Genomic DNA, 47,872 nt, shown 5'->3' with positions numbered 1-47,872 from the left:
TTTGCTTTTCAAGATCAAGATCAAAAGATCGCAGCCTTCGGCAGCTCCTACAGGGGTCATCGCATCTAGCGCATGAACAGGCCGCCATTGATGTCCAGGCACGCACCGGTTACGGAGGTGGCGTGCTCGGCGATCAGCAGCAGGACGCTGTCGGCGACGTACGACGGATCGCCCAGGGTGCCCGCCGGAATCATCTTCAGAATCTGCTCCAGACGCTCCGGCGCCACGGTTTCGCGCACCACCGGCAAGTCCAGCGGACCCGGCGAGATGCTGTTGACCGTCACGCCGCGAGGCGCCAGCTCACGGGCGAAGACCTTGGTCAGGGTCGCCACGCCGCCCTTCGCCGCCGCGTAGTGCGCGCCGGTGGCGGTGCCGCCGTTCTGCCCGGCCAGGGAGGCGATGTTGACGATACGCCCGAAGCCACGCTCGGCGAAATGCGCGCCGAACACCTGACAGGCCACGAAGGTGCCCCGCAGGTTGATCGCCATCGACTCGTCGAACTCTTCGGGCGTGATGTCCATCAGCGCCGCGACCTTCGACACCCCGGCGTTGTTCACCAGAATGTCGGTGCCGCCCCAGCGCTCGGCGAGCACATCGCGAGCACGCTGGAAGTCGGCTTTGCTGCGCACATCCAATTCAATGGCCAGTGCAGTGGCGCCGCTGCCATCCAGCTCGGCGGCCAGCTGCTGAACGCCATCAAGGCGCACATCCGCCAGGCCGACGCGATAACCGGCTGCATGCAGACGGCGGGCGATGCACTCGCCCAATCCGCGCGAAGCACCCGTTACCAGGGCTACTCGACTCATGATGTTGCCCTCAAAGCAGGAAGCCGAGCGCGCTCAGGCTGTCGGTGGAGTTGATCAGGCGCACCACTTTGCGCTCCAGGCTCGGCACGCCGTCGGTGAAGCGAATGCGGTGGTTCAGGTCAGCCACGAACGGCGTGTGCACGCCGCGCTTGTAGGCGTACAGCAACTGCGCCGAGTTGACTTCGACGATGTCGCCGGCCGCTTCCACCAGGCGGAAACGCGAGACGGTGCGGATGGTTTTCGCCGCGTCCACCGCCGACGGCGAGTAGCCGGCGGTCAGGCGTTCGATACGCAGGTCACGCATGCGCGCGTCGTCGTAGGCGTAGTTGAGGGTGGCCTCGAAGTCTTCGGTGTCCGGGTCGATCGGCACGATGTACTTGCCGCTCTCGCTCCACAGGGTCGCCCATTCGGCGTAATTCTTGTGGTCCAGCAGCTCGGCTTCGCGCCAGATGAATTCGATGGCTTGGGCCAGCGGGCCGGAAAAACCGTTCAGGGTGTCGTGATTGCTCATTGGCTCATCATCCTTTTCCACATGTCGTAGGCACCGCGCATGCCGCCTTCGTCGGTGGCGTGGCTGACTTTGTCGCCGTTTTCAGCGGTGATTTCGCGGTTCAGGCCGCGGTTGACCAGAATCGGCGCGTCAACGCCGGCATAGGAGCCGCGCTGCACGCGGTCCCAGGCCTCGGCATCGTCGGGGCTGCCGAAGCCGAACGGGCCCTGGAAGTGTTCGTGAATGCGCATGCGCTCGCGGTTGGCGATTTCCGGGCCACCGTCCATGCCCAGGGCCACGTGACGGATCTCGGTTTCGGTGACCGACACCGGACGCAGCACGCGGAAGAACGACATCGACATGGCGATGTTGGGGAACAGGTTCAGGTTGAAACCGGCGCCGTGCAGCGAGCGCACGATGCGGCGTACCTGCTCCGGCGGCATGGTTTTCGACAGTTCTTCGGTGACGTGAGCGAAGCGTTCCTGCAACTGCTCGGTGCCGTCGTCGTGATCCAGATCGACGTGCTCCGGCACCATCACCATCACGCTGTGGCCGTTGCCCAGCGAGTGGGTCACGGCCTGCTCGTCGGTCATGAACGAGAGCATTTCCGAGGTCTCTTCATCCACCGACGACATGAACGACTTGTGCACGATCGGGAAGTGGTAACCGTCGGTGGTGTTTTCCAGCTGGATCTTCCAGTTGCCCTTGAAGCTGAACTTGTGTTCGCCCTGGGTCTTGATCGGGTAGCCGGCGCCCTGTTTCATGAACAGGTCCATCCAGTGTTTGGCGCCGCCGAGGAAGTCTTCCAGCGGTTCGATGTCGTCGTTGTAGCTGGCGAAGATCATGCCCGCGTAGCTTTCGACGCGCAGGCTGGTCAGCGGCAGTTCGGACTTTTCGAGGATGCCTTCATAACCGTCCGGATACGGCAGCGCGCGCAGCTTGCCGTCCAGGCCGTAGGACCAGCTGTGGTACGGGCAGGTGAAACCGGTGGCGTTGCCCTTGTGCTTTTCGCACACGGTGGCGCCACGGTGGCGGCAACGGTTTTCCAGGACGTTGATGTTGTTCTTCTTGTCGCGCACGACGATCACCGGACGACGGCCGACCATGGCGGTCTTGAAGTCTCCGCTGTTGCGCACTTCGCTTTCGTGGGCCACCCACACCCAGGTGCGGTAGAAAATCTTTTCCAGCTCGGCTTCGAACAGCGCCGGATCGTTGTACAGCGAGACGTCGACGCGGTCGTGCTGGACCAGCTCTTCGGGGCTTTTCGACGTCGCGATCAGCCGGTATTCATGAGTGCTCATGCGGTTCTCCTCATGGCTTCTTTTTATGATTGGGTTATGGAGCCGGGGGCTAACCGACCATGCTCTGTTGCAGTTGCGCACCGAAGGCGCAGACCACTTCGTCCTGACCTTTGCGACCGACGATCTGCAGGCCGACTTTCAGCCCGCCGCAATCGAGTTCCACCGGCACCGTCAACGCCGGATGCCCGCTCAAGTTGAACGGGCGCACCAGCGGCGTCATGCCGGCCACCGCCTTGCTGCCGGCGCGGGCTTCGCTGAGGGTCGGCGGCAGCGTGGGCAGGGTCGGCAACAGCAGCACGGCGAAGTCTTGCAGCGCGTCATCCACCTGTTGGGTGAAGCGGCTGCGCACGGCTTCGGCCTCGGCCAGTTCTTCACGGGTCGTACGGGCAGCCGCCAGCAGGCGGGTTTCCACGTCGGCGCCGATCAGGCCCTTGCCGGTCAGGTGACCGAACGCGGCCCAGTTTTCGAAATTGATGACGGTCAGGCCGGCAACGAACGCCGCTTCGAATTCGCTCAGTTGCAGGTGGCTGCGACGCCAGCCGGCGCGATCGGCGGCCGCGCCCAGGCTGGCTTGCAGATGCGCATCGCAGGCTACGTCGAGGAAGCCGACTTTTGCGCCGTCACCTGGCAACTCCTGCACGTTGAAGCCCGGGCAGATGACCTGCATGGCGGCGATCAGATCGTCCATGGTCCTGGCGAACGGGCCGACGCAATCCAGGCTCGATTCCAGCGGATGGGCGCCTACACGGCTGACCCGGCCGTAGGTCGGCTTGAGCCCGGCGACGCCGCAGCAGGCTGCCGGCACGCGCACCGAACCACCGGTGTCGGTGCCGATGGCGATGTCCGCAAGGCCCGCAGCCACGGCCGACGCCGAACCGCTGGAGGAACCGCCCGGCACCCGGTCAGGGGCCTGCGGGTTGATCGGGGTGCCGGTCCAGTCGTTGATGCCGGTGACGCCGAACGCCAGCTCGTGCAGGTTGGTCTTGCCAACGATCTGCCAGCCGGCTTCGAGAATCGCGTCCACGACGTCGGCGTTTTTCGTCGCCGCCGGCGCATCGGCGAAGGCACGGCTGCCGGAACGGGTCGGGTAGCCGACGATGTCGATGGAGTCCTTGATGGCAACGCGCTTGCCGCTGCCGCCGAGGAGGAATTCGCTGATGAAGGTGCTCATGCGTTCAGCCCCTGATTGAACAGACGTTGGGTGCGGAAATGCGCGATCAGCCAGGTGCCGTCGACGCAGCGGAAATCGATGTTCAGGCGGGTGCCGAACAACTCGCTGCGGCCATCGGCGTAGGTGGAAATCTGCTGCATGATCCACTGCCCCTGCGCGCTCTGGCCGTCGACCAGGATCGACTCGCTGGTGAGGTAGTGCAGGTTCAGCCGGAAGTGATCCGACGGCGGCAGGTAGCCGCCGACGAACGCGGCCACGGCCTCGCGCCCACGATGTTGACCGAAGGTCTGCGCGGTCTGGGTGCCGATGCCTTCCCAGATCGCGTCGATGCAGAACAGCTCGGCCAGCTCGCTGACCAGGGCCTGCGCCCTTGGCACATCGCACAGGTCCATGTAGCGCGCCATCAGGCGGCGCACTGCGCTTTCCCCTTCGAGCGTCGCCAGACGCTGCAGCAAGGCCTCGTTCATGGCTTACACCTTGGCCGCATCAGGGATGGTCAGCGGACGGCCGATGCGTGCTTCAACCTTGGCGTAGCGCCACAGGCTGTATTCGTTCACAGGCGTAGTGCGGAACAGGTTGCAGGCATCAATCACCGACTGATGGCAGTCGACGTCGGCCATGATGTACACGGTCCACGGCGAGGTGGTGGACGGGCCGACCATCAGGCGGTCGTCGTCCATCGCACCGAGCACGGTGATGCCAGGCATCGCGCCGAGATCGGCCATCATTTTGCTGAAGCCTTTCCAGACGGCCAGGCCTTCGCCGGTAGGCAAGTCGAAGAAGTTCTGGGTGATGCCGATGCAGAAGACGACGCGCAACGGTTCCTGGGTAGCTTGGGTCATGACGTGAATCCTTGAATAAGTGGCTCTAAACAGTTGAGGCTGGAATCAGATGTAGCCCGGGAATGGCGGCACGCCGAGGAACACCGAACCTGCGCCGTCGTACAGGCCTTCGCTGAGGAAGGCGTGCTGGGTCACCACCATCGAATCGCGCAGGTAGCGTTGCAGCGGATGGCGCAGGTAAATGGCGGTGGTGCCGGCCAGGTTGTAGGCGCTCTGCACCACGGCGGCGCCGGCCTGGGACACGTGAATCGCCGACAGGCGCAGCTGGCTGGTCTGCTCGGGCGTGACCGGGTTGCCGGCCAGGATCGATTGCCACACCTGTTCGGTGGTGCCGTAGAAGAAGCTGCGGGCGGCGGCGAGCTTGGCTTCGGCCTTGGCGATTTCGATGCGCACGTAGGCGCGGTCCGACAGCTTCGGCGCGCCGGTGATGCCACCGCCGTTGGCCATGCGGCTGATTTCGTCGAGGGCCGCCCGGGCGAGACCCAGGTTGACCACGGCCAGCACTTGCGCGGCGTAGGCGATCGACGGGTAGCGGAACAGCGGTTCGTCGATGGTCGCGGCGCCGCCGCGGATGAAGGTCCAGCGCTCGTCGATGTGCTTGTTGGTCACGCGCAGGTCGTGGCTACCGGTGCCCTTGAGGCCGACCACGTCCCAGTTTTCGATGATTTCCACCTGATCCGGACGGAACACCGCGGTGCGAGGCTTGCCGCCCGCCGCGCCGATGCCGACGCCGAGCAGGTCGGCGCCCTTGCAGCCGCTGGCGAATTTCCAGGTGCCGTTGACCTGCCAGCCACCGTCGACCGCTTCGGCCGGTTGCAGCGGGAACAGGCCGCCGGCGAACACCAGGTCAGGGCTGTCGGCGTACAGTTCGGCCAGGGTTTCTGGCGGCAAGGCGGCGAGATAGACGCCGGCGCTGCCGAAACTGGCGACCCAGCCGGCGGAACCGTCGGCTTCGGAAATGCGTTCGATCATCTCCAGAAAACGCGCCGGCGCCAGGGCGTCGCCGCCGTAGCATTTCGGCGTGGCGGCACGGTAGATGCCCACCTGCTTGAAGCGCTCGATCATGTCCCGTGGCACATGGGAGCGGCTGTCGAATTCGTCGCGACGCTGACGCACTTCTTCCAGGACCTGGGCGAAGGCGAGGCTATCGACGCCATTGTCGTCAACGCCGATCGATGCGTCTTGTTGCGCGACCGCTGAACGCAGCATGGGCTTTCTCCGTTTTGCTTATTGTTAGGTGGGGCGACACCGCATCTCTGCTTCCGTGGGAGCGAGGCTTGCCCGCGAACCAGGCGCTTCGGTCTGTCTGGTAGACCACGTCATCGTTCTTCGCGGGCAAGCCTCGCTCCTACAGGGAACGGGGTGCCCTGCATTGGAGCCCAGTGTAAAAACGCCGCCCGAACGCAACTATTGGTGCGTGCAGCCCCCCGCCTAAAGAAAACCCCTAGATCGCCCCCGGTTACCTCTGAGCGCATCCCCCGGCGCGAGCCGGTATAAAAAGCCATACTTCCGGTTCAACCGGTCCCCAACCCCTGCCTTCAAGGGCTGTGCGATGTACGTGCCTGAACAGAACGACTTTTTCACCCTGATCGAAGCCATGCCGCTGTGCATCATTCTTCACGATGCCCACAGCAAGGAGATTCTCTGGGCCAACGCCGCGGCCCTGTCGGCGCTGGGCTTTACCCTCGAGGAACTGACCCCGCTCAAGGCCCCGGACATGACCCGCGATGCGCCCAAGTACCGGCGCTCGGTGGGTTTGCGCTGGCTGGAAGGCGCGGCGCGCACGGGGCAGCGCGCCATCGAGTGGTGCTACCGCTCCAAACAGGGGGTGGAGATTCTGTCCGAGGCGGTGGCGACCCTGGTGCACCTGCAAGGTCGCGATGTGCTGATGGTGCAGTTCCGCGACATTTCCAAGGAAGACAAGGTCAAGCGCGACCTCAAGCGCTTCGAAAGCCGGCTCAAGGCGTTCATGCAGGATCTGGCCGAGGGTGTGGCGGTGTTGGGGCCGGAGGGTGAGATCCGGTTTATCAGCGACTCCGGCGCGAACCTGCTCAACGGCGCGGAACGCCAGCTGATCGGCAAGAATTTCCTCGCCTGGTGCGATGAAGGCTCACGTCAGCGTTTGCTGCAGCAGCTGTCGGCGGAGACGCCCGAGCACCTGCCGTTCAGCGTGCATTACAAAGTGCAGCGGCGCGACGGCGAGTGGCGCTGGCATGATGCGACCTGTCGTTTCATTGAAATCGAGGACGATCTGAACGGGCATCTGTTGCTGTTCCGCGACGTCACCGAACAGGTGCAGGCCGAAGAGGCGCGGCGGGTCAGCGAGCAGAAGCTCGAGTACCTGGCGCGCTATAACGCCATGGGCGAGATGGCCGTGGCGATTGCCCATGAACTGAGTCAGCCCCTGGCGGCGACGCGCAATTTCATTGAAGGCGCGGTGATTCGTTTGGGCAATGCGAGCGGCGTCGACGCGGGTGTCACCTGGGGCCTGCAGAGCGCCGTGCGGCAGATCGAGCACGCCTCGGTGATCATCAAGAGCGTGCGCGAATACGTGGTCAAGCTGGAGCAGAGCGAAGAGCTGATTGACCTCAATGAACTGCTGCGCGAAACCCGTTACTTCATCAGCCTGCGCGCCGACCCGAGCCTGGTGAAGGTGGATGTCATCACCGCCCCCGGGCCGCTGCTGGTGAGTTGCGAGAAAGTGCTGATCGGTCAGGTCATCCTCAACCTGGCCTTCAACGCCATCGAAGAAATGGCCGACCTGCCCATCGAACGCCGCGTGCTGCGCATCCACGCCAGCACCGACAACGGCATGGCCCTGGTGCGCATCGAAGACCGCGGCCGCGGGATACAGGCCGAGGCCCAGGAAAAACTGTTCGACGGCTTCTTCTCGTCCAAAGTCAGCGGCAACGGCATCGGCCTGGCCCTGTGCAAAAACATCATCGGCCGCCATCGGGGTGATATCTGGGCACAGAACCTTGAGCCTTGCGGCGCGGTGTTCAGCTTCACCCTGCCCCTGACGCCTGCGCCTTAAAGCAAAAGATCGCAGCCTTCGGCAGCTCCTACAGAAGAAATGCTGTCCATTGTGGGAGCGGGCTTGCCCGCGAAGGCGGAGTGTCAGGCGACATTGATGTAGAAGGTACAGCCCCTGAAGAAATGCTGTGCGCAATACAGAGCTACCGAAGCGGCAACATCAATGTGATGGGCGTGATTCCCGGACAAGGTATGAACCCTGCGTACTTGATGTAGAAATTCGAGAGGCATTCATTGAGCGGATGAACAATAAGTGCGCTGGACCCGATGGATTGAGATGCTGAAATGACCCGCTCGATGGCGTCTTGCAGCAAGTCGATTGCAAAACCTTGCCCCTGAGCTTCCAGCGTTATTCCCATGCGGCCCAGCAGAGTGACCGGATGAACGCTGGGTGAGTTGCGTTGATGATTTTTCGGAACGACTTTGGCGCGTGCAACGGAGCCGCTCGACAAGGTGTAGTAAGCCGCGACGGTCTGTGTTCCTTTGCGGCGACAAACGTAGACAACCGCGTGTTTGGCGGCCTGCGCCTTGCGTGCCTGCTTCAGAAGGTATTCATTGATGGAGGGTTCGCCCGAGTCGAACCCTTCGAAGAGGTGCCGGTCGTTGAGTCTTTCCGGAGCACTCAACTCCACCGTTTTGGACGTTCGAGAAGTTGGTGAAGACATTCGTTACCTCGGAGCGGATTCGCCTCAATGGCCTGTTCAAATGCGTCAAATGCATCGTCGTCAAGCAGGAACAAACGTTTTTCCAGAATGACTTCTTCTGCTTTCCGACAAGCCGCTTCCAGAATGAAACTGGTTCGATCACGACCGGACATGGCAGCGGCCAGATCGATCAGGCTGCGTTTCTTTTCGTCCGTCCTCATGTTGATTGGAACGGGTTTGGACTTTTCAAGGCGTTCGGTTGTAGCGGACATGATTCTTTTCCCATCTGAGGGCGCAGATTTTTAGCATGGATCCGCTAAGGAGCTAACGCATCAACCATGCGATTACTTTTCATTTTATGACTCCCCAAGAATGCTGGAGCGTCTCGGGCCTGATTTTCAAAACACGTTTCAAACGCTGGAAATCGTGAATTCTCCCGAAGGCAGTGCCATCGACTCTACGACGCTTGTGTAGCTAGTGTCTACACGCCGTATATCTTCCAGATATACGGCACTGCATCTTCCGCTTCCGAATTCCCCTCAATCCCCCGCCTTACCACCCCCCACCACAAGTTTCATGACACTGGCACAGATACACAATCTCTTGGCAGGCAGCGCAATTCCCCCGATTGCCGGGCGAGGCACTATTCAATGGTCAAAATCTGCCCACTCACCCGCGATCCGCGTTACCAACAATTCAGGAAGTTCCCCTTATGCGAACAAACAGGATCTCCGTACAGTCAGCGCTAGGCCTGAGCCTGCTTGTACTCGGTTTGAACAGTGCCCGTGCGGATTTGCCCGCAGACACCGGTATCGGCCAGACCACCCTGGCTTTCCCGGCCGAGCCGCACCGCGCGTTTGTCGTGGATGTGGAGTTCGAAAGCTTCGTCGCCGGTCGTGTCACCGTGGTCGACCCTGACCAGAAACGCGTGCTGGGCATGGTGCCTACCGGTTTCGCCGCGCCTTCGGCCCTGAGCCATGACAAGAAGACCATTTACGCCGCCGACATCTGGTACTCCCGTGGTACCCGTGGCACCCGCACCGACGTGCTGACCGCCTGGGACACCTCGACCCTGTCGCCGGCCTGGGAAGTGCTGATTCCGAACAAGCGCGCCGAGTCGCTGACCCAGCGCTACGGCCTGAAGACCAGCGGCGATGACCGTTTCGTCTACATCTACAACTTCACCCCGTCGACTTCGGTGACCGTTGTCGATACCCAGACCAAGGCCGTCGCCACCGAAATCGCGATCCCAGGCTGCGTACTGAACTATCCGATCGGCAAGCGCAAGTTCGCCTCGCTGTGCGGCGACGGCAGCCTGCAAGTGGTGACCCTCAACGATCAGGGCCAGGAAACCGCGCGCAGCCGTACGCCGTTCTTTGATCCGAACGCGGAAAAACTGGTGGAGCGCGCGGTCAACGTTGGCGACACCTACTACTTCACCACCACCACCGGCACCATCCGCGCCGTGGATTTCAGTGGCGATGCACCGAAGATCCTGCCGAGCTGGTCGCTGACCACCGACGAGGAAAAGAAAGCGGGCTGGGCGCCGGGCGGCTGGCAGCTGATGGCGGTCGCGCCGAAGCTCAATCGCCTGTACGTGCTGATGCATGACGCGCACGAAGCGATGAAGTGGGAAGACCCGAGCACCCTGATCTGGGCCTATGACCTCAAGACCGGCAAGAAAGTCGGCACCCTGGAAGCCCCGGCTCCGATCTGGAGCATGCAGGCGACCGGCGACGACAAACCGTTGCTGCTGGGTGCTGACGTCGAGGGTGGCTTGCAGATCTTCGACCTCAAGACCAACCAGCACACCGGTGCCATGGCCAAGGTCGCGAAAACCGCGACTCAGGTCATGAGCTACTAAGAGGTTCGGCCATGCAATCAGATCCGATCTTCATCATTGCCAGCGCCATCGCCATTGCGGTGCTGCTGGCCAGTGCCGCGACCCACAAGGTGCGGGCACCGGCGCGCTTCGCACGGCAGTTGGGCGACTACCAGCTGCTGCCCGAAGCGCTGGTGCGCCCTGTTGCACGCCTGGTGCCGTTCCTGGAACTGGCCATCGCTTTCGCCCTGCTGGTGCCGGTCAGCCGGCACTGGGCAGCCCTGAGCGCGGCCAGCCTGCTGGCGCTGTACGCCGCCGCCATCGGCATCAACCTGTGGCGCGGTCGTCGCGACATCGACTGCGGCTGTGCCGGTCCCGACCAGGCGCAACCGCTGCGTCCGGTTCTGCTGCTGCGCAACAGCGTGCTGGTGGCCCTGGCGCTGCTGGCCAGCGTGGCACCGGTGCTTCGCGACATGACTGTGTTCGATGGCTTCGTGACGCTGGCCTCTGCCGCCGTCGCCCTGCTCATCTACGCCGCGGCCGACGGCCTGCTGGCGAACTCCCCTCTTCTGCTCAAATTGATTGGTAGGTAATCAAAATGGAAGGCTTGATAGTTTCCAACGTTCTGCTCTGGGTATTGCTGGTGGCCGTGGCGTTCGTCGTCATGGGCCTGGTCCGTCAGATCGGCGTACTGCACGGTCGCCTGGCTCCGGCCGGCGCGCTGATGGTCGACAAGGGCGTGGCGGTCAACGAACCGGCTCCACAAATCACTGCTTCGGACCGCAAGGGTCGTCCGGTGAACTTCGGCTACGCCGGTGAGAAATCGCAACTGCTGTTCTTCCTCTCGCCGACCTGCCCGATCTGCAAGTCGCTGCTGCCGGCGATCAAATCCATCGCCAAGGAACAGGCAAACAGCCTGGACGTGGTATTCGTCAGCGACGGCGACATGGACGCCCAGCAAGCGCTGATCCGCGAACACAAACTCGAAGACGCCACCTACGTGGTCGGTCCGGAAGTGGGCATGACTTACCAGATCGGCAAGCTGCCTTACGCCGCCCTGATCGACAAGGCCGGCACCCTGCGCGCCAAAGGCCTGGTGAACTCCCGCGAACACCTGGACAGCCTGTTCGAGGTGGAACACCTCAAGCACGCGACGCTGCAGCAGTACCTCAACGCTCAGCCTCACGACCACGCTCACGACCACAGCCACGGCCATAGCCACTGATAAGGCAGGGAGACCTTCATGAAACTGCTGGATCTGTTGTTCGAGCGCTCCTCGCGCCGTGTTGCCGACACTACTTCGCGCCGCAAACTGCTGTCGCGCATGGGCTCGCTGATGGTGGCCGGTGCCGCCCTGCCCCTGCTGCTGCCGCTGGACCGTACCAGCAAGGCCCTGGCCGCCACCGATCCGAAAGCCGGTGACCCAGGTGATCCGAACAGCTGCGACTACTGGCGCTACTGCTCCATCGACGGCTTTCTGTGCAGCTGCTGCGGTGGTTCGGTGACCTCCTGCCCACCGGGCACCGAGGCCTCGCAAGTGACCTGGATCGGCACCTGCCGCAACCCGGCCGACGGCAAGGACTACATCATTTCGTACAACGACTGCTGCGGTAAGCAGAGCTGCGCCCAGTGCGCCTGTACCCGTAACGACAGTGAAGAACCGGCCTACCGCCCGTTCAACAACAACGACGTGAACTGGTGCCTGGCCGCCAAATCGCACATCTACCACTGCACCGTCTCGATCATTCGGGGTGTGGCGGTTTAAGCGATTCACCGCCGGTTGTTCTGCAACCGGCGGTTTATTTTTCCGGGAACGTCGGCAATGCCACAAAACTCCACCACAACATCCATCCCTGTAGCAGCTGCCGAAGGCTGCGTCCGACTGCGCAGCAGTCGTAAACCCTGCACGCACGGTCCTGCTGAAAGACCGCGTGTTCTGGTTTTACGACTGCTGCGCAGCCGGACGCAGGCTGCGCCAGCTGCTACACAAAACAAGATCGATTGCAGAGGTGTTCGTCATGCGTAGGTTGTTGATTCTGGGTCTGGTCTGCCTCATGACGACCCCGTTCGCTCACGCCCGGGCCATTCCCAACCCGAAGCAGGGTCATGCACCGGGCAACGAATCCCCGCAGACCCCGATCAGCCAGGCCGGCTACAGCACAGGCGTGAACTACCAGCTGCAATGCGCCGGTTGCCATCTGGGCGACGGCACGGGTTCGGCCGCCAACGACACGCCGCGCATGAAAGGCTTTGTCGGCAACTTTCTGAAAGTCCCCGGTGGCCGCGAATTTCTGGTGCGTGTGCCAGGCATGTCGCAGTCGGCGCTGAACAATGCGCAACTGGCGGACCTGCTCAACTGGCTGATGCGCGAAGACGGCATGGCGGGCGAGAGCATGCCCGAGCACTACCAGCCCTACACCGCCGATGAAGTCGCCGCGTTGCGCGCCGAGACCATGCTCAACCTGCCGGGCACCCGGGGCGAGCTGATCAAGGCCATGCGTGCCCAAGGCATCGCCATCGACGACGGCATGAATTACTGATCGCCACCGATCGTCGCCTGCCTGAGCGCGCAATAGGCGTCCACCAGCTGAGCCTGGCTGAACGCAAGATTCCGGCCGCTCGGGTTGGGTAATATCCACACCGCCGCATTGCCGAAGGTCCTGGGCTGTAGCCCCCACGCCACCTCCCGCTGCCCCGATAACGCCGAATACGCCGCCTTGCCCAGGAACGCCACGCAACGCGGCGCATAACGGGCGATCTTCCTTTCAAAGCGTGCCGCCGATTCCAGAAACTCCTGTTTCGACAGTTGATCGGCCCGGGCCGTCGGTCGCTCGACCACGGCGGTCAGGCCGCATTGATACTGCAGGATCGACCGGTCGTTTTCCGCACGCACCTCCTCAGGCGTAAACCCGGCCAGATGCAAGGTGCGCCAGAAGCGATTGCCGCGCCCGGCAAAGTGATGGCCCTGGGCGGCGGCGAGCAGGCCGGGATTGATCCCGCAGAACACCACCGCCAGCCCCTCGCTCAGAATGTCCTCGAGCCCCGGGTTCATGCCCTCACCCGCCACAGATCAGGTTGACCGCATTGCGCGCCAGCTCGCTCAGTTCTTCACGGGGTTTACCGGCCCGGGCGCGAATCGAAATGCTGTGCAGCAACGATGACGCGAGCACCGCCAGCGCGCCGACATCCACATCGTCCTTCAATTCGCCGGACTCGACGGCCTTGCGCAAGCGCACTTCCAGATCGGCATCGAGGCGGCTGAGACGGTCGGCCAGTACTTCGCGGATTTGCGGGTCCTCCACCGCTTCGGTGGTCGCCGTGCCGATGGCGAAGCAGCCACGGGCCTGGCCTTCCCCGGAGTAATAGATCGACAGCTGCCCTTCATAGAAGCGGGTCAGTGCCTCGCGCAACGGCAGTTCGTCGTCCGCCAGCGCCTGGTGCATGTCGGCGTGGGCGACTGCCCAGTACTGCTCCAGCGCCTTGAGGTACAGCGCGTGTTTGTCGCCGAACGCGGCATACAGGCTCGGCCGGTTCATGCCGGCGGCGTGGGCGATGCTGTCCAGGGAGGCGCCGGAATAGCCGGTGTTCCAGAACACACCAAGCGCTTGCTGCAGCGCTGTTTCGGGGTCGTAGGCGCGGGGCCGGCCACGGCCTTTGCCTTCGGAAGCTTTATTTTGTGCCATGTCGTACAAAATCCTTGTGGAAGGGTGAATGCAGGGATATTCTTACACCATCGCACAAAATTAAGGAACCAGAAGTTCCTTCAATTGAACGTTTGTTGAAGCACAGCTCAAAACGGCTATAGCGGCGACGAAACGAGTGCGGCGGAGCAACCCTCCCCACCGCGCACGGGTTTGCTTTCTCACAGCAATTATTCGTTTTGAGGTGTATCGATCATGACCCAACAGTTCGACATCCCCGCTTCGCAGAACTTCGAGCAGCCGCAGCGGATCAAGAAACCACTCAAGGAAAAACTGCGCCCTTGGCTGATGTTCGGCGTACCGGCTCTGGCTGCCGTCATCGGCTACGGCAAATACGTGGCCGGCGAGCCCTTCGTCACCACCGACAACGCCTACGCCCGGGTGGCCAAGGCTTCGATCAATGCGCGAATTTCCGGACAGGTGGTGGAAATCGCCGTCGAGGACAACCAGCAGGTGCACAAGGGTCAGGTGCTGTTTCGCATCGATCCCAAGCCCCTGCAGATCGCCATTGATCGCGCCCAGGCCCAGCTCAATGTGGCGCGGCTGCGCATCGACGGGCTCAAGGCCAGCTATCGCCAGCAGCAGGCGGATCTGCAATCGGCCAAGGAATCCGCCGACTTCGACCAGAAGGAATTCGCCCGCAAAAAGGCCCTGGTCGCGACCGAGTTCGTGTCCAAGTCCATCTATGAGCGTTCCGAAACCGACCTGAAGATTTCCCGCCAGCGCATCACCTCGATCGAACAACAGATCGCCAGCACCGTGGTCGCCTTGAATGGCAACCCGAACATCGACGCCGACAACCACCCGACGGTACGCGAAGCCAAGGCGCAACTCGACGAGGCGCAGCTGTATATGTCCTACGCCACCGTTTATGCACCGGCCGACGGCATCGTCGCCAAGGTCGATGACTTGCAGGTGGGCAATTACCTGAACAACGGCGCGGCAGCCTTTGCGCTGATTTCCGATCACGAGATCTGGGTCGAGGCCAACTTCCGCGAAACCCAGGTCACCCACATGCGCCCGGGCCAGGAAGCGACCATCAGCATCGACACCTACCCCGATCGCGTGTTCAAGGCCCACGTCACCAGCATGAGCCCCGGCGCCGGTTCGGACTTCTCCCTGTTGCCGCCGGAAAACGCCACCGGCAACTGGGTGAAGGTGGTTCAGCGGGTTCCGGTTCGCCTGGAACTGGATGAAATCGACCCTGCCCTGCCGCTGTTCTCGGGCACCAGCGCCACCGTGAAAGTCGATACCGGCCATCGCTCGCCGTGGTGGAGCCCGCTCAAGTCGTTGCTGACCGCAGGTAACTAGTGATGAACGCCAACACTCAAGCGATTCCAAGCACGGGTGTCGCAGGCTCGCTCAGGTTTGCCGCTTTGTTGGCGACCTGGATGCAGTCGGCGAACCTGCCGCTGCCCAATGCGGTGCTCAGGCTGATTCAAGGCAGCCTGTCGATGACCGACGACCAGGCGGGCTGGATTTTCACCGCCTACCTGGCCGCCAGCGCCATCACCCTGCCGATTGCCCAGTGGCTCGCCGGCCGCTTCGGTTTGAAGCGGGTTTATCAGACGGCACTGGCGTTCTTCATGCTGGGTCTGCTGCTGGCGACGGTTTCGACGACGCCGCTGGAGTTCATCGGCGCCCGTATCGTCCAGGGTCTGGCCGCAGGGGTGTTGGGCCCGCTTTCGATGGGGATTGCCCTGGAAACGCTGGCACCGGAAAAACGCATGAAATTCGGCGCCACCCTGACGGCCGTGGTGCTGCTGGGCATCGCCACGGGGCCGGCCATCGGCGGCTGGATCGCCGAGCATTTCGACTGGCGGCCGATCTTCTATATCAGCTTGCCGTTGTCGGCCTACATCTTCATGGTGATTGCGCTGTTGCTGGCCGAGAAGAAAGCCGACAAGGCCCCGGCCTACGACTTCTTCGGCTTCGCCAGCTTCACCCTGGCGCTGATCAGCCTGCAAATGCTGCTCGACCGTGGCGAACGCATGGACTGGTTCGACTCGCCGGAAATCTGGATCGAGGCCATTGCCTGTGCGCTGGGTTCGTACTGGTTCTTCGTGCACGTGCTGACCAAGAAGGTGCATTTCTTCAACAAGAGCCTGTTGCGTGATCGCAATTACGTGTTGTCGACGCTGATTTTCTTCGCCATCGGTTTCGTGCTGCTGTCGACCATGGCCCTGACCTCGCCGATGCTCGATGAAATCCTCGGCTACCCGCCTGACACCACCGGCGCCCTGACCCTGCCGCGTGGCGCGGGCATGGTGGGTGCGTTCCTGTTGACGGTGCGTCTGCCGGAGCGTTTCGACCGCCGGCTGTTCGTGGCCATCGGTGTGGCGCTGGTGACTTACGCCAACTGGCTGATGCTCGGCTACTCGCCGCTGATGGACTGGCCACCGGTGGCGATTGCCGGCGCCCTGCAGGGTTTCGGCATCGGCATGTCGATGGCGGCGCTGGCCAAAGTGGCGTTCAGCACATTGCCGGCTGCGATGCGCCCAGAAGCTACCGGTCTCTACAACCTGCTGCGGGCGTACGCCAGCACCCTGGGCGTGGCCATCGTGCAGATTTACTTCTTCAACAACACCCAGGCGATGCATCAGGCACTGGGCGCCAACATCACGCCCTATCACGGCGTGGGCCATGGCGTGTCGCTGGCCTTGCCGTCGCTGGAAGGACTGAACCACTTGATCACCCATCAGGCCGCGTTCATCGCCGTAATCGACCAGTTCAAGATTTTGATGGTGGCGATGCTCGTCGTGAGCCCGCTGGTTGTCTTTCTTCGCAAACCCGTTCCGACCAACTAGCTTCGTGGAGAGTGCCAAATGAAATCCCGTCATTCGTTCAAAACGCCATTCCCCGCCAAGCTCAGTGCCTTGTCGGTGTTTGTGTTCCTCGCCGCCTGCACCGTCGGCCCCGACTTCAAGGCCCCGGCCGACAGCACCTCGCAGCACTATGACCAACAGGCCGAACAAAGCCTTGGCCACAACGGCGAGCAGCACATTCAGTTTGGCAAGAACATCACCGGACAATGGTGGTCGGCCCTGCGCTCGCCCAAGCTCGATCAGGTGATGCGCCGGGCCATCGACGGCAACCTGGAACTGGTCGCCGCCGACGCGACCATTCGCCAGGCTGCCGCTTCCGTGGCCGCCGCCGAAGGCGCGCTGTATCCGCAGGTCGACTTCGGCGCCACCGCCGGTCGCCAGCGGGTGCACAACGCCAAGGACCCTTCGATTTCCAACTTCTATGCCATCGGGCCTCGGGTCGGTTTCGATCTGGATGTCTTCGGTGGCATCAAGCGCGAAGTCGAAGCACAGCAGGCGTTCACTGATCTGCAAAAACGTCGCTACGACGCCGCGTATCTGACCCTGACCGCCGACGTCGCCAGTCAGGCGTTGCTGGTGGCTTCTGCCAACGAGCAAATCAAGGCCGTGGAAAAGCTGCTGGCCAACGACGCGAAAAACCTTGAACTGGTGCGCGCGGCGCATCTCAATGGTGCTACCACGCAGATCGATGTCTCGCTGGCCGAAACCCGGCTGGCTCAGGACCGCACATTGTTGCCGCCCCTGGCCCAGCAGCGCGATGCCGCCACCCATGCGCTGTCGATCCTGACCGGCAAAGGTCCGGCGGACTGGATCGCGCCGCAGTTCGATCTGGCCGAGTTCACCCTGCCGGGCAACGTGCCGGTCAGCCTGCCGTCGGAGATGGCGCGCAACCGGCCGGATATCCAGCAGGCCGAGGCCCAACTGCATATCGCCAGCGCCGCCGTGGGCGTGGCGACCGCCAACCTTTATCCGAAGGTGACGCTGTCGGCCTCTCTCCTCCAGGCCGCGTCCGGCAACGGTGGCGCGGCGCTCTGGGGTTTCGCGGCCGGGATCACCGCGCCAATCTTCAACGGCGGCGCGCTCAAGGCTGAACGCCAGGCCGCGGTCGAGGGCTACAACGCGACCCTGGCCGGCTATCAACAGACGGTGATCAGCTCGTTCGGCCAGGTCGCCGACACGCTGCAAGCCATCAACCATGACGCCGAGCAATTCCGCGCCCAGGACGACGCACTGCGCTCCGCCCAGACCAGCTTTCACCTGAACCAGCAGGCCTACGCCCAGGGCGAGAACAGCATCCTTCAGGTGCTGGAAGCGGAACGGGCCTACGAGCAGGCATTGCTGGGGCATATCCGCGCCAAGACCGCGCAGTACCTCGACACCGTGCAGTTGTATGTGGCGCTGGGCGGCAATGCTGTTGGCGTGTTCGACCAGAAGCTTGCCAGTCGCGAGACGCGCAGCCCGTCGTACCAGTAACTCATCCCTGAAAGACCGCTTTCGCATTGGCGATGGCGGTCGGCAAAGCCGGAGTACATATGTCCTACGAACCGTTTTTTGATGAACTGCCCATCACCCGATACGCCCTGAACAACGGCTCGGGCACCCTGCCCGCCGTGGGTTTCGGCACCTTGTTCGAAGATCCCGGCGTCACCACCGAGGCCGTGACCCACGCCCTGCAAAGCGGCTTTCGCCTGCTCGATTGTGCCGAACGTTTTGGCAATGAAGCTCAAGTGGGCGAAGCTCTAAAGGCCTTCCTGGGAACCGGCAAGACACGGCGCGAAGAGCTGTTCATCACCGGCAAGCTGTGGAACAACAATCATCATCCGCAGCGGGTCTTGCCGGCCTTCGAGGCCAGCCTTGAACGACTTCAGGTCGACTACCTCGATTGCTATCTGGTCCACACGCCGTTCGCCTTCCGGGCCGGTGACGAGCAGTACCCCATGGATGCCTTCGGCCATGTGCTCTACGACTCGGGCGTGACCCTGATCGACACCTGGCGGGCCATGGAGCGCCTGGTGGACAAGGGCCGCTGCAAGTCCATCGGGCTGTCCAACATCACCCTGCCGGCCTTGCAGGAAGTGCTCGCCGTGGCGCGGATCAAGCCCGCCGTGGTGCAGGTGGAAGCCCACCCTTATCTGCCGCAATGGGAGCTGCTGGAGTTCTGCCAGCAGCACGGCATCGTGTTTCAGGCCTATGCACCTCTGGGCCATGGGCTGGAGCCGAAAATCGCGAAAAACCTGGTGCTGAACCAGATGGCCCGGCGTCTGCAAAAGACTCCGGCGCAGGTGGCGTTGGCCTGGGCGGTGCAGCGTGGCACGGCGTTCCTGACGACCTCCACGTCCCTGAGCCATATCCAGCAGAACATCGACATCTCGACCCTGCCCCACCGGGCAATGCATGAGATCCGCCAGGACATCACTACGCAGATACGCTTCAACTCGGTGGCGGAAAACGGCGTTCACCTGTTCCTTTCACCCACATACTGATGCCTGACGGCGGAGCGGCTCTTCAAACAGCCGCTCTTTTTTTGCCCTCGCGAATCATTGTTCGCGCCAGACCCTATAATCTGCGGCGTCCTTCTAGAGGTGAAAGCGATGGATGTGTTCCAGACCATGCGATTTTTCGTGGCGGTGGCCCAGAGCGGCAGCTTCACGGCAGCGGCCAATATGCTGGACACCACCACGACCAACGTCTCCAAGGCCGTATCGAGCCTGGAGACCCGATTGCGCACGCGCCTGATCAACCGCACCACCCGACGCCTGGCCCTGACCGAGGCCGGCACGCGGTATCTGCTGCGTTGCGAGAGGATTCTGGAAGAGTTGCGTGAAGCGGAGGAAGAAGCGGGAACCGCGCAGATCACCCCCGTGGGGCGCCTGAAGATTCATTCGATGTCGGCCATCGGCAATCATTACGTGATCGATGCCATCGCCAAATACCGCGAGACTCATCCCTCGGTGCAGTTTGACCTGACACTGACCAACCGGCTGCCCGATCTGCTGGAGGAGGGTTTCGACATGTCCATCGTGCTGGCCCGGGACCTGCCCGATTCGGGGTTTGTCGCCCAGCGGCTGGGCACTACCTACAGCATTCTGTGCGCTTCGCCCAAGTACCTGGAAAAACGCGGAATGCCCGACACGCCGGCTGCGTTGCGCGAACACGACTGTCTGAGAATGGTGAACACGCCGATGCCGGTGGAGCATTGGGTGTTCGACGGGCCACAAGGCGCGCAGACCATCAGCGTTCCGGTGTCGCCCTTTCAGATCAACACCGCCGACGCCATGACCATTGCCCTCATCCATGGCATGGGGATCGGTATTCAGCCGGTGGCGTCTGCCGTTGCGGGATTGAAATCCGGCGCCCTGGTGCGGGTATTGCCGCACTATCAATTCGAAGAGTTGAGCCTGTTCGCCATCTATCCTTCGCGAAAATTCGTCGATGCAAAAATAAAAACCTGGGTGGAGTTCCTGAAGGACTACGTGCCCGGGTTGTTGGCTGCTGATGAAAAAATTGCCTGCGCGTCGAAAAAGTTGAAGCGGTCCGACTGAAACCGCACGCCCGGATGGAGTGTCGACCCTCCATCGTCCGCACGCGGATCAACCGTTGGAACAGCCGTTGCCCATGACCTGGTATTGCATCACGTGGCGTTGACCGTTGGAGTCTTCATAGGTCATTTGCGCCGGGACCGGGCCGCAGATGTTGTTGGGGATGTCGGTGATGGTGATGACCTTTTTGATGTCCAGATGTGAGTCGTAGGTGTAGGGCTCGACCGGGGATTTGTTTTCTTCGGCGAAGGCTTGGGTGCCGAAGCTGCCTAAGGCAAGGATGATTGCGATTTTCGAGATGTTCATGCTGTTCACCGTCTCGTTGGTTGGGTTGTTGGAGACGATGCTAGGGCTTTGGGACGGGGCTAAACAGAGAGGTGTTGGACATACACTGTTGTCGAAATGCGGGGGAATAGAATGACGGCTCATTCCCTCGGTTGACTCCCTGAATGTAGGAGCTGCCGAAGGCTGCGATCTTTTGACGTTGCCTTTGAAGATCAAAAAAGCTTTTCAGCGACTGCGATCTTTTAAAAACAAGATCAAAAGATCGCAGCCTGCGGCAGCTCCTACATGAATGGGGTCAGGCCGCTGTTGCCTTCAGTGGCTCACGACGCTGAGCTACCTGAGCCATCACATCCGGTGCAGGCGTCCACGCTGGCGATGCAGGCATCTCCCGCCGCAAGCTGTGAATCAACGTATACGACATCACCAGCAACAGCATCGCAATCGGCAACCCCGCCGCAATGCTCGCCATCTGAATCGCCTTCAGCCCACCGGCCAGCAACAACCCCGCCGCAATCGCCCCTTCCAGAATGCACCACAACAACCTGATCCAGTTCGGCGGATTGGTGCTGCCCAGCGCGCACAAGGTGCACAACACCTGGGTCCCCGCATCCGCCGTGGTCACGAAGTGCACCCCGAGCAACACACACACCAGGATCGACAACGCCGCACCAATGGTCTGGCCATCCAGCTTCTGCAACAGCGTGAACATCGCCGCCGTAGTCTCTTTCTTGGTAGCCAGCAACACGGTGCCGCCTTCGAACTTCGGCTGTTGCTGGTCCACAGTCTGGGTTGCGACGGATGCCTGATACGCCTGGCGATCCTGCTGCTCGTTCTTCAACGCCGCACCACCGAACACCGACATCCACAGAATGGTCACCATCGTCGGCACCACCAGCGCACCGATCACCAATTCACGGATAGTCCGGCCCTTGGAGATACGCGCAATGAACAGCCCGACGAACGGACCCCAGGTCATCCACCAAGGCCAGTAGAACGCCGTCCACCAATTCTGCCATTCGGTGTCCTTCTGAGCATCCATCCAGAAACTCAAACCGACGATGTTCTGTACATAGTCCCCGGTGGATTCAAACATCAAGTTAAGAATGTAACGGGTCGGCCCAAGAGCAAGTACCGCAAACATCAAAATAAACGACAGATACATATTAAGCGTCGATATACGCTTCATGCCTTTGGACAAACCGGCAACCAGCGAAATACAGGCCACAACACTGACAAACAGAATAATGGACAACTGCAACGCAACACTGACCGGCACACCAAAAACATTATGCAAACCGGTATTGATTTGAACGACACCCAAACCCAGCGACTGGGAAACACCAAAGGCGGTAATGATCACACCCATGATGTCGACCACATGCCCGATCCAGCCGTAAATGCGATCGCCAATCAGCGGGTACAGCAGCGAACGCAGCGCCAGCGGCAGGCCTTTGCGATAGGCGAAGTAAGCAAGGCTCAGGCCGATCATGGAGAAGATCGCCCAAGGGTGCAGGCCCCAGTGGAACAGGGTGATGCGCATCGCCATGGTCGCCGATTCGTCGGTCAAACCCTTGGAGAACGGGTTGTCGGCGTAGTGCAGCATGGGTTCGGCCACCGACCAGAAGATCAGGCCGATGCCCATGCCGGCGCTGAACAGCATGGCGATCCAGGAGGCGAAACTGAATTCAGGTCGGTCATGTTCACCGCCCAGTTTGAGGTTGCCGAAACGGCTGACGGAGATGTACAGCAGCAGACCCAGTACACCACTGATCAGTGCCAGGTAATACCACTTGAAGTTATGCAGAATAAACGCGGAAGCGGCTTCGAAGGCCTTGGCTGCCTGTTCGTCTTTAAATGCACAAAATAATACGAAAATGACAACTCCCACGATGGAAGCCACTGTCACAGTCGGATTGAGGCCTTTCAACATGCCGGATTGAGCACGCATTGTTTTTCCCCTTTTGTTTTTGTTTAAGGGCGTAATTGCTGTATTGCAGGACTTTGACTGCAGGTTAATTCCGGTCTAACTCGGTTTTGGCAGCATGGCCAAGATGATTGAATCCCGAACCTCCTTCAAACCATATTTCGTCACCGACTCATGAGAAAAACGCATCAATGAATCCGTTCGTTCAACGCTGATCCGTGCACTCCACAGCAGGCTCACACACCGCCACCAGGTTAGAGCTGGCAATCCCGTTGGGCGTCACCGGATGCTGCAACGGCGCGTCTTTTTGCAGGTACCTGCCGGTGACTTTCGCCTGGCCGACACAGAGCGCCAGCAGCAGCGCACAGCCTGCGTAGAAGTAGTAAATGCTCGATGCACCGAAGTACTGCATCAGTGCACCCGCGATGAGTGGCCCGACGCAGGCGCCGACGCCGAAGGTGATCAGCAGCATGCCCGAGAGCGAAACGCGCAAGGTGGGTTCCATGTTGTCGTTGGCCAGCGCCACGCCCAACGGATACAGACAGAACTGCAAAAAGCCCACACCCGCGCCAAACCACAACAACGTGGTGAACGAAGGATGCTGATAAAACGCCAGCGGCAGGCTGATCACGATCAACAACACCGCCACGGCGCGGATCAGGCTGGCCCGTGGCAAGCGATCCGAGAGCCAGCCCAGGGGCAGCTGTGCCAACAGTCCGGCCGCGATGGACAACGCCATGAACTGCCCGACCTCGGCGGTGGCCAGTCCCTGCTTGCTCGCGTAAATCGCCACCAGTCCGTAGAAGGCACCGTTGAGCATGCCCGACACCAGGACGGTCGCCAGCGATTGTGGGATCCTGCGCAGAAACAGGCGCAGATCGATGGACGCCGCCGGCACCGCTGTCGGATGCACGCTGCGGGTCAGCGCCACCGGCACCGAACTCAGGGCGAACACCATGGCCACGCCGAGCAGCGCGCGAACACCCAGCCCTTCATCCAGGCTCAGCGCCAGGTTGCCGAGCATCATGCCCACGTAACAGGCGACCATGTACAACGCCAGCACACCGCCGCGCTGTTCGGTTTTGGCCTGATCATTGAGCCAGCTTTCCAGCACCATCAACTGGCACATCATCGCCAGCCCCACCAGTGCCCGCAGCAACAGCCAGATCGGCAACGCGGTACTGAATTCATGGGCCAACACCGCCGCTGCAATGATCCCGCCACAGGCCGCATAAGTGCGGATATGCCCCACCTGCGCGATCAGGCTGCGCCCGACCCAACCGCCCACCACCATGCCCAGGGCATTGGCGGCCATCAACGCGCCGCCCGCGGTTTCCGATGCGCCCAGAACATTCAGGCGCAAGGCCAGAAAGGTCATCAGCAGCATCGATCCCAGCTGCATCATCAGGCTGGCCAGATACAGCGCGCCGAACGTCTTCGTCAGTCCAAACACGATGCCGATTCCGAAAAGAAGAAAATGTGAGACCTGGGTGTTAACCCTGATCAATCAAGCCAAAACCCGATCCATGTAGCAGCCGGACGCAGGCTTCGCCAGCTGCTACAGGTTCTGCGGCGGTTTGACTGACTGCATTAACACACCCAGGCAGTTGTCTCAGGCCAACCCGTGAAGCTCTTTCCAGTTCCCCGGATGCACGACATAACCGAACAACGCATGCCCGCCATACACCAGCTCCGTCCCTTCAGGAATCCACAACAACTGACCCGGAGTGACCTCAAACAACTCCTCCCCCACCCGCAACTCGAAGCAGCCCTCAATGACAAAAATCACCTCGTCATAGAGCACCGTCCAGGCCACTTGCGCCCCTTCCCAGCGCGCGAAACCCACGCCGATGTTCGGCGAGATCTCATTGCTCAGGGCCCGGGCCACGAAGGCGGCGCCGGGTGGGCCGCCGCGGAAAGTGAAATCCAGATCCTTGTGATCGACGCGCAGGACCCGACCTTTACCGGCCTTACTCATAACTCGCTCCGGCTGTTCCACGCCGCCAGATGAATGCGCGAGCGCACGCCCAGGCCGAGGAACGGCTCCGGCGGATTGAGCGACGGCATGCCGGTCACCGTGCGGATGTCGTTCAACTGCGCCGAATCGGCACCCACGGCCAGGTCCGCCAGCATCGTCCCGGAGATCGTGCCCCAGGCCGCGCCCACACCGTTGTCGCAGGCAGAAGCGTGAACGCCCGGCTCCAGCTCGCCGAAGAAGTTGGTGAAGTTGCGCGAGATCGCGTAAACCCCGCCCCAGGTGTGGCTGAACGGCACGTCCGCCAGTTGCGGGAAGCGCGACTTGAAGGCCTTGCGATGGGACTCGCGAATCCGCAGGCGCATGCTGTCGCTGGTGCTGCGCCCGTACTTGGGTACGTGCTTGTAGGTGTTGCGGATGATCAGGCGGCGGTCCTGGGTCATGCGCACCGTGGTCCCGGCGTGGTCCGCCGGGGTCAGGCCCCAGTCCAGTTGCCCGCCGTAAGTGGCCAGTTCCGCATCGGTCAGCGGACGGGTCCAGCTGGCGAAGGTCATCACCGGCAGCAGACGGTTACGCAGGTAGCCGAACTCCTGGGTGAAGATGCTGGTGCCCAGCAGCAGTTGCGGCGTGCGGATCACCCCGTTGGTGCCATGCAGAATCCAGCCGCCACGACCGTCACGCTCCAGACGCTGGATCGGCGACTCCTGCAGCAACTCGACGTTCTCTGGCAACGAGCGGGCAAGACCGGTGACCAGCGCCGCCGGTTGCATCAGGTAGCAGCCCGGGGTGTAGATCGCGCCGCTGTAATGCTCGGTGCCCAGCACGCCCGCCAGCTCGGTGGTGCCGACCCGGCGAAACGGTTCGCCCAGGTCGGTCATCAGCCGTTCGAAGTGATCCAGGTAAGCCATGCCGCGAGGGCCGACCGCGCCCTGATACTTACCGGCGTGGGACCACTGGCAATCGATGCGGTGCGCCTTCACCAGGCCCTCCAGCTGGGCGATGGCCGAGCGGTTGAGCGACAGCAGGCGCTGCTTGTGCGCAGGGTCCGGATGCTCCAGGGCAAACTTGTGCGGCAGGTCGATGACGAATCCCGAGTTGCGGCCCGAAGCGCCCTGGGCGACGCGCTGTGCGTCGACCAACAGAATCCGCGCCTGCGGGTGATGCTGGGCCAGACGACGGGCAGCGGCCAGGCCGGCAAAGCCTGCGCCGATCACCGCATAGTCGGCACGCTGATCGCCGGACAGACGTGTGCACGCCGGTTGTTCGGGCAAGGCTGCGTACCAGCCGCAGCTCGAATCGTCGAAAGGCAAATTGATCGAATTTTTCATGTGTACGGCCTCAGGCGACAGCCTGCTGAGTGTTCTGACAGGACTGCAGCAATGCGCTGCGCTGGGTTTGCGCTTGACGCCCCAGAAGGACAAAGCCGTTGAGCCTGCCTTCGGTGTCAAAGAAGCTTGCACTCATGCCGTCCTGGGTCGGGGTGCAGCGCCATTCACCTGCGCCCGCCACGGCCGGGGCCAACAGGCACAGCGGCGCGGCCGGGGTTTTCACTGTCACCGGCATCAGCGGGTAATCCACCGCCGTCGGCTGACCGAGCAGGGTTTTGCTCAGCGCCTGGATGCCCTGGTTGATCGGCGCCAGATACGGCAGCAACTGCCCGTCGATCTCGATGCAATCGCCCAAGGCGTAGATGCCCGGTGCCGAAGTCTGCAGCTGGGCGTTCACTTGAATGCCCCGCCCGACCGCCAGACCCGCGCTCTGCGCCAGGCTCAGATCAGGTCGCAGCCCGACCGCCGACAGCACCAGATCAGCCGTCAGCGTCTCACCGCCAGCAAGCTTCAGCACGTAACCCTGCCCGCTCGTTTCAATGGCGTTCACGGTGTTCTGCAGGTGCCACTTCACGCCCAGATCACTCAATGCCCCTTGCAGCACCTCCCCCGCTTCGGCGGGCAACAGACGCTCCATCGGCCAGCGACCAAGGCCAATGACCTCCACCTCGAAACCGTTGTGGGCCAGGTCGTTGGCGAACTCGCAACCGATCAGGCCGTCACCGAGAATCGCCACCCGCCGCACGCCGGTCAGGCGCTCGCGGAAACCGTGGTAGTCCTGCAGATTGTTGACGCTGACCATCGCCCCCGCCTCGCCTTCAATCGGCAGACGGATCGGTTGCGCACCGCTGGCAATCACCAGCTGGCCGTATTCCATGTCACCAAAACTGGTGCGCAACACACGGGCCGAGCTGTCGATGGACTGCACGGTGCAGTGCGGATAAACGCGGATGTTCAGGCGCTTTTCGATGGCCAGCGGCGACTCGCCGGACAGCGCTTCGGCGGTCTTGCCCTGGGACAGACCGATCGACAGCGCTGGCTTGGAATACAGGTGACCGGATTCCTGGGTCAGCACGCGGATCTCGACCTGCGGGTCCACCTTGCGCAACGCCTGGGCCAGGCCATAACCGGCATAACCGCTGCCGATGATGACGATCGGCTGGCGCGGCGCGGCGGCGATGACCGGCGCGCAGACCGGTGCAATCACAGGCGTCGAGACCGCTGCCGGCGGCGTGCCGACGGCAGTCACCGCTTCCTTGTACTCACTGATATCGAGCATCTCGAAATCAGCCTTGCCCACGTGACACTCCGGGCAGATCCAGTCCTCGGGCACATCTTCCCAACGGGTCCCGGCGAGAATTCCGTCCTCGGGCCAGCCCAGCGCCTCGTCGTAAATCAGACCGCAAACGATGCAAAGCCAAGTCTTGAACATGTTGTTCACTCCCCGGCGACCCGAATCGCCACGTTTTTGGTGCGCACATAGCTGTACAGCGCTTCCTGACCTTTCTCGCGACCGAAGCCCGACAACCCGACGCCGCCGAACGGCGTTTCGATGCCGCCGGCATACCATTCGTTGACGAACACCTGGCCGGATTTCAGGCGCCGGGTGCAGCGCATGGCGCGGCTGATGTCCTGGGTGAACACCCCGGCCACCAGACCGAAATCGGTGCCGTTGGCGATGGCGATGGCCTCTTCTTCGGTGTCGAACGGCATGATTGCCAACACCGGTCCGAACACCTCTTCCTGGGCAATGCACATGTCTGGCGTGACGTCGCGGAACACGGTCGGACGCATGAAGTGCCCGGCGCGATCGGCGAAGGCCTCGCCCCCGGTGACCGCGACCGCGCCGTCGTCGATGGCGCGGCGGCACAGGGCTTCGATGCCCGTCAGTTGCCCGGCGCTGACCACGGGCGTGAGGTCGGCGTTGTCCTGGCCCAGGCCAACGCTGAGGCCCTCGGCCATGGTGACCACGGCCGCAACCACTTCCTCATAGATGTCGCGCTGCACCAGCAGTCGCGACATCGCCGAACAGACCTGACCGGCATTGAAGAAGATGCCCCACTGCACACTGGACAGCAGTTGCTCGAGATTGGCATCGGCGAAAGCAATCGCCGCCGACTTGCCACCCAGCTCCATCACGCTCGGAATCGCATGCTGCGCCGCATCGCGCAGGATCGACTGGCCGGTGGGCACCGAGCCGGTGAAGACGATCTGGTCGACGCTGCGATGGCCGACCAGGTGCGAACCGACTTCGCGACCACGGCCGCAAATCAGATTGACCGCGCCATGAGGCAGGCCGGCCTTGGCGATGGCGCGGATCAGCACGCACATGCCCAGCGGCGACAGCTCCGGCGACTTGATCACCACCGCGTTGCCGGCCGCCAGGGCCGGGGCCAGGGAACGGGCACAGATCGACACCGGGAAGTTCCACGGCACGATCTGCGCCGAGACGCCCATCGGGTCGTACAGGGTGAAGTCCATGTAGCCGTTGCCCAGCGGAATCGAGGTGCCCTCGATCTTGTCCGCCATGCCGGCGTAGTACTCGAAGTAGCGCGCCGCTTCGATGAACTCGTCCTTGGCGTCGCTCAGGCGCTTGCCGTTTTCCTGGCACAGCACCCAGGCGCCTTCATCGGCCACCGCACGGATTTCCTCGGCAATGCGCAGCATCCAGGTGACCCGCTGCGCGGGACGGGCGCGGGTCAGCTCGCCGCTGTCGGCGCAGCGACGGGCGGCCTGCAAGGCGCGCTCGGCGTCGGCCACGGTGGCCTGGGCGATGGTCGCCAGCGGCTCGGCGGTGCCCGGGTTGTTGACCGTCAGGCGCTGGATGCTGTCGACCCATTGCCCGTCGATGTAGTTGAGCCAGTGAGAGGCTATCGGATACATGGCATCGCTCCTCAGGCCGACTCGGTGGTAGCCAGCAGCTGACGCGCGGCCCACTGGTGGAAGAAGTGCGTCGGGATGTCCATTTCCGGAGAGAACGCGCCGCCCTTGTAGCCCGGGGAGTAACGGCCTTTCTGCATGCCTTCCACGGAGCTGATGTCTTCGGCGAACACCACTTTCCAGGACTCGAGGATCGCATCGCGGCAGGCGCTGAACTCTTCACTGCTGGCCGCTTCGTCGCCGACGTAGAACAGGCGCAGGTGCTCGATGGTGCGACCCGGCGACACTGGCTCGAGCTGCATGGCGAAGGCGTGGTCGGCCTGGATGCCGAGTAGAACGTTCGGGAAAAACGCCACGTATTCGGCGTTGCGCAGACGGTCCAGCGGCCAGCTCGGGAACTTCGGCAGGTGGGTACCGGCGACGTCCGACAGGTTGTAGGCGTAGCTGCCCTGACCAGAGAAGTGCTCGCCGACGATGATGTTGTAGTGGTCTTCCAGACGCGAGTAGGAGTTCAGGCTCGGGTGGACCCACGGCAGGTGGTAGGCCTCGCAGTAGTTCTCGACGGCCAGCTTCCAGTTGCAGTTGATGTCCAGCACGGTGGCGTCGTGGCCTGGGCGACGGCTCAGCAGGCTCATGCCGTCTTCACCGAGGAACTGGCTCCAGCGTGCGGTCAGCGGCGCGAGCATGTCTTCCAGAGGCTGTGCTTCGCCGGACAGGTTGATGAACACCATGTCCATCCAGATGGCGCTGCGGATCGGTTTCAGGCCGTGTTTCTCGCAGGCGAAACGCTCGTCCTTGTGCTGGTCGATGCCGCCGACGTGAGGGGTGCCGCGCAGGCCGCCGTTCAGGTCGTAAGTCCAGGAGTGGTAAGGGCAGCGGATCACGCCCTGCACTTCGCCCGCCTCTTCCACCAGCTTCATGCCGCGGTGGCTGCACACGTTGTGGAACACCTGCACCAGGCCTTCGCGGTTGCGCATCAGCAGCAGCGGCAGGCCCATGAAGTCCACCGGTTTCACGGAGCCGGCCTTGGTCAGGTCGCTGGCGAAACCGACGCAGGCCCAGGTCTTGCCCAGGACCTGATCGCGCTCGAGTTCAAAGTAGCGTTGTTCGGTGTAGAACTCGTTGCTCAAACCGGTCGCTTCGTGGATCGGGTTGAGCACGGTTTCGAGGTTCTGGACTGGGATTTGTTGAAGGGTGGTCATTATTGTTTTCCCCTGCTGGGCACGGTATTGGAATTTTCGGCAGGCGCTTTTGGCCGGTCCGTTGGCGGCAATTCTGGGAAAACGCGAGGGGTGTCGACAAACGATATTTCGGGAGGGATTAATGACTTTTCATCATAAATAAACGCCCACAAATCGGCGGTGTGCAGGGTATCGCGGGTGCAATGAGACAGGCTTTTTGTAGCAACTGGCGAAGCCTGCGTCCGGCTGCGCAGCAGTCGTAAATCAGTCAGCGCGGTGTGTCAGAACGATCTCGCACTCAGGTTTTACGACTGCTTCGCAGCCGGACGCAGGCTTCGCCAGCTGCTACAGGGGCGCCGCCGGGAGCTGATTGAGCAACCAGCTGCGAAAACGCTTCACGCTCTGCCGCATTGCGCCACGGGACAGAGGTTCGAGCAGGCAGAATTGCGCATCGGTACGCAATGTCGCTTCCAGGGGGCGCACCAACGCACCGCTTTGCAGATAGTCCTCGACCAGATTCGACCAGGCCAGCGCAACGCCCTGCCCGTTCAACGCCGACTGGATCACCATCGAGTAACTGTTGATATTGATCCGGCGCTTGGGCTCGAGGTTTTTCAGGCCCTGGCTTTGCAACCAGTCGGCCCAGCCCAGCCAGTCCCGCTGCGGATCGTCAAGCACCAGCCAGGTACAGGCCGCCAGGTCTTCGGGTTTGCTCAAGGCCGGATGCTTGGCCAGGTAGGCCGGGCTGCACACCGGGTAGACCTCTTCGGAAAACAGCGGCGTGACCTGCATTTCCCGGGGCGGCGTGCTGCAGTAGTACAACGCCAGATCGCAATCCAGGCGTGAGAAATCCTTGACCTGATCATGGGCGATGATCCGCAGGTCGATCTCTTCGTTTTCACGCTGGAACTCGGACACCTTGGGCAGCAGCCACAACGAAGCCATCGCCGTACTGGTGGCCACCGTCACCTGCTCGGCGCCCTGCCAGTGGCGAATCTCGCCGGTGGCCTGGGCAACCTGCAGCAGCGAGGCGCGGACCGTCTCGTAGTACTGACTGGCGGCGGGGCTGAGTTGGATGGTGCGGGTCGTGCGTTCGAACAGCACCTTGCCCAGGTAATCCTCGAGCAGGCGCACTTGCCGGCTGATGGCGCCCTGAGTGACGTTCAGTTCCTGCGCAGCCAGGGTAAAACTCAAATGACGCGCCGCGGCTTCGAACGCGACCAGACTGTTGAGAGGCGGTAGAGGGTGGATTTTCATCAGGCAAGGTCACGTCGTTATTTTGGTTTTATGGCGGGAGTTTAGCTTTTGGCATCCGTGGGAGCGAGCCTGCTCGCGACAGATGACCCGACCCTGCGCATGGTGTACGAGGCCGCGATCCTCGATGAAGAGGGTTATTACAGCGCCAGGGATTTGCGCATCACCTGCCGGCGAACCAGGCTTCGTCCAAAAAGGCCGCGGGCAACCAGATGGAAGCCATGGCGGGCGATGTGGAAGACATCGTCAAGTCACCGGCCATGCGTCATCCCACGACCCAGGAGCGCAAGGCGAATTTGCAGGAGATTTATCAGGAGGTGACGGCTGGCGGGAAGTAACCCGACCGATGACGCACGTGTAGGAGCTGCCGCAGGCTGCGATCTTTTGATCTTGCTCTTCAAAAGCAAAAGATCGCAGCCTCGTTGCACTCGACAGCTCCTACACGGAGGGTCATGCGAGTTTCAGGCCGATGATGCCGACGAGGATCACCGCGATGCAGAGGATGCGCAGCGGTGCGGTGGAGTCGCCGAGCACGGCCATGCCGATGATCGCGGTGCCGACTGCGCCGATGCCGGTCCAGACCGCGTAGGCGGTGCCCACCGGCAAGGTGCGCAACGACAGCGACAGCAGAAACACGCTCGACAGCCCGGTGACGATTGTCAGCACACCGGGGACCAGTCGCGTGAAACCTTCGGAACCCTTCATGAAGAAGGCGAAGGCGATTTCCAGAACGCCGGCGATCGCCAGCAGTGCCCAGGCCATGTGCCTCTTCTCCTATCGAAGTGCTCGCCCGGTGTCGAAGCCGGGCGAGCGAGCATAAAAGCGATCAGGCGGTGACAGCCGCCGCCGGTTTCGAACGGAATGCCACGCCAAGTCGGTTGAAGGCGTTCATCAGGCTGATGGCGTAGGTCAGGTCGGCCAGTTCCTTCTCGCTGAACACCGCCGCAACGGCGGCATAGTCGGCATCGCTGACGCCGGTTTCAGCCACGTTGGTGACACTTTCCGCCCATGCCAGGGCCACGCGCTCACGTTGGGAGAACACGTTGCCCGCGTCATGCCATACCGGCACCAGCACCAGTTTTTCTACCGAAACGCCGAGGCGCAGCAGATCACGCGAGTGCATGTCGATGCAGAATGCGCAGCCGTTGATCAGCGAAATCCGCAGATAAACCAGATCGACCAGCTCGGCGGGCAAATCGGTTTTGAGCAGGTAGCCATAGACATTGCCGAAGGCCTTGTAACCCTCGGGAGCGGCGCTGGCGTAGTCGATACGTTGAGTCATGATGAATCCTCGGGATTGCTGTGTGGAGGACTGCATGCTGAGCCTGCTTGGCCTATGGTTGAAGAGCCATGTTCTGGATTGTGCACTGGGCCATGATGGACCAGTCGCTTGGTCGATTCATGGCCCTTCAAGGGAGGCCGTGAAGGCCAGTAGGCTCCCTTTTTACCCATGCCACACCGCTCACCCGTAACCGCTGGCGAAGGCTGCGTCTACAGGTGAGCGGTGTGGCTCGATGAGTTTTTCCAGAGTGAATTCATGACCAACCCCATCAACAGCCAGTCGCCCCTCGACCCCACATCGGCGGAACCGATCTACCGGCAAATCTACTGGCGTTTTCGCGGGGCGATCAGCGATGGCGTGCTCGCGCCGGGCGAGCGCATTCCGGCGGCGCGGGCGCTGGCCAAGGAGCTGGGGTTGGCCCGGGGTACGGTGGATACCGCGTATTCGCTGCTGGCGGCGGAAGGTTACATTCAGCCGCGCGGTCAGGCGGGGACGGTGGTGGCTGCGGGGTTGAATATCCGGCCGACGTCGGAACACCCAGACCCGACATCTCCGTCACCTGGCGCAACGCCGCGGCACAAGGCGCCGGTTCTGCCCTTCCAGATGGCCCTGCCGGCGCTGGACGAATTTCCGCGAAAAATCTGGGCGCAAATCGGCGCCCGCTGCGTGCGCGCCACCGGCGTTGCGCAAATGGCCAATCCCTCGGCCCAGGGCCTGGAATCCCTGCGCAACGCGATCGCCAGCTACTTGCAAGTGGCGCGCGGCATCAGTTGCCAACCTTCCCAGGTGTTCGTGACCTCGGGCTATCGCAACACCCTGACGCTGATCGTTCACGCCTTGCTGCAACCCGGCGACCGCGTCCTCGTGGAAAACCCCGGCTACGCCCCTACCCGCCAGTTGCTGGAGCTTTTGCGGATCGGGATACAAGCCGTGGACGTGGACCGCGATGGCATGCAAGTCACCCAGGGCATCGCCCGGTCGTCCGGCGCTCGCGCAGCGGTAGTCACCCCGGCGCATCAGAGCCCGTTGTGCATGTCGCTGTCCTTGCCGCGTCGTCTGGAACTGCTGGAATGGGCGGCCCGCGAGCAGGCGTGGATCATCGAGGACGACTACGACGGCGAATACCGCTACGTCAGCCGCCCGCTGCCCGCACTCAAAAGCCTGGATCGCGAGGGGCGCGTGCTTTACGCAGGGACCTTCAGCAAAGTGCTGTTTCCCGGGGTCCGCATCGCTTATCTGGTGGTGCCGCCGGCGCAGGTCGAGCGCTTCGAACAGGTCGCCCGGATGTTCCTCGGCGGCGTTCCGGAACTGACCCAGGCCATCGTCAGCACCTTCGTCACCGAGGGGCATTTCGCCCGGCATATCCAGCGCATGCGCAAGCTCTACGGCGAACGCCGGGCAGCGGCAGTCAAGGGCCTGAGCAATGCCTTGGGTGATGAGGTCAGAATCGACGCGCAGCCCGGCGGCATGCACCTGATCCTGCGCCTGACCCGGGCGCAATCGGACCTCGAACTGGTGGAGCGCCTGTTGCACGCGGGGATCTATGCCGAAGCCTTGAGCGAGTGCTACATCGGTCCGCAAAGCGAATGCGGCCTGATGCTGGGGTTTGCCAACATCGACTCGCAAGCCAGCGCCGAACGACTGGGCGAACGCATCCGCGCCTTGCTCTGAAGCCTGATCATGGTCCATGCAGACAGGCAATTCTTGGCTCTTTGTGACTGGTCCAAGCGGCCACATCATGCAGACCCGACTTGTCACCGATTACCAAGGGTCCCATGAAAATATTGCGCGTGATCTGCAGCCCGCGAGGGACTGCCTCCGAAAGCTATCGGCTTTCACAAACCCTGATCAAGCACCTGATCGACGCTCATCGGGGCAGCGATTTCATCATCACCGAACGGGGTGTCACCGGCCTGTCCCATGTCGATGCCGACTATGCCCATGCCGTGAGCAAACGTCGTGATCCGGCCAGCCTCGCCGCCAGCCAGGGCGCGCTGCTGCAGGCCGAACAACTGATCGGCGAACTGGAAAGCGCCGATTGCGTGGTCATCGCCACGCCCATGCACAACCTGATGGTGCCCTCGGCGCTCAAGGCCTGGCTGGACCATGTGATCCAGGCCGACCGCACCTTTCGCATCACGGCTCAAGGCAAGGTCGGCGCGCTGCGGGATCGGCCGGTGTATGTCGCTGTCGCGTCGGGCAGCACCTTCACCGGGGCCAATGCCCACCAACCGGATTTCCTGCGGCCCTGGCTGAGGACCGTACTGGCAAGCATCGGACTGCTCGATGTGCGGTTTTTCACCGTGGAAGGTACCGGCCAAAAGCCCGAGGCGCTAGAGGTCATCCGCGAGAGCGCCGAGCGGGCAGCGGCGAAGTTCTTTCTGCAAGACTGCATTGCCTGAATGTCCATAGCGAGCGAGCTCGCCCCTACAGGAAAAAATCCGATGACCCACACCCGTGCATTGCGCAGCATCGCCGTGTTCTCCGGCTCCAACCATGGCTTCAATCCCGCCTATGTCGAGGGCGCCCGCGCCCTGGGCCGGGAAATCGCCCGGCGCGGCCTGCGCCTGGTGTATGGCGGGACCGACAAGGGGCTGATGGGGGTCATGGCCGATACGGTGCTGGCCGAAGGTGGCGAAGCGGTCGGCATCATCACCGGGTTACTGTTCGAACTCGGGCATCTGCATCCACAGCTGACCCACCATGAAGTGACGCAGGACATGCGCAGTCGCAAGACCCGCATGAGCGAATACGCCGATGCGTTCATTGCCTTGCCGGGCGGTCTGGGGACGTTCGAGGAGTTGTTCGAGGTGGCGACGCTGACGCAACTGGGCGAGCACCACAAGGGCGTGGCGTGCCTGAACATTGCAGGTTTCTTCGAACCGGTGCGCAGCCTGCTGGACCACGCGGTGAAGGAAGGATTCATGAAAACCGAGCACCGCGACATGCTGATTTTCGACACCGATCCCGCGGCCCTGATCGATGCGCTGGAACAATGGCAGGCGCCGACCGTCACCAAGTGGATCGGGTCGGCGCCTGCTGTTTGAAGTTTCAGGGCCTGGCGACGCTGCTCCGGAAATCGGTCGCCAGTGCCCTTTTTCATGTCAGCAGCAGTGAGCGCCCGTGCCGATCTTTTAGTGTGCGGCCACCAATTGCTGTGGCGCGCTTTCGGTTTCCTGACGCTTGGCGTACTGGGTCAGCACCACCATTGTCGCGAAGCCCAGGGCGATCAGCACCGGATACGCCATCAGCAGTTCCGACAGCGAGTATTTCCAGGCCAGTGGACGTCCGACCCCAAGCATGACGGCATACATCCAGGACACGGCCGAGAGCGAGCCACAGAACAGCGCCATCATCCGCGCGCTGAAACCGAGGTTGAGCAGCGAACCGGCCTTTTGCAGTGCCGGCAGTACCAGACGATGCAGCAGGACACCGTTGTAGGTCAGCATCACCACCATGATGATCTTGGCCTGGAGCTTGGGATTCATGAAGTACTGCATCCCCTTGTCCAGATAGTCGATGCCCATGATCCCCATGCCGGTGATCCAGAGGACGATCAAGGCCCAGACGACATTGCGCTGCAGGCTCTCCATGTGTGCATGATCGTGATCGGTGAGCGCCTTGCGTTTCAACATGTCCCTGACCATTGCGATATCACTGGTCAATACCAGGCCGATCGCTACGCAACAGGCGACCAGGTGGACGTAAACAACGCCCAGTCGCAGAAACTCCATGAATTCTTTATGTTCGATCAGGCTCATAATTGTATTTATCGCCACGGGTAATATCTCCACCTTATTCGATAGTACAGATAGGCCAATCTACAGAGTTCTTATGTGTGGTGACTCTGAATGACCTTGCTCATACAAGAAAATAAACAACAGGCTAGTTATGTGATTCCCATTGTTTGCTCCAGGACCTCAATAACCGCTTAGTTCGTTCCTCTCAATTTTTTGGTAAAAAAATCCCCATCTGCATTCACTGCACATGAGGTTCGGATTCCACTTCTGTTCTTGCTGGATGGGGCGCATGTCATCAAGTGACTTGCTGCGTACTATGAGGGTCTCAGCCAATAAATGTTCATTTTTCGAGCTCACTACCGACAGACGGTCGCTGATTTTTGGGCGATTTGACATGGGACCAAAGGCCTAGGACCTTCGTCGATGCCCATTCCTGCTGGCCTGCTTGTTTCAGAGGATGCTTAGAACAACTTATTGGATCCACTAGTTGCTCGCGGGAAAATTTCACACGCAAATGGGGTCAACTTTCATTCGAGAGAGCTCGAAATAAAACAGTCATACTATTTTTTTGCCTGATTGGATTCTGAAAAGGCCGAAGCTCACAGAAAGTGCATACAATCCTTGTACGACAAACAACTTTATATCGAGGATTTTGCGAGAAAGTTCGAGTGGGGAAAGTTTCGGTCCTGGCAACAATGATCCGATACCGGTTGCCAGGGCCTTGTTAGTTCAACTCAGGCGAGTTTGACCACCACGTTGATGTTGTTGCGCGTGGCTTTCGAATAGGGGCAGTACTTGTGTCCGGTATCGACCAGTTTTTGCGCGGTTTCGCGATCAAGCCCGGGCAGGCTGACATTCAAGCGCGCCTGCAACAGATAGCCGCCTTCGTTGGTGCCCAGGTCGACTTCAGTGTCGACAGCCACGTCCTTGGGCAACGCCACCTTCAGCTCCTTGGCCGCCACGCCCATGGCGCCGATGAAGCAGGCTGACCAGCCGGCGGCGAACAGCTGCTCAGGGTTGGTACCCCCACCGCCCGAGCCTGGGGAGGACAGTTTCACGTCGAGAATCCCGTCCGAACTTTTGGACGCGCCGTCGCGACCACCGGTGGTGTGGGTTTTTGCGGTGTACAGGACTTTGTCGAGCTGGGTCATGATGATCTCCTGATTGAATTGAGGTTCATGCGATTTCAGGTGAATCAGTAAAACGGCCTGCCGATGATATGCACCGGGCACGCGGCAATCCCCCGCCCCGGGCCCGATCTATCAATATAGACGGCACCCGCCGAACAGTCGGCCGGGCCGACGAAGTCAACCTTTCATGGTTCACCATCTGACCTGTAGGAGCTGTCGAGTGAAACGAGTAAGGGCGGAACCATAAGCCGCCGTGACCGAAAAAACGGATATTCACCCGATCTCAAACCACAACGCCATCAGCGCCCAGCCAACTTGAACTTCACACAATCCTGATAAAAACTCTCCCGAACCGCCGCCGGCTTGATTCTGGTCGGGCTGTCGTAGGTCTGTTCGGTAATCCCCATCGCCGTCATCCGCATCCACGGTTTGGAAAACCTGTACGCCTGGATCTTCTGCCGCGCCGCGTACAGCGACACCCCGGACAACTTCAGCTCCTGCGCCCTGGCCGCCGTCCCCGCGCCCCAACTGCACATGTAACGGTCACTGTCCTTCAGCTCCCTGGCCTGGGCCGCCGTCGCGAGCCCCGCAACGCCCACCGAGATCAGCGCGATCCATATACTGCGCATTCGCTTTGTCCCCTAACCGTCTGAAAATGCGGCGATTCTGGCGACAAGCGAACGACCTGGGGGCCAGCATAATGCCTTCCCGAAAAACCATGACCCCTGTCAGTCAATGGCAGTCATTTTCTTGCGACATTTCAATGCTTTGCTATAGCTAACAAGCTCAATGGCTACCGAAGAGGCAATGGAATGTCCGTCGCAAAGAAAATGAGTGTGGGTCAGCTGACCATGCTGACCGCCGTCAACATGCTGGGCTCCGGCATCGTGATGCTGCCCTCGAAACTGGCGGAAGTGGGTGCCATTTCCATCCTTTCCTGGCTGGTGACCGCCACCGGCTCGCTGGCGCTGGCCTATGCCTTCGCGCGCTGCGGGATGCTCAGCCGCAAGACCGGCGGCATGGGCGGTTATGCCGAGTACACCTTCGGCAAGGGCGGCAACTACATCACCAACTACACCTATGGCCTGTCGCTGTTGATTGCCAACGTGGCGATCAGCATTACGGCGGTCGGCTATATCCAGGAGCTGTTCCACATCAAGCTCGACTCGCTGCAAGTGGGCCTGGCGACCATCGCCCTGCTGTGGATCACCACCTTCGCCAACTTCGGCGGCGCGCGGATCACCGGGCGGATCGGTGCCATCACGGTGTGGGGCGTGATTGCGCCGGTGGTGCTGGTGTCCACGGTGGGCTGGTTCTGGTTCGACAGCAGCATCTTCGCCGCCGGCTGGAACCCCCACGACAAAAGCTGGTTCGAGGCCGCGGGCGCCTCGGTGGCCATCACCCTGTGGGCGTTCCTTGGCCTGGAATCGGCCTGCGCCAACACCGACGCGGTGGAAAACCCGGAAAAGAACGTGCCCATTGCGGTACTCGGCGGCACCCTGGGCGCGGCGGTGATTTACATCGTTTCGACCAACGTCATCGCCGGCATCGTCGATAACCCTGAACTCGCCGCCTCCACCGCACCGTTTGGCCTGGTCTTCGCCAGGATGTTCACCCCGCTGGTGGGCGACATCGTGATGGCGGCGATGGTGCTGGCGTGCATCGGTTCGCTGCTCGGCTGGCAGTTCACCATTGCCCAGGTGTTCAAGAGCTCGGCGGACACCGGATACTTCATGCCGATCTTCGCCAAGGCCAACAAGGCCGGCACCCCGATCATCGGCATGCTGATCCTGCTGGGCCTGCAAACGGCGATGGGCCTGCTGACCATCAGCCCGGACCTGAGCAAACAATTCGACATCCTGGTCAATCTCGCGGTGGTCACCAACCTGGTGCCGTACATCCTGTCCATGGCCGCACTGACGACAATCCAGAAGGTCTCCAACGTGCCGGCAAACAAGGCAATGGTCACCAACGCCATCGCCCTGATCGCCGCGGCCTACAGCTACCTGGCGCTGTACAGCTCCGGCGAACAGGCGCTGATGCTCGGCGGCGTGGCGACCATCTTCGGCTACACGCTGTTCGGTTTCGTCAACAATCGCCTGATTCGCCTCGAGGCGTTCAACAACAGCGTGCCGACCCAGACCGTCAGCGCGCAGCACCTCACGGTCGAGCCCGTGCCGGTGAACAGACTGCATAAAATCAAACGGGAGCTTCAGTCATGACGGAACATAAACAGACCCTCGGCATGCTGGCCTTGCTGGTCAGCAGCCCGCCGGACAAACGCACGGTCTTCGGTCGCGCGTTGATTCAGTTGATCAGCGATGTGGAAGAGCGCGGCGTCCACGTGCTGGCCTCCGAATCCCTGAGCGACGCCACCTCGATCCTGCGCACTGACCCGGCCATCCAGTGCCTGCTGCTGAGCTGGGAAATGGACGACAGCGAAGGCCACGAACAGTGCATCAAGTTGCTGACCAGCCTGCGCGAGCGCAACACCCGGGTGCCGGTGTTCCTGATCAGCGACCGCAGCACCGCGTCGAGCATTCCGCTGGTGGTGATGCAGAACGCCGACGACTTCATCTGGCTGCCCGAAGACACCAGCCGCTTCCTCAGCGGGCGCATCCTGTCGGCCATCGAACGCTATCGGCAGGCCGCGCTGCCACCGATGTTCGGCGCGCTGGTGAAGTTCTCCGGCTCCTGCGAATACTCCTGGCACACGCCTGGCCACGCCGGTGGTACGGCGTTTCTGAAGAGCACCGCAGGGCGTGCGTTCTACGAGTTCTTCGGGGAAAACCTGCTGCGCTCCGACCTGTCGATTTCGGTTGGCGAACTGGGTTCGCTGCTCGATCACAGCGGCCCGATCGGCCAGGGCGAGCGCTACGCCGCCAAGGTCTTCGGCGCCCATCGCACCTATTACGTGACCAACGGCTCGTCGACCTCCAACCGGGTGATCCTGATGGCCAGCGTCACGCGCAATCAGGTGGCGCTGTGCGACCGCAACTGTCACAAATCCGCCGAACACGCGATGACCCTGTCCGGGGCGTTGCCGACCTATCTGGTACCGACCCGCAACCGCTACGGCATCATCGGCCCGATCCTGCCGCAGACCCTGAGCGCGGCCAGCGTGAAAAAGGCGATTGCCGAGAACCCGCTGATCAAGGGCGACATCGACCCGACGCCGGTGCACGCGATCATCACCAACTCCACCTACGACGGCCTGACCTACAATGTCACCCGTGTCGAGGAGCTGCTGGGCCAGAGCGTCGATCGCCTGCATTTCGACGAGGCCTGGTACGGTTATGCGCGTTTCAACCCGCTGTACCGTGACCGCCATGCCATGCACGGCAAACCCGAGGATCACGATGAATCCAGGCCGACGGTGTTCGCCACCCAGTCGACCCACAAGCTGCTGGCGGCATTGTCCCAGGCCTCGATGATCCATGTGCGCAACGGCCGCAACCCGATCGAACACGCACGCTTCAACGAGTCGTTCATGATGCATGCCTCGACCTCGCCCAATTACGCGATCATGGCCTCCTGCGACGTCAGTTCGGCGATGATGGAAGCGCCCAGCGGGCAGATCCTCACCACCGAGTCGATTGAGGAAGCGATCTCCTTCCGCCAGGTCATCTCGCGCATGCACGAAGAACTGGCGAGCAAGGACGACTGGTTCTTCACCTGCTGGCAGCCACCGACGGTGCAGGTGGGCGAATCCGCTGTGCCCTTCCATGAAGTCGACCCGGTCCTGCTCAAGACCGAGCCCGATTGCTGGGTCCTGCACCCCAATGAGGTGTGGCACGGTTTCGGCGATATCGAAGACGGCTACTGCATGCTCGATCCGATCAAGGTCTCGGTGCTCAGCCCCGGCATGGGCGACGACGGCAAGCTGCTCGAATCGGGCATCCCGGCCTGCGTGCTCAGCGCGTACCTGGAGCACCAGGGCATCGTGGTCGAGAAAACCACCGACTTCACCCTGCTGTTCCTGTTCTCCATCGGCATCACCAAGGGCAAATGGGGCACGCTGGTCAACTCGTTGCTCGACTTCAAGCGCGACTACGACCACAACCTCGAACTGGAGCTGTGCCTGCCGGAATTGCTGGTGGCCAACCAGAGCCGCTACGCCGGCATGGGCCTCAAGGACCTGGCCGACGAAATCTTCGCCGCGATGAAACAGCACAAGACCACCGCGAGCATGGCCCAGGCTTTCGGCACGCTGCCCAAAGCGGTGTTCAGCCCGGTGCAGGCCTACGAGAAGCTGGTGCGCAACGACATCGAGCGAGTGCCCCTGGAAGAAGCCGCCGGCCGCATCGCCGCCACCGGCATCGTGCCGTATCCGCCGGGTATTCCGTTGCTGATGCCGGGGGAGAATGCAGGCCCGGCGGACGGGCCGTTGCTGGCGTATCTGAAGGCGCTGGAGGCGTTCGACAAATCCTTCCCGGGGTTTACCCATGACACCCATGGGATCGAGGCCGAGGGCGGGGTTTATCGGATGTTGGTTCTCAAATGAGATAAGCGACTCGACACAAAACCAATGTGGGAGCGGCGGTCACGAATGGCTATGGGCAAACCCGATCACAGCGCTCTATGATTGATCCCCATGACCACCTCCGCTCCGATCCGCCAACCCTGCCCGCCCGGTGCCTGTGACTGCGGGCGTGACCCGTTGCTGGAAACACCGGGAGCGGACATGCGCATCCTGTTTCTGACCCGCAACGAAGAAAAGCGCCTGATCGAACGCCTGGAAAACCTGCAAAGCCTCCAGGACCTGGAGCACCTGCAACGGCGGATGTTCGACCAGCTGGGCATTCGCGTCGAGATCGCCCCCGGCTTCAACGAAGTGCGCACCATGCGCGGCATCAACATCCAGGTCGGCGAACTGCCAGGCCTGTGCCGCAAGACCCGCGCCTCGATCCCCGCCGCCATCCGCCGCGCCATGGAAAAATGCCCGGAAATCGCCTTCGCCGTGCTCAACGCCAACGACCTGTTGCGCGATGCCTGACGGCTCACAGCCCGAGTAACTGCGTCGTTACCACTCCCCGACTGGCTTTTTCCCAATTCAAACCTACGCTCTCTCGCGGGGGATCCAATAAATAGCGATGGCCGCGCGAGCTCGTCTCGAAGGCTCAATCCAGCCCGCCTGCACATCGTCTTCCACCTGTCTTTGAGGTAATCCAATGCCGACAAAAACAGCGACCCTGCCCACCCTTACCCTGCTCGCCCTGTGCAGCCAGCAAGCGCACGCCGGCGGCATCATGCTTTACGAAATCGGCACCGATAACGTCGGCCTGGCCAACGCCGGGGCCGCCGCTCGCGCCCAGGGGCCCTCGACCATCGCCAGCAACCCGGCGGGCATGAGTTACCTGCCGGGCACGCAGATCACCGCTGGCTTGCAGGTGCTTTACGGCGACATCAGTTTCAATCGCGACGACGACACCAATGTCTCCGGCACCGGCAGCGGCAATGCGCTGGACCCGATGTATGGCGGCAGCTTTTTCGTCAGCCACGAGCTGGACGATCACTGGAGCGTGGGCTTCGGTCAGTACGGCGATTTCGGCCTGGCGGTCAATTACGACAATGACTGGTCGGGGCGTTACTTCTCGCAGAATTCCAGCCTGCTCGGCCTGTCGATGGTGCCCAGCGTGGCGTACCGGTTCAACGAGCAATGGACGGTGGGCATCGGCGTCAAGGCCATGTACGGCATGCTCCAGGCCCAGACTGCCATCGATCGCTCACCGTTCGGCCTCACCGATCGCGGTGACGGCCAGTTCAAATACAAGGACAAGGATTGGGGGTTCGGCGCCAATGTCGGGGTGATCTACGCGCCGCAGCCCGGCACCCGCATCGGCCTGACCTACACCAGCAAGGTGGACCTTGAGTTCGAGGACGGCCTGGACATCAAGGGCAACGGGCCGCTGCTGAATCGGCTGGATGGCACCACCACCAAACTGGACATGACCGTTCCGCAAACCGTCACCCTGAGCCTGTTCCAGCAACTGGACCGGCAATGGGCCCTGCTCGCCTCGCTCAACTGGCAGGACTGGTCGGAGTTCGGCGATATCGGCGTGGAGGTCGATACCTCGGCCAACGATTCGCGCTCGACCAATGTCGACGCCGGCTTCAAGGACACCTGGCACCTGTCCCTCGGCGCGCAATACCAGGCCACCCAACAACTGCTGTGGAACGTCGGCGTGGCTTACGACAGCAGTGCGGTTTCCGACAGCAAGCGCTCGGTGATCATCCCGATGGCCGAATCCTGGCGCATTGCGACAGGGGCCACCTATGCTCTGAACAAGGACACCGACATCAACGTCAGCTGGGCCATGATCTGGATGGGCGACATGCCGGTGGACCAGAGCAAATCACTGTCGGGCAATCGAATTTCCGGTCAATTCGACGATTCCTGGATTCAAGCGGTAACCGGCAACATGACCTGGCGTTTCTGATGAACCGAGACATACAAAACGTTCAAACCAAGGAGCAACCAGCACTATGAACCTGTCGCGAAAATTGCTTGTCGGCGCTGCATTGACCGGGCTGTTGCTCGGTGGCTGCACCTCGAAAGTCACCGAGCGGGAGCAATACTCCGGCTACCTGTCCAACTACAACAACCTGCAGGAAGTCTCCACGCCAAGCGGCGGTACCGCGATGCGCTGGGTGAGCCCGTCGTGGAATCCGAACGCGTACGACACCGTGGCGTTCAACAAGCTGGAACTGTATCCGGCGCCCAAGCCCAACGAGCGGGTCAACCAGCAGACGCTCAATGACATCCAGACCTACATGACCAACAAGGCCAAGACCACCCTGGGTCAGAAATATCGGGTGGTCAACAGTCCGAGCGCAGCGCCGGCGGGTTCGAAAACCCTGATCATGCGCGCGGCCATCACCGGGGTGAGCGCTTCGAACGAAGGCATGCAATGGTATGAAGTGGTGCCGATCGCCGCAGTGGTGGGTGCAACCCAGGCCGCCACCGGTCACCGCGACCAGGACACCGAGCTGTTCATCGAGGCCGAGTTCATCGACGCAAAAAGCAACCAGACCGTGGCCAAGGTAGTGCGCAAGGTGTTCGGCAAGCAGCTCTCCAACGAAAGCCAGAAAGTCACCGCCCAGGATTTCAAGGCGGCGATCGACAAGTTGGGTAGCGACTTCCAGGCCTTTATCAAATAACCCCCCGCCCTCTGTGCAGGAGCTGTCGAGTGCAACGAGGCTGCGATCTTTTGATTCTGTTTTTGAAGATCAAAAGATCGCAGCCTCGTTGCACTCGGCAGCGCCTACAGTGGTTTTGGTCGTTGCCCGATTTTGCATACACCCATCAAGCCCACTCCCACAATGGATCAGGTTTTCTTCATTGAGATCCTGCGGCGCATCTCGGCGGTGATGCTCTGCCGGGTCTTTTTCATCTCAGCCCATGGCTCGTCACCCACTTCCGCCAGGCGCTCGTGCACGTTGTGGATGTTCCACTGGTTGCCGCCTTTGAGCTCTTCGACCTCCTCGCGAAAGATCGGCACCGACACCGGCAAACCTTCGCGGGTGCGGGCGGCGTAGGCGCAGATGGTGGTGGCGCCCAGGCCGTTGCGCAGGTAGTCGATGAAGATCCGCCCTACCCGGTTCTTCGGCCCGGACACCGCGGAAAAGCGCTCCGGCAACATTTTCGCCATGTGGCTGACAATCCCGTGGCTGAAATCCTTGACCTCGTCCCAGCCAAGCTTGCGGGTCAGCGGCACCACCAGATGGATGCCCTTGCCGCCGCTGGTCTTGAGGAACGCCTTGAGCCCCAGTTCATCGAGCACCGTCAGGGTCAGCTGAGTCGCCTCGACCATGCGTTTCCACGGCAGCGCCGGGTCCGGGTCGAGGTCGAGGACGAAGCGGTCGGGTTTGTCGAGGTTGTCCGAAGTCGCGTTCCAGGTGTGCAGTTCCACGGTGCTCATCTGCACCGCCCCCACCAGCGCTTCGGCACTGTTGATGACCATCATCGGCTGGCCCGTGAGCTCCTGATCGAGGGTGACGATGCCGGGAATGGCCAGCCGCTCGGCGTTCTTCTGGAAGAACAGCTCGCCGGCAATCCCGTCCGGCGCGCGCACCAGCGCCACCGGGCGATCCTCGAGTTGCGGCAGGATCCACTCGGCGACGCTGGCGTAATACTCGGCCAATTGCATCTTGGTGGTGCCGCTGCTGGCGTCGATCACCCGCTCGGGGTGAGTGATGCGCACCTTGCCCTCGGCCAGCCCCAGTTGCGACGGCGCGGGATCGGCGTTCTTTGGCGCGGCGCAGGGCTTGGAGGCAGCCGCTTTCTTCGTAGCGGCAGGCTTTTTCGCAGTTGAGGTTTTCACGGTGCTCGCACGCTCCTCGGTGATTTCTTTCGCGGGTTTGTCGTCACGCAGGCCATGGAACACCGCGTGTCGCACCGAACCCTCCTTGGTCATTTCGGCAAAGGCCACTTCCGCCAGCAGGCGTGGCTTGAGCCAGTGCACGGCCTTGAACTCGGCACCGGAGGGCGGATTGACCACCGCCGGCTTTTTCGTCTGCAAGGGTTTGAGCTGTTCATGAATCGTGCGCAACGTAGCCTCGGTAAAGCCGGTACCGACCTTGCCGGCATAGCGCAATTCACCGCTGTCACGATCATGCAGCCCCAGCAGCAAAGCCCCGAACGCATTGCGCGACCCCTTGGGATCGGTGAAGCCGACGATGACGAATTCCTGCCGATGCTTGCATTTGAGCTTGATCCAGTCGCTGCTGCGCCGCGACACATACGGCGAGCCCAGGCGCTTGCCGATCAGGCCCTCCATGCGCATCTGGCAGGCGCTGTTGAGCAAGGCGTCCGGGTCTTCGGCAAAGGCATCGGAGAAACGCAACAACGGGTCTTTCGACGTCTTGAGCACGGTCGCCAGTGCGGCCCGTCGCTCCTCCATCGGCACTTCGCGCAAATCCACGCCGTTGAGGTATGGCAGGTCGAACAGGTAGTAAAGAATGCCGGCGCTGCGTTCGGCCTCGAAAGCGTTTTGCAGCGCCTGGAAGTCCGGCACACCCTGCTCGTCGGTCACTACCATTTCGCCGTCGAGCCAGGCCGATTCAAGGCCCAGGCTCGCAAGCGCCTTGGCCTGTTCCGGCAATTTGTGGGTCCAGTCGTGGCCGTTGCGGGTGAAGAGTTTGACGTCGTCGTGATCGATACGCGCCATGATCCGGTAGCCATCGAACTTGACCTCATAACTCCACTGACCGTCCGGGGCCCGCTCCACCAGCGTTGCCAGCTCGGGTTTGAGCTGATCCGGCAGCTTGGCCTTGTGCGCGCCGGTCAGTTGCGCGGATTTGGCCGGGCGCGCCGGGGTGGCCGGTTTTCTGATGGCTTGGGGTTTAGCCGGTTTTGCCGCTTTCGGCGTCTTGGCGACGATGCTGCGATCGCTGAGCACACTGTCGGGCTCGGCGGCGACCACGTCGTAATCGCTTTGTGGCCGGGCGGCACCGTCCTGATGCTTGATCAGAAACCATTGCTCCTGCTTGCCCGGCATGTGCGTGCGCACCAGGTTCCACAGGCCGGCGAGCTTCTCGCCCTGCAATTCGAACTTCAACTTGCCCTTGGCGTAGGCCTTGGCCGGATCCTCCTGGGGCACCCAGACGCCACGGTCCCAGACGATCACATCCCCCGCGCCGTAATGACCTTCGGGGATGCTGCCTTCGAAGGTGGCGTAATCGATCGGATGGTCTTCGACATGCACCGCCAGGCGCTTGACCGTGGGGTCCAGCGACGGCCCCTTGGGCACCGCCCAGCTTTTCAGGGCACCGTCGAGTTCCAGGCGCAAATCGTAGTGCAGCCGCGAAGCGTCATGTTTCTGGATGCAGAACTGCAAGGCATGGTCCTTGGTTCTGCTCTTCCCCGATGGCTTGACGGCGGCCGGCTCCGACGTCGCCGAAAAATCACGCATGCGGTTGTAGTCATCCAGGTCCTTGTTCATGGCTCACCCCGCTGATTACTGCAAGGCGCGTAATAGACGCGTCTCTTTCTCAGCAGAGCGAGCTGCGCGGGGGAAAATTCCATCAACGTTGAAAAGCCCCGGACAGACGGGCCGGCGCGGCGGCTGCCATTGGCGTTTCGGGCGCCTACAATCAGCGGGTGCCGCGTCCCCCCGGAGAACAATCATGCGCACGGTTCACGTCATCGAAGCCCCGCCAGCACCGGTGAAGGTCGTGGGCGAGGCAATCACCGTCCTGGCCGGCGGAGATATGAGCAAGCCCTTTGAAATGCACATTCAGGAAGGCGTGCAAGGCGGCGGCCCGCCCCCACACTTTCATCCTTGGGACGAAGCGTTTTATGTGGTCGACGGCGAGGTTGAGGTGACGGTCGAAGGCAAGGCGACCACCGTGTCGGCGGGCGGTTATGTGCATATCCCGGGCGGGACGATTCATGCCTACCGCAATGTCAGCGCCACGGCGAAGATGATCGGCGTGGTGTCCGATCCACGGGGCGGGCAGTTTTTCACCGCGATGGACCAGTTCAAGGTGCCGGAGGATTTGCCGAGGATATTCGAGGTGGCGGAGCGTTATGGCGTGACCTTCCTGGTGCCGAAGCCGGGTTCGTCGACTGACTGAGCGAGCGCGTTATCGTTCTTCGCGGGCAAGCCTCGCTCCTACAGGACAAAAACGATGTCCCGTGCAGGAGCTGCCGAAGGCTGCGATCTTTTGATCTTTAAAAATACAAATAAAGCAGCCATAGGCAGCTCCAGCACGGGA

Annotated in this window: 47 protein-coding genes and 1 pseudogene; 21 read left to right on the top strand and 27 right to left on the bottom strand. The window is 61.8% G+C overall.

Going from position 1 to position 47,872, the window contains the following annotated elements; genetic code table 11:
• Positions 1-65: 65 nt before the first annotated feature.
• Genes HNO86_RS26030 through HNO86_RS26000 form a run of 7 tightly spaced genes read right to left on the bottom strand, consistent with a single transcriptional unit; the run spans position 66 to position 5,819 of the window.
• Positions 66-806 carry an SDR family NAD(P)-dependent oxidoreductase gene (locus HNO86_RS26030; protein WP_175379793.1) on the bottom strand — a complete coding sequence of 247 codons (741 nt, stop codon included), beginning with the start codon at positions 804-806 and terminating at the stop codon, positions 66-68.
• 10 nt (positions 807-816) lie between these two features.
• Positions 817-1,317, bottom strand: a complete 501-nt coding sequence (locus HNO86_RS26025) for an aromatic-ring-hydroxylating dioxygenase subunit beta (RefSeq protein WP_175379792.1) — start codon at positions 1,315-1,317, stop codon at positions 817-819.
• Positions 1,314-2,597 carry a Rieske 2Fe-2S domain-containing protein gene (locus HNO86_RS26020; RefSeq protein ID WP_175379791.1) on the bottom strand — a complete coding sequence of 428 codons (1,284 nt, stop codon included), beginning with the start codon at positions 2,595-2,597 and terminating at the stop codon, positions 1,314-1,316. Before HNO86_RS26020 ends, HNO86_RS26025 begins: the two co-directional genes overlap by 4 nt.
• A gap of 49 nt (positions 2,598-2,646) precedes the next feature.
• On the bottom strand, positions 2,647-3,768 hold the full coding sequence (locus HNO86_RS26015) for an amidase (protein WP_175379790.1): 1,122 nt from the start codon (positions 3,766-3,768) through the stop codon (positions 2,647-2,649).
• Positions 3,765-4,235: a nuclear transport factor 2 family protein gene (locus HNO86_RS26010; RefSeq protein WP_175379789.1), complete on the bottom strand. Its 471-nt coding sequence runs from the start codon at positions 4,233-4,235 to the stop codon at positions 3,765-3,767. The genes HNO86_RS26015 and HNO86_RS26010 overlap by 4 nt, the downstream gene beginning before the upstream one ends.
• Before the next feature lie 3 nt (positions 4,236-4,238).
• Positions 4,239-4,610, bottom strand: a complete 372-nt coding sequence (locus HNO86_RS26005) for a hypothetical protein (RefSeq protein ID WP_175379788.1) — start codon at positions 4,608-4,610, stop codon at positions 4,239-4,241.
• Between the two features lie 45 nt (positions 4,611-4,655).
• A complete protein-coding gene (locus HNO86_RS26000; RefSeq protein WP_175379787.1) occupies positions 4,656-5,819 on the bottom strand; it encodes an acyl-CoA dehydrogenase family protein in 1,164 nt (387 codons plus the stop codon).
• A 343-nt stretch (positions 5,820-6,162) separates the two neighbouring features.
• Between HNO86_RS26000 and HNO86_RS25995 the strand changes: the two genes are divergently transcribed.
• Positions 6,163-7,644, top strand: a complete 1,482-nt coding sequence (locus HNO86_RS25995) for an ATP-binding protein (RefSeq protein ID WP_175379786.1) — start codon at positions 6,163-6,165, stop codon at positions 7,642-7,644.
• Positions 7,645-7,786: 142 nt separating this feature from the next.
• On the opposite strand, the gene HNO86_RS25990 is transcribed toward HNO86_RS25995, so the two are convergent.
• Both HNO86_RS25990 and HNO86_RS25985 read right to left on the bottom strand, forming a co-directional pair.
• On the bottom strand, positions 7,787-8,308 hold the full coding sequence (locus tag HNO86_RS25990; protein WP_175379785.1) for a hypothetical protein: 522 nt from the start codon (positions 8,306-8,308) through the stop codon (positions 7,787-7,789).
• Positions 8,266-8,559: a DUF1778 domain-containing protein gene (locus HNO86_RS25985; protein WP_175379784.1), complete on the bottom strand. Its 294-nt coding sequence runs from the start codon at positions 8,557-8,559 to the stop codon at positions 8,266-8,268. Before HNO86_RS25985 ends, HNO86_RS25990 begins: the two co-directional genes overlap by 43 nt.
• A 440-nt stretch (positions 8,560-8,999) precedes the next feature.
• On the opposite strand from HNO86_RS25985, the gene HNO86_RS25980 reads away from it, so the two are divergent.
• The 5 genes from HNO86_RS25980 to HNO86_RS25960 all read left to right on the top strand — a co-directional run bounded on the left by HNO86_RS25980 (position 9,000) and on the right by HNO86_RS25960 (position 12,649).
• Positions 9,000-10,151: an amine dehydrogenase large subunit gene (locus HNO86_RS25980; protein WP_175379783.1), complete on the top strand. Its 1,152-nt coding sequence runs from the start codon at positions 9,000-9,002 to the stop codon at positions 10,149-10,151.
• 11 nt (positions 10,152-10,162) lie between these two features.
• Complete coding sequence (locus HNO86_RS25975) at positions 10,163-10,702, top strand: MauE/DoxX family redox-associated membrane protein (protein ID WP_175379782.1); 540 nt, start codon at positions 10,163-10,165, stop codon at positions 10,700-10,702.
• 5 nt (positions 10,703-10,707) lie between these two features.
• Positions 10,708-11,334 carry a methylamine dehydrogenase accessory protein MauD gene (mauD, locus tag HNO86_RS25970; RefSeq protein WP_175379781.1) on the top strand — a complete coding sequence of 209 codons (627 nt, stop codon included), beginning with the start codon at positions 10,708-10,710 and terminating at the stop codon, positions 11,332-11,334.
• An 18-nt stretch (positions 11,335-11,352) separates the two neighbouring features.
• Positions 11,353-11,874, top strand: a complete 522-nt coding sequence (locus HNO86_RS25965; protein WP_175379780.1) for a methylamine dehydrogenase light chain — start codon at positions 11,353-11,355, stop codon at positions 11,872-11,874.
• A gap of 253 nt (positions 11,875-12,127) precedes the next feature.
• Positions 12,128-12,649, top strand: a complete 522-nt coding sequence (locus HNO86_RS25960) for a cytochrome C (RefSeq protein WP_175379779.1) — start codon at positions 12,128-12,130, stop codon at positions 12,647-12,649.
• On the opposite strand, the gene mug is transcribed toward HNO86_RS25960, so the two are convergent.
• Complete coding sequence (gene mug / locus HNO86_RS25955; protein WP_175379778.1) at positions 12,643-13,161, bottom strand: G/U mismatch-specific DNA glycosylase; 519 nt, start codon at positions 13,159-13,161, stop codon at positions 12,643-12,645. The two genes, HNO86_RS25960 and mug, sit on opposite strands and share 7 nt — an antisense overlap.
• A gap of 4 nt (positions 13,162-13,165) precedes the next feature.
• A complete protein-coding gene (locus HNO86_RS25950; RefSeq protein WP_175379777.1) occupies positions 13,166-13,792 on the bottom strand; it encodes a TetR/AcrR family transcriptional regulator in 627 nt (208 codons plus the stop codon).
• Between the two features lie 213 nt (positions 13,793-14,005).
• Here HNO86_RS25950 and HNO86_RS25945 point away from each other — a divergent pair, with 213 nt between their 5' ends.
• The 5 genes from HNO86_RS25945 to HNO86_RS25925 all read left to right on the top strand — a co-directional run bounded on the left by HNO86_RS25945 (position 14,006) and on the right by HNO86_RS25925 (position 20,177).
• Positions 14,006-15,121, top strand: coding sequence for an HlyD family secretion protein (locus HNO86_RS25945; RefSeq protein WP_175379776.1), 1,116 nt, complete (start codon positions 14,006-14,008; stop codon positions 15,119-15,121).
• A 2-nt stretch (positions 15,122-15,123) separates the two neighbouring features.
• Positions 15,124-16,617, top strand: a complete 1,494-nt coding sequence (locus tag HNO86_RS25940) for a DHA2 family efflux MFS transporter permease subunit (protein WP_175379775.1) — start codon at positions 15,124-15,126, stop codon at positions 16,615-16,617.
• 18 nt (positions 16,618-16,635) lie between these two features.
• Positions 16,636-18,108, top strand: coding sequence for an efflux transporter outer membrane subunit (locus HNO86_RS25935; protein WP_175379774.1), 1,473 nt, complete (start codon positions 16,636-16,638; stop codon positions 18,106-18,108).
• Positions 18,109-18,167: 59 nt separating this feature from the next.
• Positions 18,168-19,118, top strand: a complete 951-nt coding sequence (locus HNO86_RS25930) for an aldo/keto reductase (protein ID WP_175379773.1) — start codon at positions 18,168-18,170, stop codon at positions 19,116-19,118.
• A gap of 108 nt (positions 19,119-19,226) precedes the next feature.
• Complete coding sequence (locus HNO86_RS25925) at positions 19,227-20,177, top strand: LysR family transcriptional regulator (protein ID WP_175379772.1); 951 nt, start codon at positions 19,227-19,229, stop codon at positions 20,175-20,177.
• 48 nt (positions 20,178-20,225) lie between these two features.
• Here HNO86_RS25925 and HNO86_RS25920 read toward each other — a convergent pair whose 3' ends face one another.
• The 10 genes and pseudogenes from HNO86_RS25920 to HNO86_RS25880 form a co-directional block, all read right to left on the bottom strand.
• Entirely contained in the window at positions 20,226-20,480 is a 255-nt protein-coding gene (locus tag HNO86_RS25920) for a DUF2790 domain-containing protein (RefSeq protein WP_175379771.1), read from the bottom strand.
• A gap of 274 nt (positions 20,481-20,754) precedes the next feature.
• Complete coding sequence (locus HNO86_RS25915; protein ID WP_175379770.1) at positions 20,755-22,407, bottom strand: BCCT family transporter; 1,653 nt, start codon at positions 22,405-22,407, stop codon at positions 20,755-20,757.
• Between the two features lie 181 nt (positions 22,408-22,588).
• Positions 22,589-23,836, bottom strand: coding sequence for an MFS transporter (locus HNO86_RS25910; protein WP_175379769.1), 1,248 nt, complete (start codon positions 23,834-23,836; stop codon positions 22,589-22,591).
• Positions 23,837-23,995: 159 nt separating this feature from the next.
• A complete protein-coding gene (locus HNO86_RS25905; protein WP_175379768.1) occupies positions 23,996-24,361 on the bottom strand; it encodes an ethanolamine utilization protein EutQ in 366 nt (121 codons plus the stop codon).
• A complete protein-coding gene (locus HNO86_RS25900; RefSeq protein WP_175379767.1) occupies positions 24,358-25,686 on the bottom strand; it encodes an FAD-binding oxidoreductase in 1,329 nt (442 codons plus the stop codon). The genes HNO86_RS25905 and HNO86_RS25900 overlap by 4 nt, the downstream gene beginning before the upstream one ends.
• 10 nt (positions 25,687-25,696) lie before the next feature.
• Positions 25,697-26,965: an FAD-dependent oxidoreductase gene (locus HNO86_RS25895; RefSeq protein WP_256672763.1), complete on the bottom strand. Its 1,269-nt coding sequence runs from the start codon at positions 26,963-26,965 to the stop codon at positions 25,697-25,699.
• Positions 26,954-27,118 (bottom strand): annotated as a pseudogene (locus tag HNO86_RS30365) (rubredoxin); the annotation flags it as partial. The gene HNO86_RS25895 and the pseudogene HNO86_RS30365, both read right to left, overlap by 12 nt.
• A 5-nt stretch (positions 27,119-27,123) precedes the next feature.
• Positions 27,124-28,569 (bottom strand): aldehyde dehydrogenase family protein, encoded by a 1,446-nt coding sequence (locus HNO86_RS25890; protein WP_175379765.1) that lies wholly within the window; start codon positions 28,567-28,569, stop codon positions 27,124-27,126.
• Between the two features lie 11 nt (positions 28,570-28,580).
• Positions 28,581-29,768, bottom strand: coding sequence for an aromatic ring-hydroxylating dioxygenase subunit alpha (locus HNO86_RS25885; protein WP_175379764.1), 1,188 nt, complete (start codon positions 29,766-29,768; stop codon positions 28,581-28,583).
• Positions 29,769-30,092: 324 nt separating this feature from the next.
• The gene (locus tag HNO86_RS25880; RefSeq protein WP_175379763.1) at positions 30,093-31,004 is read right to left on the bottom strand and encodes a LysR substrate-binding domain-containing protein; all 912 of its coding nucleotides are present in this window, start codon (positions 31,002-31,004) and stop codon (positions 30,093-30,095) included.
• A gap of 209 nt (positions 31,005-31,213) precedes the next feature.
• Here HNO86_RS25880 and HNO86_RS30360 point away from each other — a divergent pair, with 209 nt between their 5' ends.
• Positions 31,214-31,339 carry a hypothetical protein gene (locus HNO86_RS30360; protein WP_256672762.1) on the top strand — a complete coding sequence of 42 codons (126 nt, stop codon included), beginning with the start codon at positions 31,214-31,216 and terminating at the stop codon, positions 31,337-31,339.
• A gap of 112 nt (positions 31,340-31,451) precedes the next feature.
• On the opposite strand, the gene HNO86_RS25875 is transcribed toward HNO86_RS30360, so the two are convergent.
• Entirely contained in the window at positions 31,452-31,763 is a 312-nt protein-coding gene (locus tag HNO86_RS25875; RefSeq protein ID WP_175379762.1) for a multidrug efflux SMR transporter, read from the bottom strand.
• Positions 31,764-31,827: 64 nt separating this feature from the next.
• Positions 31,828-32,283 (bottom strand): carboxymuconolactone decarboxylase family protein, encoded by a 456-nt coding sequence (locus HNO86_RS25870; protein WP_175379761.1) that lies wholly within the window; start codon positions 32,281-32,283, stop codon positions 31,828-31,830.
• Between the two features lie 255 nt (positions 32,284-32,538).
• Between HNO86_RS25870 and HNO86_RS25865 the strand changes: the two genes are divergently transcribed.
• From HNO86_RS25865 to HNO86_RS25855, 3 genes are all read left to right on the top strand, one after another.
• A complete protein-coding gene (locus tag HNO86_RS25865; RefSeq protein WP_175379760.1) occupies positions 32,539-33,954 on the top strand; it encodes a PLP-dependent aminotransferase family protein in 1,416 nt (471 codons plus the stop codon).
• 104 nt (positions 33,955-34,058) lie between these two features.
• Entirely contained in the window at positions 34,059-34,685 is a 627-nt protein-coding gene (locus tag HNO86_RS25860; RefSeq protein ID WP_175379759.1) for an FMN-dependent NADH-azoreductase, read from the top strand.
• 42 nt (positions 34,686-34,727) lie between these two features.
• Complete coding sequence (locus HNO86_RS25855) at positions 34,728-35,330, top strand: TIGR00730 family Rossman fold protein (RefSeq protein WP_175379758.1); 603 nt, start codon at positions 34,728-34,730, stop codon at positions 35,328-35,330.
• Positions 35,331-35,417: 87 nt separating this feature from the next.
• Here HNO86_RS25855 and HNO86_RS25850 read toward each other — a convergent pair whose 3' ends face one another.
• From HNO86_RS25850 to HNO86_RS25840, 3 genes are all read right to left on the bottom strand, one after another.
• Positions 35,418-36,062, bottom strand: coding sequence for a hypothetical protein (locus tag HNO86_RS25850; RefSeq protein WP_175379757.1), 645 nt, complete (start codon positions 36,060-36,062; stop codon positions 35,418-35,420).
• A gap of 695 nt (positions 36,063-36,757) precedes the next feature.
• Positions 36,758-37,174, bottom strand: a complete 417-nt coding sequence (locus HNO86_RS25845; RefSeq protein ID WP_175379756.1) for an organic hydroperoxide resistance protein — start codon at positions 37,172-37,174, stop codon at positions 36,758-36,760.
• A gap of 278 nt (positions 37,175-37,452) precedes the next feature.
• The gene (locus HNO86_RS25840) at positions 37,453-37,782 is read right to left on the bottom strand and encodes a hypothetical protein (protein WP_175379755.1); all 330 of its coding nucleotides are present in this window, start codon (positions 37,780-37,782) and stop codon (positions 37,453-37,455) included.
• Positions 37,783-37,965: 183 nt separating this feature from the next.
• On the opposite strand from HNO86_RS25840, the gene potE reads away from it, so the two are divergent.
• The 5 genes from potE to HNO86_RS25815 all read left to right on the top strand — a co-directional run bounded on the left by potE (position 37,966) and on the right by HNO86_RS25815 (position 44,314).
• Positions 37,966-39,375, top strand: coding sequence for a putrescine-ornithine antiporter (gene potE / locus HNO86_RS25835; protein ID WP_175379754.1), 1,410 nt, complete (start codon positions 37,966-37,968; stop codon positions 39,373-39,375).
• Complete coding sequence (locus HNO86_RS25830) at positions 39,372-41,657, top strand: Orn/Lys/Arg decarboxylase N-terminal domain-containing protein (protein ID WP_175379753.1); 2,286 nt, start codon at positions 39,372-39,374, stop codon at positions 41,655-41,657. Before potE ends, HNO86_RS25830 begins: the two co-directional genes overlap by 4 nt.
• A gap of 90 nt (positions 41,658-41,747) precedes the next feature.
• On the top strand, positions 41,748-42,149 hold the full coding sequence (locus HNO86_RS25825) for a hypothetical protein (RefSeq protein ID WP_175379752.1): 402 nt from the start codon (positions 41,748-41,750) through the stop codon (positions 42,147-42,149).
• Positions 42,150-42,324: 175 nt separating this feature from the next.
• The gene (locus HNO86_RS25820) at positions 42,325-43,593 is read left to right on the top strand and encodes an OmpP1/FadL family transporter (RefSeq protein WP_175379751.1); all 1,269 of its coding nucleotides are present in this window, start codon (positions 42,325-42,327) and stop codon (positions 43,591-43,593) included.
• 46 nt (positions 43,594-43,639) lie between these two features.
• The gene (locus HNO86_RS25815) at positions 43,640-44,314 is read left to right on the top strand and encodes a DUF3313 domain-containing protein (RefSeq protein ID WP_175379750.1); all 675 of its coding nucleotides are present in this window, start codon (positions 43,640-43,642) and stop codon (positions 44,312-44,314) included.
• 167 nt (positions 44,315-44,481) lie between these two features.
• Here the strand turns inward: HNO86_RS25815 and ligD are convergent, their stop codons facing one another.
• Positions 44,482-47,097, bottom strand: coding sequence for a DNA ligase D (gene ligD / locus HNO86_RS25810; protein ID WP_175379749.1), 2,616 nt, complete (start codon positions 47,095-47,097; stop codon positions 44,482-44,484).
• 184 nt (positions 47,098-47,281) lie between these two features.
• Here ligD and HNO86_RS25805 point away from each other — a divergent pair, with 184 nt between their 5' ends.
• Positions 47,282-47,731, top strand: coding sequence for a cupin domain-containing protein (locus tag HNO86_RS25805; RefSeq protein ID WP_175379748.1), 450 nt, complete (start codon positions 47,282-47,284; stop codon positions 47,729-47,731).
• The last annotated feature ends 141 nt before the right edge of the window (positions 47,732-47,872 follow it).

It is taken from the genome of Pseudomonas sp. C1C7 (assembly GCF_013359595.1).
GTDB lineage: Bacteria > Pseudomonadota > Gammaproteobacteria > Pseudomonadales > Pseudomonadaceae > Aquipseudomonas.
Note: the sequence above shows the minus strand (reverse complement) of the source record. Positions and strands in the feature narration are given on the sequence as shown.

Excerpts from the sequence above, each read along its gene's own strand:
- HNO86_RS26030 (WP_175379793.1), bottom strand. The coding sequence starts at position 806 with ATGAGTCGAGTAGCCCTGGTAACGGGTGCTTCGCGCGGATTGGGCGAG.
- HNO86_RS26025 (WP_175379792.1), bottom strand. The coding sequence starts at position 1,317 with ATGAGCAATCACGACACCCTGAACGGTTTTTCCGGCCCGCTGGCCCAA.
- HNO86_RS26020 (WP_175379791.1), bottom strand. The coding sequence starts at position 2,597 with ATGAGCACTCATGAATACCGGCTGATCGCGACGTCGAAAAGCCCCGAA.
- HNO86_RS26015 (WP_175379790.1), bottom strand. The coding sequence starts at position 3,768 with ATGAGCACCTTCATCAGCGAATTCCTCCTCGGCGGCAGCGGCAAGCGC.
- HNO86_RS26010 (WP_175379789.1), bottom strand. The coding sequence starts at position 4,235 with ATGAACGAGGCCTTGCTGCAGCGTCTGGCGACGCTCGAAGGGGAAAGC.
- HNO86_RS26005 (WP_175379788.1), bottom strand. The coding sequence starts at position 4,610 with ATGACCCAAGCTACCCAGGAACCGTTGCGCGTCGTCTTCTGCATCGGC.
- HNO86_RS26000 (WP_175379787.1), bottom strand. The coding sequence starts at position 5,819 with ATGCTGCGTTCAGCGGTCGCGCAACAAGACGCATCGATCGGCGTTGAC.
- HNO86_RS25995 (WP_175379786.1), top strand. The coding sequence starts at position 6,163 with ATGTACGTGCCTGAACAGAACGACTTTTTCACCCTGATCGAAGCCATG.
- HNO86_RS25990 (WP_175379785.1), bottom strand. The coding sequence starts at position 8,308 with ATGTCTTCACCAACTTCTCGAACGTCCAAAACGGTGGAGTTGAGTGCT.
- HNO86_RS25985 (WP_175379784.1), bottom strand. The coding sequence starts at position 8,559 with ATGTCCGCTACAACCGAACGCCTTGAAAAGTCCAAACCCGTTCCAATC.
- HNO86_RS25980 (WP_175379783.1), top strand. The coding sequence starts at position 9,000 with ATGCGAACAAACAGGATCTCCGTACAGTCAGCGCTAGGCCTGAGCCTG.
- HNO86_RS25975 (WP_175379782.1), top strand. The coding sequence starts at position 10,163 with ATGCAATCAGATCCGATCTTCATCATTGCCAGCGCCATCGCCATTGCG.
- mauD (WP_175379781.1), top strand. The coding sequence starts at position 10,708 with ATGGAAGGCTTGATAGTTTCCAACGTTCTGCTCTGGGTATTGCTGGTG.
- HNO86_RS25965 (WP_175379780.1), top strand. The coding sequence starts at position 11,353 with ATGAAACTGCTGGATCTGTTGTTCGAGCGCTCCTCGCGCCGTGTTGCC.
- HNO86_RS25960 (WP_175379779.1), top strand. The coding sequence starts at position 12,128 with ATGCGTAGGTTGTTGATTCTGGGTCTGGTCTGCCTCATGACGACCCCG.
- mug (WP_175379778.1), bottom strand. The coding sequence starts at position 13,161 with ATGAACCCGGGGCTCGAGGACATTCTGAGCGAGGGGCTGGCGGTGGTG.
- HNO86_RS25950 (WP_175379777.1), bottom strand. The coding sequence starts at position 13,792 with ATGGCACAAAATAAAGCTTCCGAAGGCAAAGGCCGTGGCCGGCCCCGC.
- HNO86_RS25945 (WP_175379776.1), top strand. The coding sequence starts at position 14,006 with ATGACCCAACAGTTCGACATCCCCGCTTCGCAGAACTTCGAGCAGCCG.
- HNO86_RS25940 (WP_175379775.1), top strand. The coding sequence starts at position 15,124 with ATGAACGCCAACACTCAAGCGATTCCAAGCACGGGTGTCGCAGGCTCG.
- HNO86_RS25935 (WP_175379774.1), top strand. The coding sequence starts at position 16,636 with ATGAAATCCCGTCATTCGTTCAAAACGCCATTCCCCGCCAAGCTCAGT.
- HNO86_RS25930 (WP_175379773.1), top strand. The coding sequence starts at position 18,168 with ATGTCCTACGAACCGTTTTTTGATGAACTGCCCATCACCCGATACGCC.
- HNO86_RS25925 (WP_175379772.1), top strand. The coding sequence starts at position 19,227 with ATGGATGTGTTCCAGACCATGCGATTTTTCGTGGCGGTGGCCCAGAGC.
- HNO86_RS25920 (WP_175379771.1), bottom strand. The coding sequence starts at position 20,480 with ATGAACATCTCGAAAATCGCAATCATCCTTGCCTTAGGCAGCTTCGGC.
- HNO86_RS25915 (WP_175379770.1), bottom strand. The coding sequence starts at position 22,407 with ATGCGTGCTCAATCCGGCATGTTGAAAGGCCTCAATCCGACTGTGACA.
- HNO86_RS25905 (WP_175379768.1), bottom strand. The coding sequence starts at position 24,361 with ATGAGTAAGGCCGGTAAAGGTCGGGTCCTGCGCGTCGATCACAAGGAT.
- HNO86_RS25900 (WP_175379767.1), bottom strand. The coding sequence starts at position 25,686 with ATGAAAAATTCGATCAATTTGCCTTTCGACGATTCGAGCTGCGGCTGG.
- HNO86_RS25895 (WP_256672763.1), bottom strand. The coding sequence starts at position 26,965 with ATGCTCGATATCAGTGAGTACAAGGAAGCGGTGACTGCCGTCGGCACG.
- HNO86_RS25890 (WP_175379765.1), bottom strand. The coding sequence starts at position 28,569 with ATGTATCCGATAGCCTCTCACTGGCTCAACTACATCGACGGGCAATGG.
- HNO86_RS25885 (WP_175379764.1), bottom strand. The coding sequence starts at position 29,768 with ATGACCACCCTTCAACAAATCCCAGTCCAGAACCTCGAAACCGTGCTC.
- HNO86_RS25880 (WP_175379763.1), bottom strand. The coding sequence starts at position 31,004 with ATGAAAATCCACCCTCTACCGCCTCTCAACAGTCTGGTCGCGTTCGAA.
- HNO86_RS30360 (WP_256672762.1), top strand. The coding sequence starts at position 31,214 with ATGGAAGCCATGGCGGGCGATGTGGAAGACATCGTCAAGTCACCGGCC.
- HNO86_RS25875 (WP_175379762.1), bottom strand. The coding sequence starts at position 31,763 with ATGGCCTGGGCACTGCTGGCGATCGCCGGCGTTCTGGAAATCGCCTTC.
- HNO86_RS25870 (WP_175379761.1), bottom strand. The coding sequence starts at position 32,283 with ATGACTCAACGTATCGACTACGCCAGCGCCGCTCCCGAGGGTTACAAG.
- HNO86_RS25865 (WP_175379760.1), top strand. The coding sequence starts at position 32,539 with ATGACCAACCCCATCAACAGCCAGTCGCCCCTCGACCCCACATCGGCG.
- HNO86_RS25860 (WP_175379759.1), top strand. The coding sequence starts at position 34,059 with ATGAAAATATTGCGCGTGATCTGCAGCCCGCGAGGGACTGCCTCCGAA.
- HNO86_RS25855 (WP_175379758.1), top strand. The coding sequence starts at position 34,728 with ATGACCCACACCCGTGCATTGCGCAGCATCGCCGTGTTCTCCGGCTCC.
- HNO86_RS25845 (WP_175379756.1), bottom strand. The coding sequence starts at position 37,174 with ATGACCCAGCTCGACAAAGTCCTGTACACCGCAAAAACCCACACCACC.
- HNO86_RS25840 (WP_175379755.1), bottom strand. The coding sequence starts at position 37,782 with ATGCGCAGTATATGGATCGCGCTGATCTCGGTGGGCGTTGCGGGGCTC.
- potE (WP_175379754.1), top strand. The coding sequence starts at position 37,966 with ATGTCCGTCGCAAAGAAAATGAGTGTGGGTCAGCTGACCATGCTGACC.
- HNO86_RS25830 (WP_175379753.1), top strand. The coding sequence starts at position 39,372 with ATGACGGAACATAAACAGACCCTCGGCATGCTGGCCTTGCTGGTCAGC.
- HNO86_RS25825 (WP_175379752.1), top strand. The coding sequence starts at position 41,748 with ATGACCACCTCCGCTCCGATCCGCCAACCCTGCCCGCCCGGTGCCTGT.
- HNO86_RS25820 (WP_175379751.1), top strand. The coding sequence starts at position 42,325 with ATGCCGACAAAAACAGCGACCCTGCCCACCCTTACCCTGCTCGCCCTG.
- HNO86_RS25815 (WP_175379750.1), top strand. The coding sequence starts at position 43,640 with ATGAACCTGTCGCGAAAATTGCTTGTCGGCGCTGCATTGACCGGGCTG.
- ligD (WP_175379749.1), bottom strand. The coding sequence starts at position 47,097 with ATGAACAAGGACCTGGATGACTACAACCGCATGCGTGATTTTTCGGCG.
- HNO86_RS25805 (WP_175379748.1), top strand. The coding sequence starts at position 47,282 with ATGCGCACGGTTCACGTCATCGAAGCCCCGCCAGCACCGGTGAAGGTC.